Origin of the sequence: Mesorhizobium sp. M6A.T.Cr.TU.016.01.1.1 (assembly GCF_003952585.1) — a bacterium.
Lineage (GTDB): Bacteria > Pseudomonadota > Alphaproteobacteria > Rhizobiales > Rhizobiaceae > Mesorhizobium > Mesorhizobium mediterraneum.
This window is the reverse complement of the sequence record NZ_CP034452.1, coordinates 4,275,585-4,331,769: the sequence shown is the minus strand read 5'-3', so window position 1 is coordinate 4,331,769 and position 56,185 is coordinate 4,275,585. Positions and strand designations below refer to the sequence as shown.

The 56,185-nt window shown below is 63.2% G+C and carries 56 protein-coding genes, 2 pseudogenes and 1 riboswitch (2 of these 59 only partly in view); of the genes and pseudogenes, 39 read left to right on the top strand and 19 right to left on the bottom strand.

Annotated features, from left to right (window positions below; translation table 11 throughout):
• From EJ075_RS20785 to EJ075_RS20765, 5 genes are all read left to right on the top strand, one after another.
• Positions 1–68: the final stretch of a DUF411 domain-containing protein gene (locus tag EJ075_RS20785; RefSeq protein ID WP_126105553.1), read on the top strand. 373 nt of this gene lie to the left of the window's left edge; only the last 68 of its 441 coding nucleotides appear in the window; its start codon lies beyond the left edge, outside the window; its stop codon occupies positions 66–68.
• A gap of 8 nt (positions 69–76) precedes the next feature.
• Complete coding sequence (locus EJ075_RS20780) at positions 77–604, top strand: TlpA disulfide reductase family protein (protein WP_126105552.1); 528 nt, start codon at positions 77–79, stop codon at positions 602–604.
• Positions 605–617: 13 nt separating this feature from the next.
• Positions 618–1,355: an SCO family protein gene (locus EJ075_RS20775; RefSeq protein ID WP_126105551.1), complete on the top strand. Its 738-nt coding sequence runs from the start codon at positions 618–620 to the stop codon at positions 1,353–1,355.
• A gap of 444 nt (positions 1,356–1,799) precedes the next feature.
• Positions 1,800–2,198, top strand: coding sequence for a Cu(I)-responsive transcriptional regulator (gene cueR / locus EJ075_RS20770; RefSeq protein ID WP_095489162.1), 399 nt, complete (start codon positions 1,800–1,802; stop codon positions 2,196–2,198).
• Positions 2,195–2,746 (top strand): cytochrome c, encoded by a 552-nt coding sequence (locus tag EJ075_RS20765; protein WP_245457972.1) that lies wholly within the window; start codon positions 2,195–2,197, stop codon positions 2,744–2,746. The genes cueR and EJ075_RS20765 overlap by 4 nt, the downstream gene beginning before the upstream one ends.
• Before the next feature lie 39 nt (positions 2,747–2,785).
• Here the strand turns inward: EJ075_RS20765 and EJ075_RS20760 are convergent, their stop codons facing one another.
• The gene (locus EJ075_RS20760; protein WP_245457971.1) at positions 2,786–3,640 is read right to left on the bottom strand and encodes an AraC family transcriptional regulator; all 855 of its coding nucleotides are present in this window, start codon (positions 3,638–3,640) and stop codon (positions 2,786–2,788) included.
• A 180-nt stretch (positions 3,641–3,820) separates the two neighbouring features.
• On the opposite strand from EJ075_RS20760, the gene EJ075_RS20755 reads away from it, so the two are divergent.
• The 12 genes from EJ075_RS20755 (at position 3,821) to EJ075_RS20700 (ending at position 18,051) form a co-directional block, all read left to right on the top strand.
• Positions 3,821–4,585, top strand: a complete 765-nt coding sequence (locus tag EJ075_RS20755) for a phytanoyl-CoA dioxygenase family protein (protein ID WP_095489160.1) — start codon at positions 3,821–3,823, stop codon at positions 4,583–4,585.
• Positions 4,586–4,802: 217 nt separating this feature from the next.
• The gene (locus tag EJ075_RS20750) at positions 4,803–5,825 is read left to right on the top strand and encodes an ABC transporter permease (protein WP_126105549.1); all 1,023 of its coding nucleotides are present in this window, start codon (positions 4,803–4,805) and stop codon (positions 5,823–5,825) included.
• Positions 5,826–5,882: 57 nt separating this feature from the next.
• A complete protein-coding gene (locus EJ075_RS20745) occupies positions 5,883–6,851 on the top strand; it encodes a sugar ABC transporter substrate-binding protein (RefSeq protein WP_095489158.1) in 969 nt (322 codons plus the stop codon).
• Between the two features lie 59 nt (positions 6,852–6,910).
• On the top strand, positions 6,911–8,428 hold the full coding sequence (locus tag EJ075_RS20740) for a sugar ABC transporter ATP-binding protein (RefSeq protein WP_126105548.1): 1,518 nt from the start codon (positions 6,911–6,913) through the stop codon (positions 8,426–8,428).
• 12 nt (positions 8,429–8,440) lie between these two features.
• A complete protein-coding gene (locus EJ075_RS20735; RefSeq protein WP_126105547.1) occupies positions 8,441–9,391 on the top strand; it encodes a ribokinase in 951 nt (316 codons plus the stop codon).
• Positions 9,388–9,849, top strand: a complete 462-nt coding sequence (gene rbsD / locus EJ075_RS20730; protein ID WP_126105546.1) for a D-ribose pyranase — start codon at positions 9,388–9,390, stop codon at positions 9,847–9,849. The genes EJ075_RS20735 and rbsD overlap by 4 nt, the downstream gene beginning before the upstream one ends.
• A gap of 1 nt (position 9,850) precedes the next feature.
• Complete coding sequence (locus EJ075_RS20725; protein ID WP_126105545.1) at positions 9,851–10,681, top strand: 3-methyl-2-oxobutanoate hydroxymethyltransferase; 831 nt, start codon at positions 9,851–9,853, stop codon at positions 10,679–10,681.
• Positions 10,682–10,843: 162 nt separating this feature from the next.
• Positions 10,844–11,836, top strand: a complete 993-nt coding sequence (locus EJ075_RS20720) for an AraC family transcriptional regulator (RefSeq protein WP_245457970.1) — start codon at positions 10,844–10,846, stop codon at positions 11,834–11,836.
• Positions 11,837–11,901: 65 nt separating this feature from the next.
• Positions 11,902–14,076 (top strand): TonB-dependent siderophore receptor, encoded by a 2,175-nt coding sequence (locus tag EJ075_RS20715; RefSeq protein WP_126105544.1) that lies wholly within the window; start codon positions 11,902–11,904, stop codon positions 14,074–14,076.
• A 22-nt stretch (positions 14,077–14,098) separates the two neighbouring features.
• Entirely contained in the window at positions 14,099–14,980 is an 882-nt protein-coding gene (locus tag EJ075_RS20710; RefSeq protein ID WP_126105543.1) for an iron-siderophore ABC transporter substrate-binding protein, read from the top strand.
• Positions 14,973–16,958: a Fe(3+)-hydroxamate ABC transporter permease FhuB gene (fhuB, locus tag EJ075_RS20705; protein WP_206437501.1), complete on the top strand. Its 1,986-nt coding sequence runs from the start codon at positions 14,973–14,975 to the stop codon at positions 16,956–16,958. Before EJ075_RS20710 ends, fhuB begins: the two co-directional genes overlap by 8 nt.
• Positions 16,951–18,051 (top strand): siderophore-interacting protein, encoded by a 1,101-nt coding sequence (locus tag EJ075_RS20700; RefSeq protein ID WP_126105542.1) that lies wholly within the window; start codon positions 16,951–16,953, stop codon positions 18,049–18,051. The genes fhuB and EJ075_RS20700 overlap by 8 nt, the downstream gene beginning before the upstream one ends.
• An 18-nt stretch (positions 18,052–18,069) precedes the next feature.
• On the opposite strand, the gene doeB is transcribed toward EJ075_RS20700, so the two are convergent.
• The 10 genes from doeB to EJ075_RS20650 all read right to left on the bottom strand — a co-directional run bounded on the left by doeB (position 18,070) and on the right by EJ075_RS20650 (position 27,942).
• On the bottom strand, positions 18,070–19,071 hold the full coding sequence (gene doeB, locus EJ075_RS20695; protein ID WP_126105541.1) for a N(2)-acetyl-L-2,4-diaminobutanoate deacetylase DoeB: 1,002 nt from the start codon (positions 19,069–19,071) through the stop codon (positions 18,070–18,072).
• A gap of 5 nt (positions 19,072–19,076) precedes the next feature.
• A complete protein-coding gene (gene doeA, locus EJ075_RS20690; protein WP_126105540.1) occupies positions 19,077–20,255 on the bottom strand; it encodes an ectoine hydrolase DoeA in 1,179 nt (392 codons plus the stop codon).
• Positions 20,256–20,293: 38 nt separating this feature from the next.
• Positions 20,294–21,286: an ectoine utilization protein EutC gene (gene eutC, locus EJ075_RS20685; protein ID WP_126105539.1), complete on the bottom strand. Its 993-nt coding sequence runs from the start codon at positions 21,284–21,286 to the stop codon at positions 20,294–20,296.
• 64 nt (positions 21,287–21,350) lie between these two features.
• Positions 21,351–22,349: a hydroxyectoine utilization dehydratase EutB gene (eutB, locus tag EJ075_RS20680; protein ID WP_126105538.1), complete on the bottom strand. Its 999-nt coding sequence runs from the start codon at positions 22,347–22,349 to the stop codon at positions 21,351–21,353.
• Between the two features lie 16 nt (positions 22,350–22,365).
• A complete protein-coding gene (gene eutA, locus EJ075_RS20675) occupies positions 22,366–23,139 on the bottom strand; it encodes an ectoine utilization protein EutA (RefSeq protein WP_126105537.1) in 774 nt (257 codons plus the stop codon).
• A gap of 6 nt (positions 23,140–23,145) precedes the next feature.
• On the bottom strand, positions 23,146–23,805 hold the full coding sequence (gene ehuD / locus EJ075_RS20670) for an ectoine/hydroxyectoine ABC transporter permease subunit EhuD (protein ID WP_126105536.1): 660 nt from the start codon (positions 23,803–23,805) through the stop codon (positions 23,146–23,148).
• Between the two features lie 16 nt (positions 23,806–23,821).
• Positions 23,822–24,481: an ectoine/hydroxyectoine ABC transporter permease subunit EhuC gene (gene ehuC / locus EJ075_RS20665; RefSeq protein ID WP_126105535.1), complete on the bottom strand. Its 660-nt coding sequence runs from the start codon at positions 24,479–24,481 to the stop codon at positions 23,822–23,824.
• Between the two features lie 243 nt (positions 24,482–24,724).
• The gene (gene ehuB, locus EJ075_RS20660) at positions 24,725–25,576 is read right to left on the bottom strand and encodes an ectoine/hydroxyectoine ABC transporter substrate-binding protein EhuB (protein ID WP_126105534.1); all 852 of its coding nucleotides are present in this window, start codon (positions 25,574–25,576) and stop codon (positions 24,725–24,727) included.
• Positions 25,577–25,646: 70 nt separating this feature from the next.
• The gene (gene ehuA, locus EJ075_RS20655; protein ID WP_095489141.1) at positions 25,647–26,432 is read right to left on the bottom strand and encodes an ectoine/hydroxyectoine ABC transporter ATP-binding protein EhuA; all 786 of its coding nucleotides are present in this window, start codon (positions 26,430–26,432) and stop codon (positions 25,647–25,649) included.
• Positions 26,433–26,556: 124 nt separating this feature from the next.
• Entirely contained in the window at positions 26,557–27,942 is a 1,386-nt protein-coding gene (locus EJ075_RS20650) for a PLP-dependent aminotransferase family protein (protein ID WP_126105533.1), read from the bottom strand.
• 94 nt (positions 27,943–28,036) lie between these two features.
• Between EJ075_RS20650 and EJ075_RS20645 the strand changes: the two genes are divergently transcribed.
• The 4 genes and pseudogenes from EJ075_RS20645 to EJ075_RS20630 all read left to right on the top strand — a co-directional run bounded on the left by EJ075_RS20645 (position 28,037) and on the right by EJ075_RS20630 (position 32,830).
• On the top strand, positions 28,037–28,519 hold the full coding sequence (locus EJ075_RS20645) for an Lrp/AsnC family transcriptional regulator (RefSeq protein ID WP_164547303.1): 483 nt from the start codon (positions 28,037–28,039) through the stop codon (positions 28,517–28,519).
• 131 nt (positions 28,520–28,650) lie between these two features.
• On the top strand, positions 28,651–30,144 hold the full coding sequence (locus EJ075_RS20640) for an NAD-dependent succinate-semialdehyde dehydrogenase (RefSeq protein ID WP_126105532.1): 1,494 nt from the start codon (positions 28,651–28,653) through the stop codon (positions 30,142–30,144).
• 35 nt (positions 30,145–30,179) lie between these two features.
• Positions 30,180–31,558 (top strand): annotated as a pseudogene (locus EJ075_RS20635) (aspartate aminotransferase family protein).
• Between the two features lie 165 nt (positions 31,559–31,723).
• A complete protein-coding gene (locus EJ075_RS20630; protein WP_126105531.1) occupies positions 31,724–32,830 on the top strand; it encodes an alcohol dehydrogenase family protein in 1,107 nt (368 codons plus the stop codon).
• 107 nt (positions 32,831–32,937) lie between these two features.
• Here EJ075_RS20630 and EJ075_RS20625 read toward each other — a convergent pair whose 3' ends face one another.
• The 3 genes from EJ075_RS20625 to EJ075_RS20615 all read right to left on the bottom strand — a co-directional run bounded on the left by EJ075_RS20625 (position 32,938) and on the right by EJ075_RS20615 (position 36,516).
• Positions 32,938–33,909 carry an MBL fold metallo-hydrolase gene (locus EJ075_RS20625; protein WP_126105530.1) on the bottom strand — a complete coding sequence of 324 codons (972 nt, stop codon included), beginning with the start codon at positions 33,907–33,909 and terminating at the stop codon, positions 32,938–32,940.
• 173 nt (positions 33,910–34,082) lie between these two features.
• A complete protein-coding gene (locus EJ075_RS20620) occupies positions 34,083–34,691 on the bottom strand; it encodes a YkoF family thiamine/hydroxymethylpyrimidine-binding protein (protein ID WP_126105529.1) in 609 nt (202 codons plus the stop codon).
• A riboswitch (TPP riboswitch) is annotated at positions 34,682–34,793 on the bottom strand. Its footprint overlaps the gene before it by 10 nt.
• Positions 34,794–35,139: 346 nt before the next feature.
• The gene (locus EJ075_RS20615; protein WP_126105528.1) at positions 35,140–36,516 is read right to left on the bottom strand and encodes an aspartate aminotransferase family protein; all 1,377 of its coding nucleotides are present in this window, start codon (positions 36,514–36,516) and stop codon (positions 35,140–35,142) included.
• A gap of 140 nt (positions 36,517–36,656) precedes the next feature.
• On the opposite strand from EJ075_RS20615, the gene EJ075_RS34030 reads away from it, so the two are divergent.
• The 5 genes and pseudogenes from EJ075_RS34030 (at position 36,657) to EJ075_RS20600 (ending at position 39,014) form a co-directional block, all read left to right on the top strand.
• The gene (locus EJ075_RS34030) at positions 36,657–36,782 is read left to right on the top strand and encodes a hypothetical protein (protein WP_281033429.1); all 126 of its coding nucleotides are present in this window, start codon (positions 36,657–36,659) and stop codon (positions 36,780–36,782) included.
• A gap of 2 nt (positions 36,783–36,784) precedes the next feature.
• A pseudogene (locus EJ075_RS20610) lies at positions 36,785–37,920 on the top strand (NAD(P)/FAD-dependent oxidoreductase).
• Positions 37,921–38,160: 240 nt separating this feature from the next.
• Complete coding sequence (locus tag EJ075_RS20605; RefSeq protein ID WP_126105527.1) at positions 38,161–38,385, top strand: hypothetical protein; 225 nt, start codon at positions 38,161–38,163, stop codon at positions 38,383–38,385.
• A 55-nt stretch (positions 38,386–38,440) separates the two neighbouring features.
• Complete coding sequence (locus EJ075_RS33215) at positions 38,441–38,599, top strand: hypothetical protein (protein WP_164547153.1); 159 nt, start codon at positions 38,441–38,443, stop codon at positions 38,597–38,599.
• Between the two features lie 55 nt (positions 38,600–38,654).
• Positions 38,655–39,014 (top strand): nuclear transport factor 2 family protein, encoded by a 360-nt coding sequence (locus EJ075_RS20600; protein WP_126105526.1) that lies wholly within the window; start codon positions 38,655–38,657, stop codon positions 39,012–39,014.
• Positions 39,015–39,185: 171 nt separating this feature from the next.
• On the opposite strand, the gene EJ075_RS20595 is transcribed toward EJ075_RS20600, so the two are convergent.
• Positions 39,186–39,623: a CBS domain-containing protein gene (locus EJ075_RS20595; RefSeq protein ID WP_126105525.1), complete on the bottom strand. Its 438-nt coding sequence runs from the start codon at positions 39,621–39,623 to the stop codon at positions 39,186–39,188.
• A gap of 66 nt (positions 39,624–39,689) precedes the next feature.
• Between EJ075_RS20595 and EJ075_RS20590 the strand changes: the two genes are divergently transcribed.
• Positions 39,690–40,298 carry a hypothetical protein gene (locus EJ075_RS20590; RefSeq protein WP_245457969.1) on the top strand — a complete coding sequence of 203 codons (609 nt, stop codon included), beginning with the start codon at positions 39,690–39,692 and terminating at the stop codon, positions 40,296–40,298.
• A 72-nt stretch (positions 40,299–40,370) separates the two neighbouring features.
• A complete protein-coding gene (locus EJ075_RS20585) occupies positions 40,371–41,561 on the top strand; it encodes an NADH-quinone oxidoreductase subunit D (RefSeq protein WP_126105524.1) in 1,191 nt (396 codons plus the stop codon).
• A gap of 116 nt (positions 41,562–41,677) precedes the next feature.
• On the opposite strand, the gene EJ075_RS20580 is transcribed toward EJ075_RS20585, so the two are convergent.
• Positions 41,678–42,430: a metallophosphoesterase gene (locus EJ075_RS20580; RefSeq protein WP_126105523.1), complete on the bottom strand. Its 753-nt coding sequence runs from the start codon at positions 42,428–42,430 to the stop codon at positions 41,678–41,680.
• Positions 42,423–43,235, bottom strand: coding sequence for a hypothetical protein (locus tag EJ075_RS20575; RefSeq protein WP_095489259.1), 813 nt, complete (start codon positions 43,233–43,235; stop codon positions 42,423–42,425). The genes EJ075_RS20580 and EJ075_RS20575 overlap by 8 nt, the downstream gene beginning before the upstream one ends.
• A 193-nt stretch (positions 43,236–43,428) precedes the next feature.
• On the opposite strand from EJ075_RS20575, the gene EJ075_RS20570 reads away from it, so the two are divergent.
• Together EJ075_RS20570 and EJ075_RS20565 are read left to right on the top strand one after the other, a co-directional pair.
• Positions 43,429–43,713, top strand: a complete 285-nt coding sequence (locus EJ075_RS20570; protein ID WP_095489128.1) for an acylphosphatase — start codon at positions 43,429–43,431, stop codon at positions 43,711–43,713.
• Between the two features lie 248 nt (positions 43,714–43,961).
• On the top strand, positions 43,962–45,668 hold the full coding sequence (locus EJ075_RS20565) for an HAD-IIB family hydrolase (protein WP_126105522.1): 1,707 nt from the start codon (positions 43,962–43,964) through the stop codon (positions 45,666–45,668).
• A gap of 148 nt (positions 45,669–45,816) precedes the next feature.
• Here the strand turns inward: EJ075_RS20565 and EJ075_RS20560 are convergent, their stop codons facing one another.
• Complete coding sequence (locus EJ075_RS20560) at positions 45,817–46,251, bottom strand: hypothetical protein (protein WP_095489126.1); 435 nt, start codon at positions 46,249–46,251, stop codon at positions 45,817–45,819.
• Between the two features lie 303 nt (positions 46,252–46,554).
• Between EJ075_RS20560 and EJ075_RS20555 the strand changes: the two genes are divergently transcribed.
• On the top strand, positions 46,555–46,740 hold the full coding sequence (locus EJ075_RS20555) for a hypothetical protein (RefSeq protein WP_095489125.1): 186 nt from the start codon (positions 46,555–46,557) through the stop codon (positions 46,738–46,740).
• Between the two features lie 36 nt (positions 46,741–46,776).
• Here the strand turns inward: EJ075_RS20555 and EJ075_RS33210 are convergent, their stop codons facing one another.
• Positions 46,777–46,938 (bottom strand): hypothetical protein, encoded by a 162-nt coding sequence (locus tag EJ075_RS33210; RefSeq protein WP_158302706.1) that lies wholly within the window; start codon positions 46,936–46,938, stop codon positions 46,777–46,779.
• A gap of 133 nt (positions 46,939–47,071) precedes the next feature.
• Between EJ075_RS33210 and EJ075_RS20550 the strand changes: the two genes are divergently transcribed.
• From EJ075_RS20550 to dhaL (EJ075_RS20515), 8 genes are all read left to right on the top strand, one after another.
• A complete protein-coding gene (locus EJ075_RS20550) occupies positions 47,072–48,550 on the top strand; it encodes a sugar ABC transporter ATP-binding protein (RefSeq protein WP_095489123.1) in 1,479 nt (492 codons plus the stop codon).
• A 35-nt stretch (positions 48,551–48,585) separates the two neighbouring features.
• Positions 48,586–49,590, top strand: a complete 1,005-nt coding sequence (locus EJ075_RS20545; protein ID WP_095489258.1) for a sugar ABC transporter permease — start codon at positions 48,586–48,588, stop codon at positions 49,588–49,590.
• Between the two features lie 116 nt (positions 49,591–49,706).
• A complete protein-coding gene (locus EJ075_RS20540) occupies positions 49,707–50,693 on the top strand; it encodes a substrate-binding domain-containing protein (protein WP_095489122.1) in 987 nt (328 codons plus the stop codon).
• Between the two features lie 60 nt (positions 50,694–50,753).
• Positions 50,754–51,524 carry an SDR family oxidoreductase gene (locus tag EJ075_RS20535; RefSeq protein WP_095489121.1) on the top strand — a complete coding sequence of 257 codons (771 nt, stop codon included), beginning with the start codon at positions 50,754–50,756 and terminating at the stop codon, positions 51,522–51,524.
• 22 nt (positions 51,525–51,546) lie between these two features.
• On the top strand, positions 51,547–52,539 hold the full coding sequence (locus EJ075_RS20530; protein WP_095489120.1) for a dihydroxyacetone kinase subunit DhaK: 993 nt from the start codon (positions 51,547–51,549) through the stop codon (positions 52,537–52,539).
• A 10-nt stretch (positions 52,540–52,549) separates the two neighbouring features.
• Positions 52,550–53,212: a dihydroxyacetone kinase subunit DhaL gene (gene dhaL, locus EJ075_RS20525; RefSeq protein ID WP_126105521.1), complete on the top strand. Its 663-nt coding sequence runs from the start codon at positions 52,550–52,552 to the stop codon at positions 53,210–53,212.
• Positions 53,213–53,358: 146 nt separating this feature from the next.
• A complete protein-coding gene (locus EJ075_RS20520) occupies positions 53,359–55,455 on the top strand; it encodes a bifunctional sugar-binding transcriptional regulator/dihydroxyacetone kinase subunit DhaK (RefSeq protein ID WP_126105520.1) in 2,097 nt (698 codons plus the stop codon).
• Positions 55,456–55,508: 53 nt separating this feature from the next.
• Positions 55,509–56,185: the 5' portion of a dihydroxyacetone kinase subunit DhaL gene (dhaL, locus tag EJ075_RS20515; protein ID WP_126107395.1), read on the top strand. It continues 1 nt past the right edge of the window; only the first 677 of its 678 coding nucleotides appear in the window; the start codon lies at positions 55,509–55,511; the stop codon is cut by the window's right edge — 2 of its three bases fall inside, at positions 56,184–56,185.

Sequence of the window (56,185 nt, the reverse complement as noted above, 5' to 3'; positions counted from 1 at the left end):
CAGGGACCTGGACGATCTACGCCTTCACCAAGGACGGCAACGCGCCCACCGTCTACGCGACGCGGTGAAAGCGACCATGAGCAAACTGGCCATGGCCCTGGTTGGCGTGCTGCTGGTGTTTTCGCGGTCGGCATCGGCTTCCGAACCGCCGCAGAATTTTGCCGTTCACGAAACCCCGGCGCCGGTGCCAGAAATCAGCTTCGAGGACGGCGATGGTCTACCCCGAAGCCTTGCCGATTTTTCCGGCAAAATCGTGCTGCTCAACGTCTGGGCGACATGGTGCGCGCCCTGCCGGAAGGAGATGCCGACGCTCGACCGGCTGCAGGCCAAACTCGGCGGGCGGGATTTCGAGGTCGTCGCGCTGTCGATGGACCGCGCTGGCCCGGACATCGTGAAAAAGTTCTTCGCCGAGATCGGCATCGAGCATCTCGCCCTCAATATCGATACCTCCGGCAAGGCCATGTTCGCCATCGGCACCGTTGGCCTTCCAGCGACCTTGCTGATCGATCGCAACAGCAAGGAAGTCGGCCGGCTGATCGGCCCGGCGGAATGGGACGCGCCCGACATGGTCGACTTCATCCGCAGCCGCATCGCTGCCAGGTGAGAAAGGAGCAGATATGTCCGAGCCAAAGGCTCGCTGCGTCGCGCCGGCTTTGAACGAATGGAGGCGTTTGCTGCTACGCGTAATTGCCATCGCGGCACTGATCGCAGGCTTTGCGTATCCGGCGCAAGCTCACTCGCTCGACGAAGTCGATGCCATGCTTCAGAGCGACGAGAAATATTTCCAGACGCTCGACAGACCGGCGCCCGATTTCACACTGCGTACCGCCGACGGGCGTGTCGTGCGGCTGGTCGCTTTGCGCGGCAAGGTCGTCATCCTCCACTTCATCTACACATCGTGCCCCGATGTGTGCCCCCTGCATGCCGAGAAGATCGCCGAGATCCAGAAAATGGTGAACGGCACGCCGATGAAAGGCCAGGTGACCTTTGTGACCATCACCACCGACCCTGTGAGGGACACGCCGGACGTGCTGCGCAATTACGGACCGGCGCACGGGCTCGACCCGGTCAATTGGCTGTTCCTGACCACGACCGCGGGTCAGCCTGAGGATGCGCCCCGGAAGCTCGCGGAAGCCTTCGGCCACAAGTTCGCCTTGACCGATGGCGGTTACCAGATGCACGGCACCGTCACGCATGTGATCGACAAACAAGGCCATTGGCGCGCGAATTTCCACGGCCTGAGTTTCGCGGCGGTCAATCTCGTCACCTTCGTCAACGCGCTGACCAACAATGTCGAGCGCCCGCACCATGAGAAGGAAACGGGGTGGTGGGCGAAAATCAAGGGCATGTTCTGAGGCACCATTCGTCTTGACCGAAATTTACGACGAACTAATTCCCATCGGAATCGCCGATGCTCACCGGCGAGGGCGGGCTTCCACCGACCATAGAGGCGACCGCAATGATGAATGGCCCAATGGGTATGTGAATGATGGGCGGCATGGGGCTCACATGGGTCCTGGTGCTTGTCGCCCTTGTGCTCGTGATTGCAGCGCTCCTCAAATACCTGCGAAGCTGACGGGGCTGACGATCGCGACCCGAAGAGCGACAGGACCGCGATAGGAGAAAGGATCGCGGACAGGTGAAATTCCCAGTCCGCAAGCACGGTTTTACCGACGAGCAGATCGTGGACGCGCCGAACCTGCGGGACGGCTGCGGCGGGGCATCCAAATTGCCACACCCGGGTTGACCTTCTAGCTACAGGAAGGTTTACTTTCCCACTGACCAAGGAGATTTTCATCATGAACATTGGTATCGCATCCGAAAAATCCGGCCTGCCGTCCAAGACGATACGCTACTACGAGGACATCGGGCTTTTGCGCCCGGCCCGGACGGAGAATGGCTATCGTGACTATTCGGCAGACGACATCCACCGCTTGCGATTTCTGCAGCGCTCGCGCAGCCTGGGTTTTTCGGTCGACGAGTGCCGCCAGTTGCTGTCGCTCTATCAAGACAGGGACCGCGACAGCGCCGACGTGAAGGCCATTGCCAAAGCCAAGCTCGTGGAGATCGACAGGAAGATCGCCGAGCTGGTGGGATTGCGCGGCCTGCTGCATCATCTGGTTGAGCATTGCCATGGCGACGAGCGGCCGGACTGCCCGATCATCGACGAACTGGCGGGAGAAGGCCTGGTTCAGTGAAATGGACCGCCGCCACCGTGATGCTGTCGCTTGCCTGCGCCTCCGCAGTGGTAGCCGCGGCTGGACCTGACCCAATCATTGCGACGCGCCAGTCCTCGATGAAGGAGATGGCCGCCGCCGCGAAAACGATCGCCGCGATGTTCGACGGCAAGCTGGCCTATGACGCCGCGGCGTTCAAGGCGGCGGCCGAGACCATCCGCGCCCGCACCGGCCCTACGCTTATCACGGAATTTCCGAGCGCGACATTGGGCGCGCCTTCGGGCGCCAAGTTGGAAATCGATCAAGCCCGTTCGGAATTCGAGGCTCTGGCCCGTCACATCGGGACGCTGGCCACCACGCTTGCCGCCAAGGCCGAGCGGGCGCCCGCCAGCATCACCGACGACATGAGGATGGGTACCGGCCCGGCGATGGGCGGCGGCAGTCTGCTTGGCAAGCGGCCGGCAGCGGCGCAAGCCGATCCTGCCAAGGCTCCTGCCGAGCACCTGTTGCATCTTATCCTGCAGGATTGCTCAAGCTGTCATTCGAAGTTCCGGCAGAAGGTCCTGTGAAGGCCCGACCGAGCACGTTTTGATCAGTCGACGTTCCAGCTAATGTCCCGGCCCGGCGCTTAATTCGCTGCGGCGCCAGGCGGCCGGCGAGATTCCCACCGAGCGCTTGAACTCGCGCCCGAAATGATAGACGTCGCAGAAGCCGCAGGCTTCGGCGATCTCGGCCAGCTTCTGGTCGCTCTGCACCAGCAGCGATTGCGCCTGCATCAGCCGCTCGCGCATCAGCCACTGATGCGGGCTTGTCCGCAGATGTTTTTGGAACAGCCGCCGGATCTGCGAGGGACCGAGCCCGGTAACGGCGAACAGGTCGGGTGCCGTCCAGGCGAAGCCGGGTTCACCGCGCATGGCGTCCAGGGCAGCGGCTAGCGGCTTCGGCAAATCATCAGGACCGGAGCCGGCGAGCGCCCGGTCGACCAAAAGCACGAATTCGGCGACCAGTTGGTTGAGCCTGAAATCAAGGCTGGCGTCGCGCCGCCGCAACGCGGCAAACAGCCGCTCGAACCACGCGACTGGACTCATGGCTTCCGGGAACACGGCCCGCAAGGTCCCCTCTCCGAACAGCTTGCGCCGCAGGATCGCCGGGTCCGGGCCGTCGAGCCTGAACCAGAGCAGGCTCCACGGATCGTGCTCGTCGGCGGCATGCACATGCGGCGCCTCGTTGGCCATCCACACCAGTTGGCCCGGCCGCACCTCCAGCCGCTGTCCCAGCGTCTCCACGATACCGTGGCCCGACAGGCAATAGAGGATGTCCTGGCCGGGATAGGTCGCGCGTTCTATCCGGTAATCCGGCGCCGCGGCGACCTTGCCGGCGCGCAGCACGCTAAACGCCGTGCGCGTCCATCCGGCCGCCGGCACATAGTGGAAACTCTCGAGAACCGACGTTCTTGCTCGCATGCACGTTTTATACAAAAACTGCGCGGTGCTGTCCATTTTGTTCCCTGCCAAGCACCGCTAAGGTAGCTTTCAAGAGGCAGGCGAGGTCGGCATTCAGTTGCCTGGACCCGCTCTTCCCAAGGCCCTCGAGGCGCATCGCGCCACTGAGGGCCCGTTCGCGAAGACCAGGGAGGCAAGACGATGCTCGCGATGACCAAGGAAGAAACGGAACACTACATCAGCGACGGGTACATTATCCGCAAGGGGCTGCTGAGCGTGGCCGAGGTGGACGATTTTCGTGACCACGCACGCAGGCAGCTCGAGGCGGAGACCAGGAGCGGAGCCGTCATGGCCAAGGGCGACAAGGAAGGCAAGACCACCCTCCTGAAGATGTGGACCAAGGCCGAGGACGACAAATACGGTCTTCTGGCGCGCGACGAGCGCATGGTCGATCTCGCCCAGGATGCCGTCGGCAAACCCATCTATCTCTACAGCCACAAGATGACGATGAAGCAACCCAATGAGGGCGGCGCCTGGGAATGGCATCAGGATTTCGGCTATTGGTACAATTACGGCTGCCTCGCGCCGGAGATGATGAGCATCTATGTCGCGCTCGACAAGGCGACCCGCGAAAATGGCTGCCTGCAGGTGCTCAAGGGTTCGCACAAGCTCGGCCGCCTCAACCACATCCGCGAGAACGACCAGACCAATGTCGAGCAGGAGCATCTGGAAGCGGCGCTGAAGCGCTACGAGCATATCTATGTCGAGATGGAAGCCGGCGACGCGCTGATCTTCGACGGCAATCTGCTGCACCGCTCCGACGCCAATCGTTCGGACACCTATCGCTGGGGCTATATCTGCTCCTACAACGCCATCGAGAACGCGCCGTTCAAGAAGGTGCGCGAATACGGAAATTACGACGAATTGCATAAGGTGCCTGCCGGTTCGTTCCGCAAGGCGTCCTGACGTCGACAGCAAGGCACGGGCGATCGCGCCCGCACCAACCATGATTGGAAAGATCGTGGAAAGGCAGGGAGATAGAGCCGCATCCTGATTCTGTTTGGGAATAGGCTCTCATGCATCGACCCGCACACGAGCTCAGTTCGGGTCGAGGATGGAACGGGAAGAGGAGTGGCGGTGCCGGTCGTGACCGGCGGTTCGCCACACACAGGGAGGATGCTGTATGGCCGATGCGGTCAGGACCGGCGCGCGCGCGCCAGCCGCGGACCGATTGACGCTGGCGCGGCTGTCGCGGGCGCGCGAAGCTGGCGTGTTCATCGCGCTGCTCGTGCTGTGCCTGTTTTTGTCCTTCGCCACCGACGGGTTCCTGACGTCGCTGAACCTGCTCAATGTCGGTCGCCAGATCTCACTGCTCGGGATCATGGCGGTCGGCATGACATTCGTGCTGATCGCCGGCGAGGTCGACCTGTCGGTCGGCTCGACCTACGCATTCTCCGGCCTCGCCACCGGCATGCTGATCATCGCCGGCTGGGCGCTTCTACCGGCGATCGGCGTCGGCCTGCTCACCGGCGTCGCCATCGGGCTCGTCAACGGCGTGCTTTCTACCTATGGCCGGCTGCCGTCGCTGATTGCGACGCTCGGCATGCTGTCGATCGTGCGCGGTGCTGCCCTCATCCTGACCAACGGCCAGCCGGTGACGGTGAACGCCCGCAACGGCGCGCTGCCCGAGGTCTTGCAGACCTTCGGCTTCATGGGCCAGGGCTATCTGTTCAGCATCATCCCGATGCAGCTGGTGTTTTTCGTCATCATCGCGGCGCTTGCCTGGGTGGTGCTGGCCTTCTCCAATTTCGGCTTCCGTGTCTATGCCGTCGGCGGCAGCGCCAAGGCCGCGCGTGTCTCAGGCATCTCGGTCAACTCGGTCAAGATCTGCGCTTTCGTGCTGATGGGCGTGCTGGCCGCATTCGCCGGCATTTTGAGCCTTGCCTTCCTGCCAAGCGGTCAGGCCGGACGTACCGGTCTCGGCCTGGAACTCGACGTCATCGCCGCGACGATCGTCGGCGGCGCCTCGCTTTCGGGCGGCGAAGGCACGATCCTCGGCACCATTCTCGGCGTCCTGATCATCGGCGTGATGCGCAACGGACTGGTGCTGATGGGCGTATCGCCTTTCGTCCAGGAACTGATGATCGGTCTGGTCATCATCATAGCGGTCGGCATCGACAAATGGAGCACGCGCCGGCCGAGCTGAAGCAGGAAAACCAAAGCAACAGGCCAGTCAAAAGGCCAACAACAGGGAGGACTATCCATGAAACTCAGACATGTCATTCTCGCAGCCGCGCTCAGCCTGTTGCCGCTGTCGGCCCATGCCGGCGCCAAGCTGGCCGATTTCGCATTGGCCGACCGCATCAAGGCCAAGATCGCCGCCGGCGAGCCGCTCGACATCTACGTCTCCTACCACGACGTCTCCAACGAATTCGCGCCGTTCATGAAGGCCGGGGTCGAGCGCGCCGCCAAGGAGGACAAGGTCGGCGCTCAATTCATCGGCCCCGTCGGCGCCGACGCCGACGGCCAGATCAGCGAGATCGAGACGCTGATGGGCAAGATGGACGGACTTGCTATCTCGTCGGTCTCGACCGATGCGCTGGCGCCACTGATCGACCGGGTCATCGCCGCCGGCATCCCGGTCGTGACCTTCAACACCGACAATCCCGAAAGCAAGCGCCTCGCCTTCGCCGGCCAGGACCTCGTCCAGTCCGGCCGCGAGGCCGGCAAGCTAATGGCCAAGGTGCTGGGCGGCAAGGGCAAGGTGATGATCACCACGATCGACGCCGCCGCCCAGTGGTCGCTCGACCGCGAGAAGGGCGCGCGCGAGGCGCTCACCGCCGAGCCCGGCATCGAGGTGGTCTCAACGCTCAACACCGGCACCGATCCGCAGAAGATCTATGCGGCAATCGAGAACGCCATGCTGGCCAACCCAGCGATATCGGGGGTGCTGTCGCTCGAATGCTGCTCGACGCCGGCCGCCGGCACCTGGGTCGAGCGCAACAACGCGGCCGACAAGGTCAAGGTGGTCGGCTTCGACCTGCTCGACCAGACGGTGCAACTCGTCCAGGACGGCAATGTCGAGGCGACGATCGACCAGGCGCCGGAGAAGCAGGGCTTTGCCGCGGTCGACCTGATCGTCCAGTTCCTCAAGGGTCAGCCGATCGAGAATCTCGACACCGGCGTCGGCGTCTACACCAAGGAAAACATCGCCGAGGTCGCCAAGAAGTAACAAGCCAGCGTGACGGGAGTTGCCGGCCTTGGGTCGGCAGCTCTTCGTCCAGCCAGCCAATGACAGAGCAACAGACCCCTGCCCCCATCGTCGAGATCTCCGGCCTGACCAAGCGGTTTCCCGGGGTGCTGGCGCTCGACCGCATTTCCGTCGATTTCCGCCCCTGCGAGGTGCATGCCGTCATCGGCGAGAACGGCGCCGGCAAATCGACCTTGATGAACATCCTTGCCGGCGATCTGCAGCCGGACGGCGGTGAAATCCGCATCGACGGCGAGGAGGCCACCATCGCCTCGCCGCTGGCCAGCCGGGCCGCCGGCATCACCGTGGTCTATCAGGAACTGGCGCTCTGCCCGACGCTGACCATCGCCGACAACATCATGATGTCGGACATGGCGGCACGCTCGGCCGTGTCGTTGGTGCCGCGCGAGGAGATGCGGCGCGAGGCGCGGGCCGCCTTGACCCGCCTCGGCATGGGCAAGCTCGACCCCGACACCAAGGTTAGCCGGCTTTCCGTGGCCGAAATGCAGCTGGTCGAGATTGCCGGCGCCATCCGCCAGCGTGCCCGCCTGCTTGTCCTCGACGAGCCCAATTCGGCGCTTTCCAAGCGCGAGAGCGAGCGGCTGTTCGATATCGTCAGGCAATTGCGCAGCGAGGGCGTCACCGTCATCTACGTCTCACATCATCTGAAGGAAGTGCTCGACCTTGCCGACCGCATCACCGTGATGCGCGACGGGCGCACCATCGAGACGCTGGACAATGACGGCCTGTCGGAAGACCGGCTGATCCGCGCCATGGTCGGCCGCGAGCTCGACACCGCGACCCAGTGGTCGTTGCAACCCGAGGCGCGGTCGGATGCCGCGCCGATCGTGCTCTCCGTCGAGAAGCTGACCGCACCGGGGCTGGATGAGCTGAGTTTTAGCGCCCGCGCGGGCGAAATCCTCGGCATTGGCGGCCTGCCCGATTCCGGCAAGGACACGCTCGGCGAGGCCCTGTTCGGACTATGCGGCCGCAGCGGTCGCATCACCATCGACGGCAAGGAGTTGCGCGCAGCCGACCCGCACGCCTCGATCCGCAACGGCATGGCGCTGGTACCGGCGGACCGGCGCGGCGCGGGCGCGCTTTTGTCGATGAGCGTCGCCAACAATGTCGTCTCGGCCTCGCTGCCGCGCTTTTCGCTCGCCGGCTTCATGCGGCGCGGCGCGGTCGGCCGCGAAGCCCGCGCGCAGGTCGCCCGGCTCGACGCGCGCATTTCACATCTCGGGCAGAAACTGGCGACTTTGTCGGGCGGCAACCAGCAGAAGATCATCCTCGGGCGTAGCCTCGTCACCAATCCACGCGTGCTGGTCCTGCACGAGCCGACGCGCGGCGTCGATGTTGGCGCCAAGGCCGAGATCTATGCCATCCTGCGCGGCATCGCCGGCGAAGGCGTGGCGGTGGTGATGATCTCGTCGGAGATTCCGGAATTGATCATGAACGCCGAACGCGTTCTGGTGCTGCGCAACGGCCGGATCTCGGGTGAACTGACCGGCGCCGGCATCAACGAGGAAGCGATCCTGGCCCGCGCCATAGCGTCCTGAACGAGGGCATTGATGACACCACCCAAAATCACAATCGTCGGCAGTTTCGCGGTCGGTCTGACCATGCGGGCGCCCAAGCTGCCGATTTTCGGCGAGACGATGCTCGGCACCGATTTCGACATGGGGCCGGGCGGCAAGGGTTCGAACCAGGCCGTCGCCACCGCAAGGCTGGGCGCCGCCTCGTCGCTGCTCGCCATCATCGGCACCGACAAGCTGGCCGGGATCGCCACCGATCTCTACGCCGCCGAAGGCGTCGACTCGAGCCTGGTCACGACGCGTGCGGAGCGCGCCACCGGCGTCGGCTTTATCATCCTCAACGACAGGGGCGAGAACTTCATCATCCTCGACATGGGCGCCAACGAGCTGATGGATGCCGAGACCGTCGACTTGGGCGAACGGCGCATCGCCGAGAGCGACGTCGTCATGACGGTGCTCGAAGTGCCGATCGCCGCCGCTGCCCGCGCCATGGAGCTCGGCCGCAAGCATGGCGCCCGCACGATCCTCAATCCCGCACCGGCGCGCCAGCTTCCTGACGCGATCTTCGCCTCCGTCGACTATCTGACGCCGAACGAGAGCGAGCTGCGCATTCTGCTCAGCCTGCCGGCCGACGATCCACGCTCATCGCGCGAGCTCGCTGGCGAGTTGCGCCGCCGCGGCGTCGGCAACGTGGTGGTGACCTTGGGCCGGAGTGGCGCGCTGATCCTGACCGACGAGCTCGATGTGATGGTGCCGGCAGTGCCGGTCACCGTCGTCGACACGACCGGCGCCGGCGATGCGTTCAATTCGGGCTTTGCGGTGGCGCTCGCCGAAGGCCGCGACATCGTCGACGCTGTCCGCTTCGGCGTCGTCTGTGGCGCGATCGCCTGCACCGAGCTCGGCGTCATTCCCGGCCTGCCCACGCGAGCCAAGGCTGACGCGCTCTACGCCCAGGCCCTCAAGACAACATGGAAGGAAACGACATGAACCGAAACCGGCTGCTCAATGCCGAACTGGCGCACGCCATCGCCTCGATGGGCCATGGCGACCTGATGATCGTCTGCGATGCAGGCTTTCCGATCCCCTCGACCGCCTGGCGCATCGACCTCGCCATCTCGCCTGACGTGCCGGATCTCGAAACCGTGCTGGCGCCGATCGCAGCCAATTTCATCGCCGAGCGTGTTGGCTATGCCGATACGCTGCCAGTGCACAACGCGCCGCTGCTGGCCAATCTGAAGCGGCTGTTCCCCGACGCCGATTTCGAGACCACCAAGCACGAGACCATCCTCGGCGAGATGGCGGCAAAGGCGAAGGTTATCGTGCGCACCGGCGCCTTCGATCCGTGGGGCAACATCCTGCTTTATTCCGGCGTCGACGTGCCGGCCTGGTTCTCCAAGCCGGGTGTCGTCGCGCCGGACTATTACGCCAAGAAGCTGAAAGGCTGAGATGCCGCGCATCTTTGATTGCGGCGGCCGCGAGGTCGAGCGCAGTGTAACCGTCGCGGATCTGCGCGCGCTCAAGGGGACCGGTCGCCATGTCGCACAGGTGACGGCGGAAACGGCGGATGAGGCGGCAGCTGCCGAGGCCGCCGGCGTCGAGATGGTCGTCTGCCGCGCCGCCAACGTTTTGCGCGTGCGCGAAGGGTCGCGGCGCGTTTTCGTGACAGCGGCCCTCGGCTTCGCCGACGCCGTCACCGGCGACGAGATCCTGCGCACGGCCTTTCGCGCCATCACCTCCGGCGCCGACGCGGTGATCACCGGGCGCGGCAATGACAGTGTCCGGCTGCTCGCCAACGAACAGATCCCTGTCATGGGGCATCTCGGCTTCGTGCCGCGCAAATCCACCTGGGTTGGCGGCATCAGGGCGGTCGGCAAGACCGCCGTGGAAGCGCTGGAATTGTGGGACCGCTTCCGGCGGCTGGAGGATGCCGGCGCCTTCGCCGTCGAATGCGAAATCATCCCGGCCCAAGTGATGGCAGAGATCAACCGCCGCACCTCGCTTGTCACCGTGTCGCTTGGCTCGGGCGCCGAAGCGGACGTCATCTTCCTGTTCACCTCGGACATTTGCGGTGAGAGCACCCGCCTGCCACGCCACGCGCGTGCCTGGGGCAATCTGGCTGCCTTGCACCAAGCTGTCAGGGACGCACGGATCGAGGCGCTGTCGGGCTTCCGCAAGGAGGTTGCCGGGGGTGGCTATCCCAGCGACGCCGAAGTCGCCGGCATTGCCGAAGCGGAGCTCGAGGAATTTCGCGCGCGTCTCGAAGCAGCGCGAAATTAGAGTCCAAAAGCTCGCCATCGGCGAAGCTGCCGATCTCCCCCACAAGGGGGGAGATCGGATGTTGCTTCGGCTTTCGCCAAACCCTGAAGCGACTACGCCGCTGTTGCCCTCTCGACAAAACTTGATAATTTTCATCATGAAATATATCAAGGCTGAGAGATCATGCCATCAGGGAAACAGGAAGTGGCCTTCGCCCCACGCATGGAAAGTCGTATCCAGGGTTTTTCCGTCATTGGCGGCCTGAAAGGGCATGTCTGGGACGGCGCCGTCGCCGACCTCTGGGACGTTGCGTGCGGGGAGCAAGCGGGAGGCTATTATGTCTCTCCCGACCCCCGGCTCTTTGTGGCGCTGGATGTGGACGGCGACGGCGCCTTCTTCGTTGAGGGCTTGAAAGGCGAATTGCGCCGTCATGACCGGGCATTTTCCATGGCCTACATACCGGCGGGGGTGCCGATCAGGGGTAGAGTCGAGGGCCTGCACCGAATCAAGCACCTCGATCTGCACTTCGACGAGGCAGCGCTGACGCGCCGTTTCGGCGGCAGCCTGGACCGCGACGCCTTGCATGTGGCGCGGTTTCAGTTTCGCGACGACCGGATCGCCATGCTTGCCGGCCTGATCGCGGCCGAATGCGACAGCGGCCAGCCGATGCACGATCTCTACGGCGAGGGCCTGCTGAATGCATTGTTCGCCGGGCTTTTCGAAATCGGCCAACCGGACGGACAGCGGCGCCGCACGCCGCTGTCTCGTCGAAAGCTGCGCCTAGTCACCGACTACATCGACGCCCATTGCCTGGGCAAGATCCGTCTTGCCGATCTGGCCGCGCTGACGGGCCTGTCGGAAACTGCCACTAGCCACGCATTCAAGGCGGCTACGGGTATACCGCCGCACCGTTGGCAGATGCAGGCACGGGTTCGAAAAATTCAGACAATGATGGCGCATGAATCCGCCTCACTCGGCGATATCGCGGAAGCAACCGGCTTTTTCGATCAGGCGCATCTGACGCGGGTGTTCAAATCCGTCGTCGGATTGACGCCTGGTGCGTGGATGAGGAGCGCCGGCAGGCGCAGCGATGCAACATCAAGTCGCAATGTCCGCCTTTTGGGACAAAAACCGACAAACCCCGCAAATCCATCCAATGACCCCAACATAAGCTGAGGTAAACAGTCAGGTATATGCGTTTCGATAACCCTGGGGTTTGCCTTATGAACAGAATCTGCCGGATGAAGCTGCTGTTGGCGGGCGCCGCCCTCGCTTCGATCCCGACCATGACCGCGTTCGCCCAGCAAAACGACGTCCAGCTCGAGCCTGTGGTGGTCGAGGGCGAGGCCGGCGACAGCGCGACCGGACCGGTCGACGGCGTCGTTGCCAAGGAGACAAAGACCGGGTCCAAGACCGCGACCAAACTCACCGAGATCCCGCAATCCGTCTCGGTGATCGGACGGCAGGAAATCGACGATCAGGGAGCGCAGAAGATCGACGAGTCGCTGCGATATACGGCCGGCGTTTTCACGCAGCCCTTCGGCCCCGACAGCGACACCAACTGGATTTTCATCCGTGGCTTCCAGGCGACGGACACCGGCATCTACATGGATGGCCTGCAGCTGTTCAGCTATGGCTTCGGTGGATTTTACGTCGATTCCTTCGGGATCGAGCGCATCGAAGTGCTGAAAGGTCCGGCCTCGGTGCTCTATGGCGGCAGCAATCCGGGCGGCATCGTGAACTATGTCAGCAAGCGTCCCGACGGCAGGCAGCGCTATGTCGAAACCGGCGTCAACGACGCCGGTAGGGCCTATCTCGGCTTCGACATCGGCGACGTGTCCGGCGACGGCGTGGTCAGCTATCGCGTCAACGGTCGCGTCGCCGGCGGCGACACCTATAGCGATCTGCAGGACGGCTGGCGCGGCTTCATCTCGCCAAGCATCACCTGGCAGCCCGACGAGCAGACCCGGCTGACGGTGCTCGCGAATTTCAGCCACATCGACGAGAACCACAATGGCGGCAACTTCCTGCCTTATGACGGAACGGTGGTGGATCACATAGTCGGCGGCGTCAACTACGGACGCATCGATCCCGACGCCAACTTCACAGAACCGTCCATCGATCTCTACAAGCGCGAACAGGGCTCGATCGGCTACGAGTTCGAGCACACGTTAGACAATGACTGGACGGTGCGCTCGAACGCTCGCTTCGGCGCAGCGAGCATCGATGAAGTGAGCGTCTATCCAAACGGCTGGTCGACCATCGGAGGGCCTACTGACTTGGCCCGCATAAATTTTGACCATGACACCGACGTCGTAACCTTCCTCATGGACAACCAGATCGAGGGCAAAGTCGAAACCGGCCCGATCGAACATACGATTCTCGTCGGTGTGGACTTCAAATATTACAACATCGACCAGGTGCAGTCGTCTGGCCTCTTCGATCTAAACTATGACAATCCCATAGATGCGTTCGACCCGATCTATGGCTCGCCACTGACGCCTCGCGTCAGCTACCTCAACCAGGACCTGACGCAAAAGCAGCTCGGCCTCTATGCACAGGACCAGCTTCGCTTCGGCGATGGCTGGCTGGTGACGCTGAATGGCCGCTACGATCGCGGCTGGCTCGAAGCTGACAACCGTCCGACCTACTATTCGGAGACCTTCGGCCTTCCCGTCATCGACCAGAGCAGCACCGTTGGCGATTTCTCCGGCCGCGCTGGTCTCGCCTATGAGTTCGACAACGGCATCACTCCTTATGCCAGCATCGCCACCTTCTTTAATCCGATCATCGGAACCGACGCGAATGGCGACCTGTTCAAGCCGGAAGAGGGCGTGCAGTATGAGGTGGGCGTCAAGTATGAACCGACCTTCATCGATGGCCTGTTCACCCTGTCGGTCTTCGACCTCACACGCCAGAACGTGGCCATCGCCAGCGACACCGATCCTTTTGCCCAGGTCCAGGCCGACGAGCTGCGCTCTCGCGGTGTGGAGCTCGAAGGCAAGGTGAACGTCACCGAGGATCTCAGGGTGACTGCGGCGCTGACCGCCTATGATATCGACTTCACCAAGAGCGACGACCCAGACCTGATCGGCAAGACGCCTTTCATCGTGCCCGAAGTCATGGTCTCGGCGTCGGTTGACTACACCTTCCGCGGCGATTGGTATGACGGCATCTCGATCGGCGCCGGTGTACGCCATCTCGGCTCCTCGTGGGCTGACAACGAGAACACGGCGAAGGTGCCGGCCGTCACGCTGGCCGACCTGAAGCTCGGCTACGAGAAGGAGAACTGGGGCGTCGACCTCAACATCACCAATCTCTTCGACAAGAAATATGTGGCAAGCTGCCAGACGACTCTGACCTGTGCCTATGGCGAAGGCCGGTCGTTCAAGCTGAAGGCCCATACGACTTGGTAGCTATCGGCTGTAGGCCCTGGTGATGATCCACCTCCTCCCCAGCAGACGGCGGGTGCTCGCGCTTGGCATGGCGGCCATGTTGCCGCCGATCGCCGCCAAGGCTGCGCCGCTGCGCGTCGCGGCGATCGACTGGGGCATGCTGGAGACCTTGATCGCGCTTGGCATCGCGCCGGTCGCGGCGACCGAACTCATCCAGTTTCGCAAACTGGCGGTGGAACCCGAGGTGCCCCGATCGGTAACCGATCTCGGGCTGCGCGGCACGCCCAATTACGAACTGTTGCGCATCGTCGCGCCGGATCTTGTCGCCATCTCCAGTTTCTACGAATACCAGCGCCCGATGCTCGAGCGCATCGCGCCGGTCTTTGCGCAAACGGTCTACGCGCCCGGCGTGCCGCCCTACCCGCTCGCTGAAGCGGCGACGTTGGCGCTTGGCGAAAAGCTCGGACGACAGGCCGAAGCGAAACGCTACGTCGACGAGACATCAGTCGAAATCACGCGATTGCGCGCTACTCTGCCGGCTGACTCCGGGCGGCCGGTGTTCGTCATCAGCCTTGGCGATTCACGCCATTTCCGCGCCTTTGGCCGGGATTCCATGTTCGGCGACGTGCTGCTGCGTCTCGGATTGGAGAATGCCTGGGCCGACGAGACGAGCTACAGCGCCGCCGCTCCGGTCGGGCTGGAGGCGCTGGCGCGCGTTCCCGACGCCTCGATCCTCGTCGTTTCGCCGCTGCCGGCCGATGTCGGCCGCGCGCTTCCCGAAAATGCGCTGTGGAACGCACTGCCGGCGGTCCGGAACAGCCGTGTCGCCCTGCTCGAGCCGATCAATCACTTCGGCTGCCTGCCCTCGGCACGCCGCTTCGTCCGGCTAGCCACGGCCGCCCTGCTCGGTCAGTCCCATGACTGAGCGCACGCTTATGACTGGCCGCACGCTGCCGCCGATCGCCTTGTGGGGCGCCTTGGTGGCGACGGCCGCGCTGTTGTTCTGCTGGCGGGTCGACATGCAATGGCCAGCCACCACGCCGGCCGACAGCAACCTCGATCGTGTCATCCTTTTTTACAGCACGCTGCCGCGCGCGGCGGTGGCGGTGCTGGCCGGCGCCGTTCTCGGCCTGTCCGGCCTTTTGCTGCAGCGTGTGCTGCGCAACCCGCTGGCCGAGCCGTCGACGCTCGGCATTTCGGCGGGCGCGCAACTGGCAATGACGGCCGCTTCCATCTATGCGCCGTTTCTGATGGAGCGGTCGCAAGGCACTATCGCCTTTGCCGGCGGCGCCGCCGCCGTGCTGCTGGTGCTGTCGCTGACCTGGCGGCGCGGGCTTGAGCCCGTCTCCGTCGTGCTTGCCGGCATGATGGTGGCGCTCACCGCAAGCGCCATCAGCGCCGCCCTGATCCTCGCCAATGGCGACTATCTGTTCTCGCTGTTCATCTGGGGCGGCGGATCGCTGGTCCAGCAGGATTGGGGCCCGACCATCGCCCTGTCGACCAGGCTTGCGGTCGGCGCCGGCGCCGCCCTGCTGCTGCTCAGGCCGCTGACGATCCTTGGCCTTGACGACGCTTCTGCGCGCAGTCTCGGCATCGCGCGCCACACCAGCCGCTTCCTCGTCATTGCGCTTGCCGTGTGGATGGCGACCACGGTGGTCGCAGAGGTCGGCGTCATCGGCTTCGTCGGCCTTGCAGCACCGGCGCTCGCCACGCTTTCAGGCGCGCGTTCGCTAGGGCAGAAGCTGCTGGCCGCGCCGTTGATCGGCGCCATCCTGCTGTGGCTGACGGATGGGCTGGTACAGCTTGCGGCTGGCGCCGGCGGCGAACGCATTCCGACCGGCGCGGGCACCGCGCTCCTCGGCGGCCCGGTTTTGCTCTGGCTGCTGCCGAGGCTGCGCCTATTGGAATGGCCGAGCCTGAACACATCAGGCACATCCCCGCGCAAGGCCGGCCGGTTCATCATTTTGCTGTTGCTTCTGCTGACCCTTGTCGCGGCGGTAGTAGCGCTTATCGTCGGACGAGGACCGGCGGGCTGGTCGGTCGCCGGCGGCGAGATGCTGGCCGATCTCGCCGCCTGGCGCGCGCCGCGGTTCGGCGTGGCGGCAGCCGCCGGCGCCATGCTGGCAGTGGCGGGCGTCGTCATCCAGCGGATCACCGGCAATCCATTAGCAAGCCCCGAGGTGCTGGGTGTCGGCACCGGAGCCGGTGCCGGCCTGACCGCAGTCTTGGTGGTCAGCGCGACGGCCGGGCTCGGCTGGCAGCTCGCCGGATCCGTTTTCGGCTCGCTGGCGGTGCTGATCGCCATGCTGACGATTGCCGCACGGGCGAAATTCGGCTCCGAGCGGTTGCTGCTTGCCGGCATTGCCATGAGCGCGCTGTGCAGCGCCGTGATCACCGCGACGATCGCCATGGGAAATTCCCAATCCTATGTCCTGCTGCGCTGGCTCGGCGGCTCGACCAGCCAGGCGACCGGCGCCGATGCCTGGGTGGCCTTGGCGTGTCTGATGCTGTTGACGCTGCCGCTGTTTCTCGCCGCCCGCTGGCTCGATATCTTGCCGCTCGGCGAGGATACCGCACGCGGGCTCGGCCTGCCGATCGCGGGCGGACGACTGACGCTGATCGTGCTCGCAGCAATCCTCACCGCGCTTGCCGCGATGTTCGTCGGGCCGCTGAGCTTCGTCGGTCTCATCGCGCCGCACCTTGCACGGCTGATCGGCTTTGCCCGCGCCCGCCTTCACCTCGCCGGCGCGGTCCTTGTCGGCGCGCTGCTGATGATCGTGTCGGACTGGCTGTCGCGCATGGTGGCGTTTCCATACGAACTGCCCGTCGGCCTGTTCGCCTCGCTGCTTGGCGGACCTTATCTCGTCCATCTGCTCGCAAAAGGAGTGCCGCGCCATGGTTGAAATGCCGAGGAACCTCAAGGCATCCGCCGAAATCATGCTGTCTTGTCCGCAAGACATCATGAAGCGGCTTTGCGCGCATTTTGCCGACCATGGCGATGTCGCCGTCGACGGCGCCTGCAGCCGCATCGACACGGCCTTCGGTTCAGCCAGCATGGAAGCCTGCCAACGCTGCCTGAAGGTTTTTGCCGAAGGCAAGGACGAGACATCCCTGGCCTATGTGAAGCTCTCCATCGCCGAGCATCTGCTGCATTTCGCGGCGGCGGAGAGCCCCAGCATCATCTGGCAGGGCGACGGGGCGGCAGGGCAACCGCTACCCTATTTCCGCGAGATGCGCGTCGTGCGAACCGCCGATGTGACACCGCATATGCGACGGCTGACCCTGGCCGGAAGCGACCTTGGACGCTTCGCAACGGGCGGGCTTCATGTCCGTCTGCTGCTTCCCAAGGATGGCGCAGTACCCGCCTGGCCGGTCACCGGCGTGGACGGCCGTCCGGTATGGCCCCAAGCGGAACGGCGGCCGGATGTGCGCGTCTACACGATCCGCCGCATCGACGTCGAAAAGGGAGAGGTCGATATCGACTTCGTATTGCATGATGGCGATGGCATGCCCGGCGCGCGTTTCGCGGCCAATGCACGGATCGGCGATATCGTCGGGATGACCGGCCCGGGCGGCGGCGACGTGCCCACAGCCGACTGGTGCCTGCTTGCCGGCGACGAGACCGCCCTGCCCGCGATCGGCCGCATCGTGGAGGCGCTGCCGGCGGGCGTGCACGCCGTCGTTCGCATCGAAGTCGCTGATGGCGACGAGGAGCAGAAGCTGGTTTCGCAGGCCACACTGGACATAAAATGGCTGCACAGGAATGGCGTGGCCCCAGGCAAATCCGCTTTGCTTCAGGATGCGGTCCGGAACGTGCCCTGGCCCGAAGATGGGCGCAGCGTCTTCGCCTGGGTCGGCTGCGAGCACAAGAGCTTCCGCGCCATCCGGTCCTACCTCAGGCAGGACCGGAAGCTGCCGCGCGACGCGCACCTCGTCGTCGCCTATTGGCGTTGCGGCTTCGAAGGCGATACCGCGCGGCAGAACGACCAAACCTGAGTTTGGCTGGCTCTGCCGTCAGTCAACGAGCACGGCGACCACTGCGGTGCAGTCGCCCGCCTTGACCAGTCCGGGGAAATGCCGCGCGGCCAGAAGGCCGGACATTGTTGCCCTGATCTCCTGAGGTGCGGCACCGGTGCGACCGATGGAATGGATGCGCGCCAGGACTTGGCCCTCTTCGACGGGCTCGCCGAGATCGATCATCGTTTCGATCATCCCGTCGTCCTCGGCGAACGAGAAGCAATCGCCTGACGGCATGTCCAGCCAGCGGGTCGGCTGCATCTCGACCGCACCGGCGACAATGCCGGCATGGCGTAGCACATTGAGCACCCCGCGACGAGCGATCCGCACCGTTTCCGCGCGAGAAGTCCCACCGCCGCCAAGCTCGGTGGTGATGAACAGCTTGCCCATTTCTTCGGCCGCAGTGTCGAACATGCCGACCGCGTCGATCTCCAGCATCTTCATCGACCACGGTGCGGAGAACGCCTCGACCGCGGCGAAGCCCTTCGCCTCCAGCACCTTGTCGGGCCGGATATGGGCGGCGCAGAACGGCACGAAGTCGAGTGTCTTGCCGCCGGAATGGAAGTCGAGCGCGATGTCTGTGCGCGGCAAGAGTTCGCGCTGGAAGTAGTCGGCGATCTTCTCGGTCACCGTGCCGTCTGGCCGGCCTGGAAAGCTGCGGTTCAGATTGCCCTTGTCGATCGGCGAGGTGCGGGTGCCGGCGCGGAACGCCGGATAGTTCATCGCCGGCACGATGATGACCGTGCCGCTGACGTGCTTTGGATCGAGCGTGCGGGCGAGATCGTAGAGCGCCAGCGGCCCCTCATATTCGTCGCCATGGTTGCCGCCGGTGAGCAGTGCGGTCGGCCCGTTGCCGTTACGGATCACGCAAATCGGGATCATCACCGATCCCCAGGCCGAATCGTCGCGGCTGTAGGGCAGCCGCAGGAATCCGTGCTGCACGCCGTCGCGGTCGAAGTCGACGGTCGGCGTGATCGGCGATGGGCGAAGCTGGGACATCGGGCTCAATTCTTCACCACCAGCTTGCGCGGCACGTTGGCCAGGCACTCGACGCCAGTCTCGGTGATCAGGATGGATTCGGTGATCTCGAGCCCCATCGTCTCCAGCCACAGGCCAGTCATGAAATGGAAAGTCATGCCGGGCTTCAGCTCGGTGCGATCGCCAGGGCGCAGGCTCATCGTGCGTTCGCCCCAGTCCGGTGGATAGGAAAGCCCGATCGGATAGCCGGTGCGGTTATCCTTGACGATGCCATATCTCTTCAGCACGGCGAAGAAGGCATTGGCGATGTCTTCGCATGTGTTGCCGGGCTTTGCCGCGGCAAGCCCAGCCTCCATGCCTTCCAGCGTCGCCTTTTCGGCATCGAGGAATTCCTGCGTGGGTTTACCAAGGAACACAGTCCGCGAAAGCGGACAATGGTAGCGGTTGTAGCAGCCGGCGATCTCGAAGAAGGTGCCCTCGCCCGACTTCATCGGCTTGTCGTCCCAGGTCAGATGCGGCGCCGACGCATCGGCGCCCGACGGCAGCAGCGGCACGATCGCCGGATAGTCGCCGCCGATACCGTCGACGCCGCGCGTGCCGGCATCATAGATCTCCGCGACCAGATCGCATTTGCGCATGCCGACTTCGATCTTGTCGACGATGCGCAGGTGCATCGCTTCCACGATGCGGGCGGCCTTGCGCATATAGTCGATCTCGGTCGGGCTCTTCACCGCGCGCTGCCAGTTGACCAGTGCCGTGGCGTCGACGAAGCGGGCATTGGGCAGATGCTTCTGCAACGAAGCAAAGGCGGCCGCCGAGAACCAGTAATTGTCCATCTCGACGCCGATGCTGAGCTTGCCCCAGCCGCGATCGGTCAGCACCTGCGAGAGAAAATCCATCGGGTGGCGTTCGGTCGACTGCACATAGTGGTCGGCATAGCCGACGATGTTGTCGTGGGCGAGATAGGCGGTGCGCTTGGCGCCGTTGGCGTCCTGGCCGCGCCCGTACCACACCGGTTCGCCCGACGGCGGCACGATGACGGCCTGGTGCACATAGAACGACCAGCCGTCATAGCCGGTCAGCCACGCCATGTTGGATGGATCGCTGACAACAAGCAGATCGACGCCCTTGGCCTCCATGGCCTTCCGTGTCTTGGCCAAGCGCTCCGCATATTCGCCGCGCGAGAATTTGAGATTAGGCTGCATTGTTCTTGGTCCTCGTTTGTTGGGCCTTGCGGCCAGCATCAGCTTTCGAAAATCGTACCGGCATTCCCCGCTCGGGCACGGTCGCGGGCGAGCGTGGCGATCGCCGTGTCCTGCACGCCGGTGCCGGTGAGGTCGGCGATGGTGATGTCGCTGGCCGAGCGCCGGCCATGTCTTTCGCCGGCGATGATCTGGCCAAGCTCGGTGATCTCGGCATCGGCCGCCATCACGCCCGTCGCGATGGCATGATGCAGTTCGCCCAGCAGCCGCGTCTGTTTCGCGCTGTCGGCGACGTAGAGATCGGCCATGCGCAGGATCGCCGGAGCGATCTCGTTCTTGTGCTCGGCATCCGAGCCCATAGCTGTGATGTGCTGGCCGGCGGAGATGAAGCCGGCCTTGATCAGCGGCTCGGTCGATGGCGTCGTGGTGACGATGATGTCGGCGCCGGCCGCCGCCTTTGCCGCGTCGGGCTCCGCACGCACGACAATTCCCAGTCTTTCGCGCAATGCATCCGCCGCGGCTTCGGCCTTGGCGGCGTCCCTGGCCCAGATGCGGGCCTCGGCGATCGGCCGCACCAGCCTGAGTGCCTCGAGCTGCAGCCCGGCCTGGATACCGGCGCCGAAGATCGCGGCAATTGAGGAGTCGGCTCGCGAAAGGTGTTTCGCCGCGACCGCTCCGGCCGCGGCTGTGCGGATGTCGGTCAAATAGCCATTATCGAGCAGCAACGCTTCGACCAGCCCGGTTTTTGACGACAGCAGCACCATCATGCCGTTGACGCTGGGTAGGCCGAGCTTCGGATTGTCGAAAAAGCCGGGACTAATCTTTATCGCAAAACCGTCGATCCCAGGCACATAGGCGGTCTTGACGTCGACCTCGCCGCGATGCTCGGGAATGTCGAGCCGTAGGATCGGCGGCATCGCCACCGGCAAGGTGGCAAGCGCGCGGAAGGCGTTCTCGACGCAGGCGACGGCATCGAGATCGAGCTTCACGATCGCGCGCAATTCGGCTTCGGTGAGTATCGTCATCCGGCTCATGCGGCGCTCTCCTCAATTGCAAAGGATAGCGATCCTTGGGAAGAAACTCGACGTGAAAGAACTTTCATCCCGAGTGCTCCTTGAATGAGGCGTGTTCGCCGCAAACGACTTTCCTGTGCTGCGTCATATCGATGTTGCGGCCCGACAGAATGAGCACTGTGGGGCCGCTCGCCCTGACCTTGCCGGCAAGCACGGCGGCGATGCAGACCGCGCCGGCGCCTTCGACGATCTCGCGCTCCTGTTCATAGGCATGGCGGACGCCGGCGGCGATCTCGTCCTCGCTGAGCAGGATCACATCGTCGAGCAGGTCGCGGCACATCGAAAAGGTCAGCCGGTTGTCGAGGCCGATGCCACCGCCGAGCGAATCCGCCAGCGTCGGCAGTTCCTCGACCAAAACTGGATGTCCGGCATCAAGGCTTGCCTTCATCGCCGCACCCCGCGCCATCGAAACGCCGATGACCTTCGTGCTCGGGCTGACACCCTTCACGGCAGCGGCGACACCCGCCGCCAGCCCACCGCCTGACAGCGGCACCAGCACCAAAGCGGCATCCGCAACCTGCTCGATGATCTCCAGCCCGAGCGTCCCTTGTCCGGCGATGACATCAGGATGGTCGAAGGGCGGCAGCATGACCAGTCCCTCTTCCGCGACCAATCGGTCGACCTCTTGCTGCGCATCGTCCTGGCTGTTGCCGACGATGCGGATATCGGCGCCGAGCCGGCGGATTTCGTCGAGCTTATTCTGCGGTACCAGTCGCGACATGCAGATCGTCGCGCGCATGCCTTCGAGCTTCGCCGCATGAGCCAGCGCCCGGCCGTGATTGCCGGTCGACGCGGCGACCACGCCGCGCGTCTTCTCCTCGGTGTTCAGCGACGCGATGGCGTTCGAGGCGCCGCGCAGCTTGAAGCTGCCGGTGATCTGCCGATGTTCGAGCTTGAGATAAACAGGCGCGCCCAACTGCCCGGAAAGACTCGGGGAAAGCACGATCGGTGTGCGCTCGACCTTGCCTGCGATACGCTCGCGGGCGGCGCGGATATCAGAGAGGGTGACGTCGTTCGCGGTCATGGCCTTTGCTCTGCGATCAATTCAACGGCAACGTCATCAGACGGCCGAATTCGGCGCGCGGCTCGTCGTCGCCGCAAAGCCGCAGGCAGTTCCAGGCCGTTGCCTGGTTGCTGGTCACGACCGGACGGCCGATCGCCTCTTCCATGCCGACCACAGCAAGTGCGGCCCGCAGCGCCGTGCAGGAGACGAACAACGCGTCCGCTTGCGCATCGGTCGCCTCGCGCGCCAGATCGACCAGCGACGTTGGCGCAATCCGCGCCATCTCGCGGTCGTCCTCGAAGCCGAGGCAGGTGAAGCTGGCGATCTCGAAACCGTGCGCCGCGAAATAGTCCGCCATCGGCCGGCTGGTCTCGACCGTGTAAGGGGTGAGAATGCTGATCGTCCTGGCGCCCAGCGCCTTCAAGCCACGCACCCCTGCCATCGGCGGCGTGACCACGGGCACGCCGGGCTTGGCTGCCTGCACCGCCGCCTCGATCTTGGCATCGCCGATAACCACGGAGGCCGACGTGCAGGAATAGCAGATCGCGTCGAGTGGCTCGTCGGGCAGGATGAGCGCCGCGCCCGCGGTCAGCGACGGCTGCATCTTGCGCAAATTCTCCGGCGTCGTCGGATTGGCGTATGGGATGCGCGCGACATAGACGCCGATGCGGTCGCTTGCCACGATGCGACGAAAATCCGGCTCGGTCGTATGGTCGGTGGCAAGGATGATCAGGCCGACGCGCTTTTCCAGGGGGCGGGCGTCGAGCGCCGGCCGTGTCGGCGTCAGTCTGATTTCGGGCAAGTGTTTCATAAAACACTACCTCTCGATCTTGCCGTAGCGGCGTTCCAGCCAGCGCAGCAGCACGACCGAGAATAGGCTGATGACGAGGAAGAAAGCGCCGACCAAGGTCATCGGCTCGACGTAGCGGTAATAGGTGTTGGCGACGCTCTTGGCCTGGTTCATCAGTTCCAGCACGGTGATCGCCGAAAGCAGCGGCGTCTCCTTGAACATGGCGATGAAGTAGTTGGCAAGCGCCGGGATCATCGGCGGAATCGCCTGCGGCATGATGATGTGGGTCCAGGTCTGCCTGGCGTTCAGATTGCAGGCCTTGGCGGCTTCCCACTGGCCGCGCGGCACATTCTCGATGCCGGCGCGGTAGACCTCGGCCGTGTAGGTGCCGTAATGCAGGCCGAGGCCGATGACCCCCGCCACCAGCGGCGGCAGCAGGATACCGATATCCGGCAGCACGTAGAAGATGAAATAGAGCTGCACCAGCAGCGGCGTGCCGCGGATGAACTCGGCGAGGAAGCTGACGGTCCGCGACAAGCCCCTGTTCGGCGAGCGCCGCGCCAGCGCGATGGCCAGCCCCACAATCGCGGCCAGAACCGAGCCGAGCAGCGTCGCCAGGATGGTGATCTTCACGCCCTGGATCAGCGTCGGCATGATCTCCCAGACGAAATTCCAATCCCACTCCATTATGAGACCCGATCCATCAGACACGCACCCCGTCGAGGCCGCGCGCCATGCGCCTTTCAAGCGATCGAACACCCCAGGAAATGATCAGCGCAAGGACGAAATAGATGATGAGGATGGTGGTGAACGGCACCAGCGTGTTGCCGGTTTGCGAGCGCACCACTTGCGCCTGGAAGGTCAGGTCGGTGAGCGAGATCAGCGAAACCACGGCGGTGGCCTTGAGCAATTCGATGGCGTTGTTGCCGAAGGTCGGCAGCATGACAAGCAGCGCCTGCGGCAGGATGACATGGCGCATGGCTTGCCAGCGGCCGAGATTGAGCGCGGTGCAGGCCTCGTACTGTTCGCGGCCGATCGACTGGATGGCGCCGCGCACTACCTCCGCGGCATAGGCGCCGACATTGAGGCCAAGCGCCAGCACGCCGGCCTGCAGCGGCGTCAGCGAAATGCCGATGAAGGGCAGCACGAAATAGGCCCAGAACAGCTGCACGAAGATCGACGTGCCGCGGAAGAATTCGATATAGGCGGTGGCCAGCGCTCGAATGGCGAAAAAACGCGACAGCCGTCCCAGCCCGGCGAGAAAGGCCATGATCAAGGCAAGCACCGAGCCCATCAGCGTCAGCTCGATGGTGATCAGCGCTCCCTGCAATATCAGGCCGAAATAGCCGGACCATTGGGTCATGAAGTCAAGAGTTTCCAACGTTTACAGTTGTGCGAGGCGGTAGTCTTGGCCCCTTCTCCTCCCCGTTCACGGGGAGAAGATGCCGGCAGGCAGATGAGGGGCAGGGCCAGCTTCGTAAAACTTTGTGCTGTCCCTCATCCGGCCTTGTTTGTGCATGTCGTTATCCCAAAACCGCTGCGCACTTTTGGGCGACATGCATTAGGACCACCTTCTCCCCGTGAACGGGGAGAAGGAAAAAGGCGCCTACTTTGCCGAGCAGAGCTTGTCGCGGCTCGTCGACATCGCCGCCGCCGCCGAGAAGCCGTAAGGCTCGATGATCTTGGCGAACTCGCCGGACTGCTTCAGCTTGGCCAGCTCGACGTCATAGGCGTCGCGCAGCGCCTCGTCGCCCTTCTTGAACGCCGCGCCGTCGCAATAGACCGGCGCGCCGACCACCGGAGCGACGACTTCGAGGTTCGGATCGTTGGCCTTCTTGACCAGATCGTTGATCGACAGCACGGGCAGCGAATAGGCATCGATGCGGCCGTCCTGCAGCATCTTCAGGCCGCTCTGGCCGTCCGGCACGACGATGACGCGGTCACGCGGCACGCCGGCAGTGAGCGCCAGCTTCTCCTCGGTGCCGCCGCCCGGCGCCCCGATCGTCGCGGTGGCATCCTTGGCGACATCCTCGTAGCTCTTGAAGCCCTTCGGATTGCCCTTCTTGACCAGCATCGCCTCGGCGTCGCACAGCACCGGCTCCGAGTAGACGACCGCCGCGCAGCGCTCCGGCTTCATGAACAGGCCGGCGGTGACGACGTCGAAACGCCCGGCCTGCAGGCCGGGGATCATGGCGCCATATTCCGAGATCGAGGCGACGATGTCGGCGACGCCGAGGCGCTTGAAAATCTCGCGCGCCACATCGGGCGCGGCGCCCGAAACCTTGCCATCGGCCGCAACCGCCGTATAGGGCGGCTCATTGGCGATGGCGACGCGGGCGAAGCCCTGTGCCTTGAGCTCTTCGAGCTTGCTGTCGTCGGCCGATCTCGCGGTCGATGCGGCCAGAATCGCGGTCAGTGCAACACCGGCCACGCCGGCCAGAATGCCAAGTTTCTTCATTGTTCCCAACTCCTTGCTTCTCTTCTTGGTTCGCTTTGGTCGAGACGGCTTCGCCGCCTTGGCATGGCGGTCAGACGCGATGTCCGGCCGCGATGATCTTCTTCAGGAAGCCTTGCGTGCGCTCCTGCTTGGGATTGCGGAAAATCTCGTCGGGCTTGCCTTCTTCGACAATCTTGCCGCGGTCAAAGAACAAAACCCGGTCGGCGAAATCATGGGCAAAACCCATTTCGTGGGTGACGAGCAGCATGGTCATGTCGGTCTCGGAGCAGAGTCGCCACAAGACGTTCAGCACCTCCTCGACCAGTTCTGGATCGAGCGCCGATGTCACCTCGTCGAACAGCATGATCCTGGGCTGCAGGGCCAGCGCCCGGGCGATCGCCACGCGCTGTTTCTGCCCACCGGAGAGCTGTGCCGGCATCGCTTTGGCCTTGTCGGCCATGCCGACCATGTCGAGCAGCTCCATCGCCCGCTTTTCGGCGGCGGCGCGCGGCATGCCCTTGGTCAAGATCGGCGCCAGTGTGACGTTGTCGATGACGCTCTTGTGCGGAAACAGGTTGAACAGCTGGAAGACCATGCCGATCTTCTGGCGCATTCTTGCCAGATGCCGTTCGTCGGCGGCCAACAACTGGCCGTTGCGCTCCATGTGGTAAAGCTGCTCGCCGTCGATCTGGATGTGGCCGCTGTCGATCCTCTCCAGCGTCATCAGGATGCGCAGGATCGTCGTCTTGCCCGAGCCGGACGGGCCGATCAGCGCCAGCTTCTCGCGCGGCATGACCTGCATCGACAGGCCGTCCAGCACCTTGAAGGTGCCGAAGCTTTTCGAAATGCCGTCGATCTTGATGATGGGCGCGGACAATGAATTTCCCCGTGCTGGAGAACCTGGTGCCTTCAACGATGCGGAACGCGCCAAATCATGTCAATCAGGAAAATAATATCATGACAATGTTTCTGGCTCCGCACAATTTCGCGGCAATGTCTGCCTAGATGGCCAGCAGAAGATGCTCCGGGTCGCCGAGCAGAAGTTTGGTGACAACGCTCAAGCCGGCGCGCAGTTCCCCCTCGGTGGTCGAGCCCAGCGAGATCCGCACTGCCGGCTGCCATGGCTCCTGCGAAATGCGGAAGGATGTGCCTGGCGCGATCGCCACGCCCTGCAAACGGGCCTGTGAGACGAAACTCTCCTCGGCGCGGTCGCCGGGCAGCTGCAGCCACAGATGCAATCCGTCGCGATGGACACGGTAGTCGACCCCGGCAAGCACTTCGGCGGCGATCTCCTGCCGCCGCCGCAGCGCCGAACGTTGCCAGCGGACGAGCTCCATCGCCGTGCCGTCGGCCACCCATTTTGTGGCGATCTCCGCCACCAGCGGCGTCGCCATCCAGTTGGAGACGAGATGCCGGTTGGCGACGGCGGCTACATAGCGGTCGGGCGCCGCGAGGTAACCGATGCGCAGGCCCGGCACCACGATCTTGGTGAAGGAGGTGACGTAGAGCGTGCGCTCTGGCGCGAAGGCGGCGACCGGCGGCGGACGGCCCTCGACCAGGGGGCCGAGCACGTCGTTCTCGATGATGGCGATGTCGTGCTTGCGCGCAACCGCGGCGATCTGCTCGCGCCGCGCGGCGTCCATAAGCGTCGCGGTCGGGTTGATGACCGAGGGCTGCACGAATACGGCGCGGATATCGGACAACCGGCAAGCCTCGTCGAGCGCCTCCGGGATCACGCCATTGTCGTCGATCGGCAGTCCTTCGAGGTTGAAGCCGAGATAGCGCGCCAGCGGGATCAGCGTGTGATGGCCGATCGCCTCGGTGGCGACGGTCGAACCCGGCGGCGCCACGCTCATCAGCGCCACCGTCATGCCGGCCGTGGCGCCGTTGGTCAGGCTGACATTCTGCGCGGACACATCGAGACCGCAGAGCCGCAGCCAGTCGACCGCGACGGCGCGGTGGCGCGGAAACACCATGTTCGGCCGGAACGACAGCGCCGAGCTCGACGGCAGGTTCTCGGCAAGCCAGCCCAGCGCCTGCTTTAGCCGCTCCAGATGCATCGGCTCGCACACCGGCTTCAGGATGGAGAGATCGATGACCTCGCCGAGGCGCTCCGGCAGGTATGGCGGCTCCGGCTCGCGGCGCTGTGTCTGCACGAAGCTGCCGCGGCCGATCTCGCCGGAAACCAGGCCCCGGCGGATCAGTTCCTCATAGGCGCGACTGACCGTCTGCACCGAAAGCTTCAATTCGTCGGCCAGCCGGCGATGCGTCGGCAGCCGCGCGCCGTTGGCCAGCCGCCCGTCATGGATCGCACGCGCAAACTGGTCGGCGAGCGATTGATAGGCCGGCCGCCGGATGAGCGCGGGATCTGGACGCCACAATGTCATGACTTATTAGAGATCGAAATCAGTGCAATTGACAATCGAAATAATGCGCCGTCATGGTGTCGGGCAAGAAAAAAGCAGACGCTTCATGGCCGCATTGAAACTCGATCAGATCGACCTCAAAATCCTCGACGCGGTTCAGCGCGACGGGCGCATCACCAAGCTGGCGCTGGCCGACAAGGTTGGCCTGTCGCCGACGCCGTGCTGGATGCGGCTGCGCAAGCTGGAAAGGGCCGGCATCGTCTCCGGCTATCACGCCAAGGTTGCGATGCGCGCCGTCGCACCGGTCGCCACCGTGCTGATGGAGGTGACGCTGGCCAGCCACCGACAAGCCGATTTCGACCGCTTCGAGCGCGTCATCCGCGATGTTCCCGAAATCGTTGCCTGCTGGTCGGTGGGCGGCGGCGTCGACTATCTGCTGAAAGTGATGGCGCGCGACATCGACGCCTATCAGCGGCTCGTAGACGCGCTGCTCGAACGCGAGATCGGCATCGATCGCTATTTCACCTACATCGTCACCAAGACGGTGAAGGAGGAGATTTCCTTGCCGGTGGCGGATCTGCTGCCGGTGTCGTCGTAACGCTAGAGAGATCGTCTACCCGGGCGATGCAATAGAGACAATCTCTCTACGCAACGGCGTTGAAACAGTCTCTCTGTCTGCATCGCGCGCATAGTCTCTCCACATCGCCTCGACATCGGGAGACCTCGAACATGTCCGCGCATTTTGCCCGCCCACACCGCCATGATGCACTCGACCGCCTCGCCGACCGCCGGCTGCTGCGCGAGCTCGCCTATGTCGACGGCCATTGGACGGCGAGTGAGGCCGCCGAGAGCTTCGAGGTGACCGATCCTGCCACAAGCGCCACCGTTGCCTGGGTTGCCGCGCTCGATAGCAGGCAGACGAGCAAGGCGATCGACGCGGCATCGCGCGCCTTTCCCGCCTGGCGCGGACTTTTGCCGCAGGAGCGCTCGAAAATCCTACGAAAATGGTTCGACCTGATCATCGCTGCCAAAGAGGATCTGGCGCTCTTGATGACGCTCGAGCAGGGCAAGCCGCTTAGGGAAGCGCTTGGCGAGATCGACTACGCCGCCTCTTTCGTCGAGTGGTATGCCGAGGAGGCAAAACGCCTTAACGCCGAAAGCGTCACCAGCCATCTGCCAAACGCCGAGATGATGGTGCGGCGCGAGCCGCTTGGTGTCGTCGGCGTCGTCACGCCGTGGAATTTTCCCGCGGCCATGCTGACCCGCAAGGCGGCCGCCGCCCTTGCCGCCGGCTGCACCATCGTCGCGCACCCCTCATCCGAAACGCCGCTGTCGGCACTCGCGCTCGCTGAGCTTGGCGAGCGCGCCGGCCTGCCGGCAGGTGTCTTCAACATCGTCACAGGCAAGGCTTCGACCATTGTTGGGCGGATGTGCGAAGACCCGCGCATTCGCGCCATGAGCTTCACCGGCTCGACCGAGATCGGCAGGCTGATCGCCGCGCAAAGTGCGCCGACGATGAAGCGGCTGGTGATGGAGCTTGGCGGTCATGCGCCGCTGATCGTCTTTGCCGACGCCGATCTCGACAAGGCTGTGACCATCGCCGTCGATGCCAAATTCGCCACCTCCGGCCAGGATTGCCTCGCCGCCAACCGCATCTATGTCCAGCGCCCGATCTACGATCGTTTCTGCGCCGCCTTCGCCAGGCGCATCGACGCGTTGCGGACAGGCAATGGCCTGGCCGATGACACCGACATCGGGCCTTTGATGCACGAGCGCGGCGTCAAGAAGGTCGAGGAGCAGGTCGCCGATGCGCTCGCCCATGGCGCACGCTGCCTCACCGGCGGCAAACGCGATTCTGCAGGACCGCTGTTCTACCAGCCGACCCTGCTGGCAGATGTCACCGACGACGCGCTGATCATGCGCGAGGAAACTTTTGGTCCGGTCGCCGCGGTGACGCCCTTCGACAGCGAAGAGGAAGTCGTCGCCCGCGCCAACGCCACCGAGTACGGCCTCGTCGCCTATGTCGTCACCGAGAACGGCGGCCGCCAGTTGCGCATGGGCCGCGCGCTCGACTACGGCATGGTCGCCATCAACCGGGTCAAGATCACCGGCGCGCCGATCCCGTTCGGCGGCGTCAAACAGTCCGGCATCGGCCGCGAGGGCTCGCGCCATGGGCTCGAAGCCTTTACCGATCTCAAATACCTCTGCCTGGATGTGGCCTAGGCCGCGCCCCACACTTTTCCTTAGGAGTAAAAAAGATGCTCGACCAGTCCAACGAACTCGCCGCTTGGGACCGCGACCACTTCTTCCATCCCTCGACCCATATGGGCACCCACGCGCGCGGCGAGAGCCCGACCCGCATCATCGCCGGCGGCGAAGGCGTCACCATCTGGGACAATAATGGGCGCAAGAGCATCGATGCTTTCGCCGGGCTTTACTGCGTCAATGTCGGTTATGGCCGCCAGAAAATCGCGGATGCCATCGCCGCGCAAGCCAAGAACCTCGCCTACTACCATGCCTATGTCGGCCACGGCACCGAGGCGTCGATCACGCTCTCCAAGATGATCATCGACCGCGCCCCGCAAGGGATGTCGAGGGTCTATTTCGGCCTCTCCGGCTCCGACGCCAACGAGACCAACATCAAGCTGATCTGGTACTACAACAACGTGCTCGGCCGGCCGGAGAAGAAGAAGATCATCTCGCGCTGGCGCGGCTATCACGGCTCCCGGCGTCATGACGGGTCGCTGACCGGCTCGACCTGTTCCACAACGCCTTCGACCTGCCGCGTGCGCCGATCCTGCACACCGAGGCGCCCTACTATTTCCGCCGCGCCGACCGCTCGATGAGCGAGGAGCAGTTTTCCCAACACTGCGCCGACAAGCTCGAAGAGATGATCCTGGCCGAGGGCCCGGACACGATCGCCGCCTTCATCGGCGAGCCGATCCTCGGCACCGGCGGCATCGTGCCGCCGCCCGCCCTCTACTGGGAAAAAATCCAGGCGGTGCTGAAGAAGTACGACGTGCTGCTGGTCGCCGACGAAGTGGTCACCGGCTTCGGCCGGCTGGGCACCATGTTCGGCTCCGACCATTACGGCATCAAGCCCGACCTGATCACCATCGCCAAGGGCCTGACCTCGGCCTATGCGCCGCTGTCGGGCGTCATCGTCGCAGACAAGGTCTGGCAGGTGCTGGTGCAGGGTTCCGACAAGCTCGGCAGCATAGGCCATGGCTGGACCTATTCGGCGCATCCGATCTGCGTTGCCGCCGGCGTCGCCAATCTCGAGCTGATCGACGAGATGGACCTGGTGACCAACGCCGGTGAGACCGGCGCCTATTTCCGCGCCGAACTGACGAAAGCCGTCGGCGGCCACAAACATGTCGGTGACGTCCGCGGCGACGGCATGCTGGCGGCAATCGAGTTCGTCGCCGACCGGGACGACCGCGTGTTCTTCGACGCCTCGCAGAAGATCGGGCCGCAGGTCGCGACCGCCCTTGCGGCAAGCGGCGTCATCGGCCGCGCCATGCCGCAAGGCGACATTCTCGGCTTCGCGCCGCCGCTCTGCCTGACGCGCGAAGAGGCCGACATCGTCGTGTCGAAGACGGCGGATGCGGTGAAGAGCGTGTTTGCCAATCTCTAACTTTCGACGGTTGGCGCTGCCCCTCATCCGCCTACCGGCACCTTCTCCCCGTAAACGGGGAGAAGGGTCAAGCACCAGCGCTGGCGACCCCCTCTCCCCGTTCTTCACGGTGAGAGGGTAAGGGTGAGGGGCAGCGCCAACCTGCAATATCTGGAAGCTAAATCGATGATCTCTCATCCCTCCCTCCCCGCCACCATGGCCGCCGTGCAGCTGATCGGTCACGGCGGACCGGAAAAGCTCGTCTACCGCACCGACGTGAAAGTGCCGTCGCCCGCCCCTGACGAAGTGCTGATCAAGGTCACCGCTTGCGGCATGAACAACACCGATGTCTGGGTGCGACAGGGCGCCTATGGCACGGAGGAAGATGCTGCCGCCGTATCGACCTGGCGGCGTCAGGGCAACACGCTGAGCTTCCCGCGCATCCAGGGCACCGACACGGTCGGCCACATCGTCTCAGTCGGCGATGGTGTCTCGCCGGACCGTATCGGCGAGCGGGTGATGGTCGACTTCTCCATCTACAACCGCGACGACGATTCACTCGCCGACATCGACTATATGGGCCACGGCCGTGACGGCGGCTATGCCGAGTATCAGACCGTGCCGGCCGAGAACGCCCATGTCGTCGACACCGAGTTGACCGATGTCGAACTCGCCACCTTCTGCTGCGCCTATCTCACCGGCGAGCAGATGCTGGAACGCGCCGCATTGAAGGCCGGCGAGCGCGTGCTGGTCACCGGCGCGTCGGGCGGCGTCGGCTCCGGCATCGTGCAGCTGGCGCGGGCGCGCGGCGCCGTCCCCTATGCAGTCGTCGGCAAGGGCAAGGAACAGGCCGTGCTCGACATCGGCGCCGAGGCGGTGATCACCCGGGGTGTGGCCGACCTGCCGGCTGCGGTAAATGAGGCAACCGGCGGCCAGCCGATCGACGTGGTTGCCGATCTGGTCGGCGGCGCGATCTTCAACGATCTGCTGCGCATCCTCAGGCCCGAAGGCCGCTACACCACAGCCGGCGCAATTGCCGGCCCGGTCGTGCAGCTCGATCTGCGCACCATGTATCTCAAGCAGTTGCAGTTGCACGGCTCGAGCCAGGGCACGCGGCACGACTTCCGCCGTATTGTTCGCTACATCGAAGACAAGAAGATCCGGCCGCTGGTCGGCGGCGTCTACAGGCTCTCCGATTTCCACCGCGCCCAAGCGGATTTCATCGCCAAGGATTTCGTCGGCAAGCTGGTGGTCGTTCCAGACGCCATTTCGGATCTCGCAGCGACCCGTTGATAGCCAAGATTATCGCTCTCGCTTGGTTCTGCGTTCGACGTCTGACGCCGACCGGTTCGTCCGGCGCGGCAGCCGTCGTCGTCCAGTTGGCAGCGGGTAGTGTGATTTTACCCCTCGGCTGCGAATACGTAGCCGTTGCCATCCTTGGACAACGTGCCGACGTTCGGCATCAACCAGTGAGTACCCGAAATGGTGAGCTTGTCGGCGACCGCGCGATCGAAGATCTTCCTTCGCGTTTCGACGGCCATTTGCGGATCCTGGTCGATAGCAAGCTGCCACTCGGGATTTGTTGAAACATGGGGCGCAAGATTGACCACGTCAGCGCTGATCAGGAGCTGTTTGCCGCCCGAGGTGACCAGATGCGCGACCATTCCCGGGCTATGGCCGGGGGCCTGAACGGCGTGCACGCCAGGTAGGAGTTCTGGTTCTCCCTCAAAGGTCCTGACGTTTTTCCACGTAGCCACCGTAGCCTGAATGCGCTGAGCGAGGCCCTTGCGCGTCGGTCCGAGATCGATCGACTCGACTCCCGGGCGCGTCCACCATTTCAATTCCTCGGCGGGCACCACGATGTCGGCATCCGGGAAGACCTGCGCATTGCTCTCATTGTTCATGAGGCCATAAATGTGGTCGCCGTGCAGATGGGAGATCAGGATTGTCTTGACTGCCTTGGGGTCAAGGCCCGCCGCAGCCATGCTCTCGAATAGCCGGCCGTTCCCCTCACCATAAATCGGATGACCGCCGGTACCCGAGTCGATCAAGACCACTTGATCGCGCAGCTTTAGCGCCATGACGATAAACCGCAGGGGCGCCTGATTGTCGGGAAAACCGGCACCACGCAACGCCGTCTTGACCTGTTCGACGCTGACATTCCTGACCATACCCTCCCGCAGGGGAACGTCACGCATGCCATCAATCAGAGAAAAGACTTCAATGTCGCCAACCTTGTATTTTCGGAAAGGTTGAGCGACGGCGTGTTGAGCGCGGGCCGCGTCGACAAACGTGATCGGCTTGTGGAGCCCAAACGCAGCATGAGCACCGGCTGCGCCAAGTGTCAGGTCGCGACGCGAAATATCGAACATCCTTCCCCGCTGACGGAATGATCGAGCAAATCAACGGCGGTCGGCACTGCACAAGGTCGGCTGGGTCGTGAGCCGCAAGTTAAACTGAGACATCACCTGAGCGCGATCCCGCCGCGGTGGCGGCCGAGGGCCGGCCGATCGACGTCGTCGCCCACCCCGAATATCGACACGCCCTAACAAGGACTCGGGCTGTTCGCCGACACGGTGAGATCGAGCGCGACATGGCCTTGCGGCGCGCCGAAGCGAAGGAAGGCTTCCGACAGCGTCGCGAACACCGGTCCGGCATCGCCTCTCAGCTTCGTGCAGAAATTCTTCGACCTGTCGAAGACGCCCGAAATCTTGAGGAAGTCGATGCAGCCGTAGATCTCATCCATGTGATGGCCCTCGCCGAGCGGATAGAGCGAGAACTGCGCGGCGACCTCTTGTCCGAGTTTTTTCGCACCATCGACATGCGCCCGCGCCGCGCCGATGCGCTCTGCCAGGGACAGCTCGTGGCTGCTGCCGGAAATCGGTGTGCAGATTGGATCGTCAGGCTCGCCCGGACAGCCGCGCGACACCGTCGCCGACAACACGCAATGCACGCCACTCGCCGCCGCCGATGCGAAGAGGTCGCGCATGGCCGGGAAAAGCTGTTCCGGCGGGCCGACGATCAGCGTCGAGATGTCGTCGGTCTCGATGCGGAAATTCGGTCGATACGGATCGAGCGCCGAAAGCGCCCCAAGGATGACGCCGACGAAATCGTCGCACATCGGATACAGGGAAATCTGTGCACCTGAAAACATGGTCGCCTCGCTCCGCTGGCATTACCCAGATCAGCTTGAGGGACCGAAGGCTTGCACCCACCATCTCAGCCCCGGCAATACGGAGCGCCCCTGTCGATATGGGCGACGTAGCACCCGCGCAACGGATGTTCAAGTGTGGCCCAGGGCAATCGTTCCCAGCAATCGCTTCAGACCAATTACCGAGCTTGGCGGCGCCGCCGAAGCTGCCGATCTCCCCCCTTGCGGGGGAGATGCCGGCAGGCAGAGGGGGTGCTTCCCTCCGACCTGTCAATCGATCGCAGCCGCGCCCTCAAGCTGATTCGGGTTGGCAAGGCTGAAGTCGAAAGTTGGCGATCCTTCACACCCCCTCTGTCCTACCGGACATCTCCCCCGCAAGGGGGGAGATTGGATACCGCTTCGGCTTCGCCAATCACCAAGGCCCATTCAGCTCTGGCTTTGGACGACCTGATCAGCTCTGTGATCCGACCTGCTTGACCGCGGCTTCGAGCGATCTTTCAAACGCGTCGATCATCTGATCGACCTGGGGCTCGGTGATGATCAGCGGCGGGCAGAAGGCCAGCGCGTCGCCCATGTTGCGCGAGATGACGCCGTTCTGCTGCATGAAGCCGTTGACAAGCCCGCCCAGCGCGCCGGCCGTCTCCCACGGCGTCTTGGTCACCTTATCGCCGACCAGTTCGACCGCCGCGATCAGGCCGACGCCACGCACCTCGCCGACAAGCGGGTGCGAAGCGAGGTTGCGCAGCCGTTTCTGCATATGCGCGCCGACCGTGCGCGCATTGCCGACAAGGTCGCGCTCCTCGATCAGCTTCAGGTTCTCGAGCGCGACCGCCGCCGCGACGGGATGGCCGCCGCCGGTGAAGCCATGACCGAAGGTGCCGATCCGATTGCTTTCGTCGGCAATCGGCTCGAACATTTTCTCGTTGATCAGCAGGGCCGAGATCGGCAGGTAGGAGGAAGAGATCTGCTTCGACAGCACCATGATGTCAGGCCTGATGCCGAAGGTCTGCGAACCGAACATCTCGCCGGTTCGGCCAAAACCGCAGATGACCTCGTCGGCGACGAGCAGGATGTCGTATTTCGACAGCACCGCCTGTATCTTCTCCCAGTAGCCGGCCGGGGGAACGATGACGCCGCCGGCGCCCATGATCGGTTCGCCGAAGAAGGCGGCGATGGTTTCCGGGCCCTCGGCCAGGATCAGCTTTTCCAAGTCGTCGGCAAGCCGGCTCGAAAACTGCTCTTCGCTCTCGCCTGGCAGCGCCTCGCGCCAATGGTGCGGCGTCGACGTGTGCAGCACACTGGCGATCGGCAGGTCGAAGGAAATGTGATTGTTGGGCAGGCCGGTCAGGCTTGCCGAGGCGATGGTGACGCCGTGATAGCCGCGAATGCGGCTGATGATCTTCTTGCGTGCCGGCTGGCCGAGCGCATTCGACCGGTACCAGATCATCTTCATGGCCGTGTCGTTGGCCTCGGAGCCGGAATTGGTGAAATACGCCTTGCTCATCGGCACCGGCGCCATCTGCACCAGCTTCTCGGCGAGATCGATCAGCGGCGAATGCGATTTGGAGCCGAAGTCGTGATAGTAAGGCAGCTTGGACATCTGGCGCACCGCCGCATCGACCAGCCGCTTCTCCGAGAAGCCGACCGCAACGCTCCAAAGCCCGGCCATCGCCTCGATGTAGCGGTTGCCGGCCAGATCCTCGACATAGATGCCGTCGCCCTTCTCGATGATGAGCGGCCCTGCCTCCTCATGCTTGCGGGCATTGGTGTAGGCGTGCATGTGGTAGCTGATGTCGCGGGCTTCGGGAGAATTCGGGCGTGCGTCCATGATGGTTCCTGTCCTGCATGCCGGGACTAGGCCCTGCCGCCGTTTCGGCGCGCATCGCCTCTTGCATTATGCTGTTGGATGCATCTGTTTCTCGTAAGGGTGTCAAGCCCTTTCGGAAGGGCTGGCGGGTGGACGCAGACATGCTGAATTTCAGCTTCGAGGTCGCAGAACGCGAGAACCTGCGCGGAGCCGCCTATGCGCATCGCCGGATCGTGATCGTCGAACGGCTCACCGGCAGGCACAACTACAAGGCTGAGGTGGCCTGATCATGGACCATGTCGACTGCATCGTCGCCGGCGCCGGCGTCATTGGCCTCGCGATTGCGCGAGAGATGGCGCAACGCGGCCTGGACACCTTGATCCTCGAAGCCGAGAACGCCATCGGCACCGGGACCAGCTCGCGCAATTCCGAGGTCATCCATGCGGGCATCTACTATCCGGCCGGATCGCAGAAGGCCCGGCTCTGCGTGGCAGGCCGGGAACAGCTTTACCGTTATTGCGAGAAGCGGGCGGTTCCGCATGCGCGCTGCGGCAAGCTCATCGTCGCCACAGATGCCGAACAGGAGCCGGTGCTTGCTTCCATTCTGGCCAACGCCTCTGCTTGCGGCGCGGGCGACCTGACACCCTTGACCGCAGCAGGGGCACGCGCGCTGGAGCCCAAGCTGCGGTGCACGGCCGCCCTGCTGTCGCCCGCCACCGGCATCATCGACAGCCACGCCCTGATGCTTGCTTTGCGGGGCGACGTAGAGGAGCACGGGGCGGCACTCAGCCTCAACACCCGCATTGTCGCCGGTCGCATCGAGGGTGAGCGAGTCGATGGTGGACGCATCGTGCTCGACACCATCGACAGCACCAGCGGCGAGCGCTTTGAAATCGCCACCGCGCGCTTCATCAACGCCGCCGGGCTTGGCGCCACGACGCTTGCCCGATCGCTTGACGGGCTCGACCCGCAATTCGTGCCGGAACTTCGCTATGCCAAGGGCAATTATTTTTCGGTCGCCGGCCGGGCGCCCTTCTCGCGGCTGGTCTATCCCATCCCCGAATCCGGCGGGCTCGGTGTGCATCTGACGCTCGACCTCGACGGCGTCGCCCGCTTCGGGCCGGACGTCGAATGGACGGATCAACTCGACTATCAGGTAGATCCAACGCGTGGCGAGCGCTTCTACGACGAGATCCGCAAATACTGGCCGGACCTGCCTGATGGCACCCTACAGCCGGCCTATAGCGGAGCCGGCCGAAGCTCTCCGGTCCGGGCGAAGCCAATGCCGACTTCGTCATCCAGGACGCGGCGGTGCACGGCGTGGACAGCCTGGTCAATCTGTTCGGCATCGAGAGCCCCGGCCTGACCTCAAGCCTGGCGATCGCCGACCATGTCGCGCAGCGCCTCGCGCCGAAGGCCAGCTAGCCGAGCCGACATCGAGCGAGCGTGCCCGCTGCAAAAAGCATAATCCAAAACGCCCGTAAGCCATCCGTAAGCCGGGGTCGCAGAACCTCCGTCCGTCGATCACAGCCGATTACCGGAGGCCTCAAGCTCTCCGGAACCGTCGGCTCCATGACGAGGAGGCTGCGGGTTCTGGCCGGACCGCAGGCGCCTGCCCTGGCGCCGTAAACCGCCCAAGGCAACCAAACAACCGGGACCATCGATATGAAGAACCGTTTCGAAGCCATACCGAACCCAAGCTGCCGGTTCGAGATCTGGGACAATGAGAACGACGAGCCCGTCGTCCATCACGACCGGCTGCTCACCTTCGCATCGGCGAAGTTGGCGGCAAGGATCGCCGACTTCCTCAACGAGGGCCGCAGCCACCGGCGCCGCGCCGGCGCCGCCAAATGGCGCGTTGCGGACCGCGATGTCGACCGGGGAGGATGATCGCCAAGCTGCTCTACCTCGGGGAAATCCAGGTCTCCCTGACCTTGGCGTCGCCATGCCGGTATTCAAGGCTAGCGCCAAGGATCCCCTCCTGAGCTGGATCGCATCCGGAAGCAGTCTTCACATCAACCTCGGCGGAGAATCCACCTACGATGTTTCCCTCAAGGGCAGTGCCCAAGCCGCCAAGGCCTTTGCGGCAGCCTGCAACTCATGAGACCCTGCAGTTCGTGAGAACCTGCAGTTCATGAGAGCATCGGAGGAGTGTCGCCATGACCGATGAGCCTGGCCGTGAGCCGGCGCGTGATCCCCAGGATTTGGAGCGGCTGCTGATTTCGCGGCAGTGGGTGGGAGATATCGACGGCATGGCCGCGCTTTTTGAGCAGCATGCCGTCGTCGACAGCGGTGAAGGGCAGCTGACGCGTGGCCGGGAAGCGATCCGGGCACTCTTCGCGGAGATCACCGCAACGGGCCGAAAATTTGCTGCCGGAGATCAGGCACCGGCTGTTGTCAGCGGAGACCTGGCACTCACGTCAACCCGTCTTCCCGATGGCACCGTAACCGCTGAGGTCGCCCGCCGCCAAGGCGACGGGACATGGCTGTGGGTCATCGATCGATTCTCCGTTGCGTAGCGTCGGCCCGACGCATGACCCGGAAATCGGAATCGATTTTCCCGGAGGATCATGCGAACGGGCGCACGGCGCTGCGGCGCTAAGGAGTGAATCCGGTGTGGTTTTGGATTCGAAGTTCCCGAGCGACGATGCCGGCGATGGAGCAGGAACTTCAAATTCGATTATGATGCATCAGTGCGCCGTCTGAGAATGGTCGCCGCCCGGCTGCGAGATGCCGCCCAGCGCTTCGCCGGCCCAGGCCGCCTCGCCATTCGTGGCGAGATCGCCGAGCGAGACAATGCCAACCAACCGCCGGTCGCGGCTGATCACCGGCATTCGTCGCAGTTTGAGATTGCCCATGTTCTGAAGGACATCGTCGACTTCCTGGTCGTCAAAACAGCATTGTACCTCCGCGCTCATCACGTCCCTGATTTTGGCGTCGGGACCTCTGCCCTCCGCGATGCCGCGGACAGCAATGTCGCGGTCCGTGATCATGCCGACCAGCCGGTCATTCTCACCGACGGGCAGAACACCGGCGTCAAGATCGGCCATGGCTCGTGCGGCATCCCGCAAGGACTGGTCCGGACTGGCGACCTGAACATTCTGTGTCATGCACTCGCTGATTCTCATGGCTTTCTCCTCAAGGTGAAGCGCCCCGCCGAACCTGTGATCAAGGGTGTGATCGAGGAAGAATGAATGCCTTTCGGAATCGTTCCATGTTTCGACCCGCGCGACCGGATGGGCGTTGTGGCAGAGCTTCCACCAATGGCCATATCGGTGGCGGACGGGAACCATAATCCGGCACAATGGTTGAGTGGTGACCAAGTGATCCTCCCCGAGCAAAACGGAAAAACGGAAGGAACGATCATGCGCATGTTGACGACAATTGCCGCCCTTTCGGGATTGGCGCTGGCGCAGCCGATCCACGCGCAATCCACCGACCCGCAGCTTCCCCAAATCGCACCCCCGGCCCCGGAAGCCTTGCCCGATCCAAGCCTGCCTAACCAAACGCCCGACCAAGCCCTGCCGGATCAAGCGCTACCGGATCAAGGTTTCACGGACCAGAACTTTACCGGGATTGCGATCGTCGCCCTCGAGGATTTGCCTCCGGAACTCAAGACACAAGCCGAGGCCGTGATCACCCAGACCAGCGTTGAAGATCTGCTTACCCTGCAGAGCTCGATCGACGCGTCGCCGCAGGCAGCAACGGCGCTGGCGGCGAGCGGGCTGGATTCCTCGCAGGTTGTCGCTGCCAACATCGATGGCGATGGCATGCTGACGCTGATCATCCAGACAACCACCTGATCGGCGGTGCGGGCGTGGCCGGACCGGACCACTCGGCTTCGGCCCTGAAACCCAGCACAGCGGAGCATCGTCATGGTCGAAGCCGCAGTTCGCAACTTCACCCTCAACTTCGGGCCGCAGCATCCCTCTGCTCACGGCGTGCTGCGGCTGGTGCTGGAACTGGACGGCGAGATCGTCGACCGCGCCGATCCCCATATCGGCCTGCTCCACCGCGGCACGGAAAAACTCATCGAGTACAAGAACTATCTGCAGGCCCTGCCCTATTTCGACCGGCTCGACTACGTGGCGCCGATGAACCAGGAGCATGCGTTCTGTCTCGCCGCCGAGAAGCTGCTCAAAGTATCGGTGCCGAAGCGCGGACAGCTCATCCGTGTTCTCTTTTGCGAAATCGGCCGGCTTTTGTCGCATCTCCTCAACGTCACGACACAGGCCATGGACATCGGCGCGCTGACCCCGCCACTTTGGGGTTTCGCCGAGCGCGAGAAGCTGATGGTTTTTTATGAGCGCGCCTCCGGCGCCCGCATGCATGCGAATTATTTCAGGGTCGGCGGCGTGCACCAGGACCTGCCTCCGAAGCTTCTGGATGACATCTGGGCTTTCTGCGACCCGTTCCTCAAGGTCTGCGACAACCTCGACGAATTGCTCACCGGCAACCGCATCTTCAAGCAGCGCAATGTCGATGTCGGTGTGATCGGGCAGGACGACGCCTGGGCCTGGGGCTTCTCCGGGCCTATGATGCGCGGGTCGGGAGCGGCATGGGATTTGCGCAAGGCACAGCCATATGAATGTTACTCCGAGATGGATTTCGACATTCCGATCGGCAAGAATGGCGACTGCTATGACCGCTATCTCGTCCGCATGGAGGAAATGCGCCAATCGGTTCGGATCATGAAGCAATGCCTGGAGAAATTGAGATCGCCCGAGGGCCGCGGGCCGGTCGCGATCCCGAACCAGAAGATCACGCCGCCGCCGCGAGCGACGATGAAGCGCTCAATGGAAGCGACAATCCACCATTTCAAACTCTACACGGAGGGTATTCGCGTGCCCGAAGGAGAGGTGTACGCCGCGGTTGAGGCGCCAAAGGGCGAGTTCGGCGTCTATCTGGTTTCGAACGGCAGCAATATTCCTTATCGATGCAAGATCCGGGCGCCGTCCTTTGCCCATCTGCAGGCGATGGATTTTCTGTCGCGGGGGCACATGATCGCCGATGTCGCTGCGATCATCGGGTCGCTCGATATCGTGTTCGGCGAGATCGATCGCTAGCATTTTGCAGCCAAGTGGAATCACTTGGCGTCGCAGAAATGCGGCTAAACAAATCGTTAGAGCGGGAAGCCTAGGTCAACTTGAACGCATCCCGCTCTAACGGCGCGCAGAGTGTTTCAGATTTCGAGCAAGGCGTAGGGACGGCCGGTCGGCTTCGCCACGTGCATGGCGACGTTATATACCGGGGCACCACCGGGTGTGCGGCCTTCGTAGACGCCGCGATGCGCGTGGCCATGCACCACGGCGGTGACCTTGAACCGATCGATCGTCTCCGCCAGGCGCGACGAGCCCAGGAACGGAAAAATCTCCAACGGCTCGCCAGCGACCGTCTCGATGACCGGAGAGTAGTGCAGGACGACGAGCGTGCGTTCGGTGCGAACCTGCCGCATTGCGTTTTCGAGCCGCATCGACTCGCTGACGCTTTCAGCAACCATCGCCTTGATCGCCGGCTCACCGAAAGAGCCGAGCATGCGTGACCCAAAACCGCCAATGAAACCCTTCACGCCGACAAAGCCGACCTCCTTGATTTCCGTCGTCTGGCCGTCAAGAAGATGGACGCCTGCCTGCCGAAGGATGTGGGCGACGTCTTCGACCGCGCCGGATTCATAGTCATGGTTGCCGAGCACGGCGACGACCGGGATTGCGCAGGCGCGCAAATCCTCCGCAAGGATTTCGGCCTCTCGGGGCTTGCCGAGATTGGTGAGGTCGCCGGTGAGAACGAGGACGTCCGCTTCGCGCGAGACCTCGCCGAAGAGATCACGGCAGGAGGCCTGGCCGTCTTCACGCACATGCAGATCGCCGACAGCCGCAATCCTGACGGTGCCGCCGTTCCCAACTCTTGCCGTGGCGGTTGTGCCCTTCTCAGCCATCACGAAATTCTCCTGTTCCACCGACGCCGGCAAAGCCCCATTCCTTCACGTCGATCTCGTAGTCGGTCGGCGAAAGCAGGCGTCCGCGGCAGATTTTCATTCGGGGAGTAGGCAACTCCCTCTGCTTGGCGAGCCGGTCAAGCAATTCGTCGAGCAGCCAGGCCGGGATATGATCGCGCTCGCTCGGATAGATCCATCGGAAATTCAGAAGCTGCATCAGCAGCACCTCCCAGTGAACCTCCAGATAGGAAAGCAGCCGGTGCCAATCGATCTGATCCTGCGCCTTGAGGATTGTATGAGCGACGTCGGCGCCGTCGTGGCGGCCTCTGTCCTGGATGAAGCACTTGGACCAGATAAGCTCGGTCGGACCTACGATCCGCACCTGACTGCCCAGCAGCTCGATTTGCCGTGCATGCTCCAGCCATTGGTCGCCGACCGGCATGGTGCCATTGGCTGAAGCGAATATGACGTCAAAAAAATGCGTGCTTTTGAAGACCTTTCCAAGCCATCGGTCGTCCACGATCTCGACCGCATAGCCGGCCTGCTTGAAATGCGCGAGAATGCGCGCGTAATCGCCGGCCTTGCAGAAAATGTCGAGGTCCTTCGTCTGGCGCGTGACGCCTGTGTAGGCGCTCACCGCATAGGTGCCGGCGACAAGAAAGGGGATGTCCGTCGCGGCGAGCTCGCGGATCGCCTCTGTGTAGAAGACCTCGGCCTCGGCGTGCTGAAGCGTCGGCGCGGCTTTTGGATCGATCGTCGGAACGGATGCCGGGATGGCGCCTCCCGTTGGAGAATCGTTAGTCATGAAATCGTGGCTCCGAAGCCCAGCAACCTGCAGCTGTCCGTCCTTAACAAAGCCGCCGCCGCATGGTTCCGTTGCCGACATCAGCGGATCGGACTGGCGGCCGGCCGAAGCCCTTGGAAATGCGAAGGCGGAGCCTTTTCCGCCGCCGGGGAGTTGAAGATATGAGAAAACCACTGGCACGGAGGTGATCATGATGGAGGATGGGCGCAAAGCGGTACGCGTCAGGCTCAGTGGAAGGGTGCAGGGCGTCTCGTTTCGCGTGTGGACACGGACCGAGGCCGAGAGGCTTGGTCTGTCCGGATGGGTTCGCAACGAAGATGACGGATCCGTAACGGCACTGATCGTCGGGGCCGAAGGCGCGGTTTCGACGATGATGAACCGGTTGTGGAAAGGGCCGACCGGAGCGTCGGTTTCCGGCGTGACATCCCAAGACGTCGATCCCGGTCAGGAGCCGAACGGATTCAGGATCATCGGCTAGAAAGTGGGTACCAGCTTTCGGAAAACACCCAATGCTCAACCAAAAAGCCAGGCCTCCGCGATTCTTGCCTTGCGCCGCTGGGAACAATCGACAGCCAGCGCCGTTGGGACCAATCAGCCATGATTGCGGGCGGCCATGACAAACGATGACGGGATTCGGCCAATGGAAGTCACCGAAACAGATGCCTTTCCGCTCAGTTCGGCGAGAAAGCATCTCGGGTCGGCTTTCGGGCTGCCGACAATGGTTCGATGTATGCCCTTGCGTTAGCCACTGACTACGACGGCACACTCGCGGAAAACGGGATCGTTTCCGATGCGACCCGTGCTGCGCTCGAGCGGCTGAAGGAAACCGGCCGCAAGTTGATAATGGTGACCGGTCGCGAGCTTGCCGACCTCGAAAGCGTTTTCCCGGAGCTTGGCATTTTCGACAAGGTCGTCGCCGAAAACGGCGCGCTCGTCTACACGCCGGCTTCGAAGAAGGAGCGCATCCTTGCGCCTGCCCCTCCGGCGGAATTCGTCGACAGGCTGATGATGCGCAAGATCGCGCCCCTGTCGATGGGACGTTCCGTCGTCGCCACCAGGGAGCCCAACGAGACCATCGTGCTGGAAGTGATCAAGGACCTTGGCTTGGAGTTGGAGATAATCTTCAACAAGGGTGCCGTCATGGTGCTGCCGAGCGGGGTCAACAAGGCGACCGGTCTTGCCGCTGCCCTCGAGGATCTGGAATTGTCCGCCCACAATGTCGTCGGCATCGGCGATGCGGAGAACGATCACGCCTTTCTGCGCGCCGTCGGCTTCGGCGTTGCAGTTGCCAATGCCCTGCCGAAGGTAAGGGAGACGGCGGGCCACGTGACGAATGGTGCCCGCGGCGCGGGCGTGAGGGAGTTGATCGAGGGCCTCATCTCGCATGACGCCGCCTCGCTGGACACGGCGCGGCAACGCATCGAGATTGGCGCGGACGACGGATCGGGCGCAGTGATGCACCTTTCACCGCGCGGCGGCAGCGTCCTGCTGGCCGGCACGTCCGGGATCGGAAAATCCACCCTCGCCACCGCCCTGACCGAACGCTTCGTCGAGCAAGGCTTCCAGTTTTGCGTGCTCGACCCGGAAGGCGACTACGAGGAACTGGAGGACGTGCTGGTGGTTGGGGACGCCAAAAGCCCGCCGAGCTCACGCGAAATCTTCGACCTTTTGTCCAAGCCGTCCAACAATGTCGCCGTCAACATGCTCGGGATCAAGACCGGGGAACGGCCAAACGCCTTCGCCAAGCTGCTGCCGGAGCTTGCCGCGCTTCGCGCCCGCACCGGACGCCCGCACTGGCTGATCATCGACGAGGCACACCACCTGTTGCCGCACGCACGCGACGGCACATCCTTTGCGCTTCCAAAAAGCCTTTCGGCGACCATTCTGGTCACAGTCCATCCCGATCTGGTTTCGCGCGACGTGCTGGCAGGTGTCGACACGGTGCTGGCCCTTGGCCCGGAAGCCGACAAGGTCGTCGATAGCTTCTGTGCCGCAATTGGCGAGGACGTGCCGGAGGGCGTCGCGCCGCCACCGGAAAACAAGGTTCTGTATTGGAACCGCTCGACAGCCGATCCCGCGAGGCCGATCTCGGTCGAACGTCCCCGGCAGGAACGCAAGCGCCATATACGCAAATATGCCGAGGGCGATCTTGGCGACAACAGTTTCTATTTCCGCGGCGCTGACGGCACGCTCAACCTGAAAGCGCAAAATCTCATGATGTTCCTCCATCTCGCCGAGGGGATCGACGACCGCACCTGGGAGCATCACTTGCGCGCGGGCGACTATTCGGCCTGGTTCCGCAACCAGGTCAAGGACATGGAACTTGCGGAGGAAGCGGCTATCATCGAGGATGACGATAGTCTCGATCCGCATAGAAGCCGCGCCGCCATCGCGGAAGCGGTCCATCGCCGCTACACCGCGCCCGCCGACTGAATCCCGCCCATGCGGATGGTATCCAAGTCTCGCCGATGGCGGATCGCCGCCGAACGGCATCCGTCATCAACGACCATTGGAGGCGTGAAAATCACTTCGCCGCCTCCATCATCCGAACATGCCGACCTGTAGCGTCAATGCCGATGCTTCAATGCATGAATGTTCCGCGCAGCCAGGCAAAGAAACCGAACCTCTCCGACATTGCCGCACGGACGCGAGAGGCAGCCCACCGCGCTCGTATCGTGGCGCCGACATGGCAATGGCAGACGATTTCGTGCAACTGCCAGTCGGTCAGCTCGAAGAAGCGCCTGGCTTCGCCATAGGTGTCATCTCTCAAGCCTTGTGCGCGAAAAATCGGATCCTCGAAGGCAACGGTGAGAGGCGAGTCGTTGTAGCGCATTTTTTCGCGTATCTCAGGGGATTTGTATTCGGTGCCCGTCAGCGCTTCGAGACGCCGATCGGGATTTTGCTCTAGCAGTTTCGCCCAACGTTCGAGACGCTGGCTTCGAGTCGCCACGAGGTCTGTTGCTTCAGCGTGAACGTCGGCAACGGCATGCAGTTGGTCAAGTGTTTGGTGCTTCACGACCGCCTCCTATTCAGCAGGTGAGTTTGTCCCACCCTGAAATGGAAATTATGGCGCTCCACGACGCCGACAAGGCCCTCATGCGGGGACCATTCGATCAATTTTCTGACGGCGCCGTCCTGCCACGAGCGCCTGATGCCTGCGGGATCGTCGGAGGCTCGTATCGGAACCATAGGCACGCGTGGTCGTTCTGCGTGCATCAGCCCGTAGAGCGAAACCGGTCGAAACGGGTGGCGTCAGAAATCCCACCCGACGTCGATGACCCGCCAAGGCAGAATGCAGCGAGCGGAAGGAAATCACACCATGGCCATTCTTCCCACTCCCGAACCAACGCCCACTCCGGCGCCCACGCCACCGCCGTTTCCCGAGCCGAAGCCGGTGCGTGAGCCGGATCCGGACAGACTTCCCGACGAAGCCCCCGTCCCCAATCCGGATGAAAACGACGCGCCACTGAAAATTGGCCCCAAAGCGTCCGATCCCGGCATTTGACGGATCGGAACTAGCGTGAAGCGATCGGGGAAACACTCATTCCAGATCGCCCGACTCCTTATGGATGCCGCAGAAGATGTCGGCGCACTGCGTGGCCGAACGGCCGGCATGCGCGTTACGGTCGCCGTCGTCTCGGCACCTACCCGGCAAGTGCGATGTTGCGGCCGCTTCGACCCTGATTTCCAGCGCCACGATCAAGCCGAATCCATGACTTGACATTTGTCGAACAAATATTGACTATTGTCACATTGGCACCAGGGCGGAGGCTACCCCGTGTCGATCGGCTCCCCACCAAAAAGGATTGCCGAATGCCCAAAGGGAGGAAGACTACGTGGAGCTTTTGCTCGAGGTGGAAGGGCTGGCAAAGTCCTTTGGCGGCGTTGCAGCCTTGCGCGAAGGCCGCCTCCAGCTTCGCGCCGGCACGGTCCATGCCCTGTGCGGCGGTAACGGCGCCGGCAAGTCGACCTTTCTCAAGATATTGATGGGTATCTTCAACCGCGATGCCGGCTCGATCCGCCGCCGCGGCAAGGATGTGGAATTCGCAAGCCCCGCCGACGCGCTGGCGTCGGGCATTGCCATTATCGAGCAGGAGCTCAGCCCTGTTCCCCACATGACGGTTGCCGAGAATATCTATCTCGGCCGCGAGCCCAAGGCGCGCTTCGGAGGCATCGATTTCCGTGCGATGAACCGGTCCGCGCAAAGGCTGCTGGACGATCTGGAATTCGATATCCGGGCCACGCAGTACATGATGAACCTCTCGGTTGCGCAGATGCAGCTCGTCGAGATTGCCAAGGCGCTCAGTCACGACGCCGAGGTCATCTTCATGGATGAGCCGACGTCGGCGATCGGCGAGCGGGAGGCGCAGCACCTGTTTGCCGCGATCCGCCGCCTGCAGGCGCAAGGGCGTGGCATCGTCTATGTTTCCCACCGTCTGTCGGAGATCTTTCAGATCGCCGATTCCTACACGGTCTTTCGCGACGGCGCCTATGTTGGCAGCGGCGCGCTTGCGGACATCGATCGGCCCGAGCTCATTCGCATGATCGTTGGCCGCGAGCTGTCGGAGGAATTCGCCAAGACCAGCACGCCGACGCAAGAACCCGGTATCGAAATTGCCGGGCTCAGTTGCCCGAACAAGATCGAGGACATTTCGTTTTCGGTGCGAAAGGGAGAAATCTTCGGCATCTACGGCCTGATGGGAGCCGGGCGGACAGAAATCTTCAACTGCCTCTTCGGGCTCGACAAGCCATCGACGGGAAGCATCAAGGTCGACGGTATCGAGGTCACCATTTCAAAGCCGGCGGATGCCATGGCGCATGGGTTGGCTCTGGTCACCGAGGACCGCAAGCTGACCGGTCTCAATCTCTCCGACAGCGTGCGCGCAAACATCTGCATGGCGAGCCTGCCTGAAATGAGCCCCAGCTTCGCCATGGATCGGGCTCGGGAGGCGCAAGCAAGCCGCGACATGCGCGAGCAGTTCCAGATCAAGGCTGCCCGCGACACGATGCCGGTTTCCGGCCTTTCGGGCGGCAACCAGCAGAAGGTGGTGCTCGGTAAATGGTTCCTTCGCAATCCGAAAGTCCTGCTTCTGGACGAGCCGACCCGCGGTGTCGATGTCGGCGCCAAGCGTGAAATCTACCGGATCATCAGCGATTTCGCCGCTGCCGGCGGCACGGTCGTGATGATCTCGTCCGAAATCGACGAGGTCCTCGGCATGGCGGACCGGATCATGGTGATGCGCGCCGGCAGAAGTGCCGGAATCTACAGCCGGGAGGAAACGAATGCCCAATCACTCGTCCACCTTTCAACATGAACAGGGGTGTTCGCTCAGCGGCAAAGGAGCCGGTGATGTCGGTTAGCGACAACAGGAATGCGAGCGGCTGGCTCGGCTCGGAGCAGCGCCGGCTGTTGATTCAGGAATACGGGATCTTCCTCGCGTTCCTGATCCTGGCGGCGGTTCTCTCGGTCTCCAACGAGTTCTTCCTGACGGCCGGCAACATCTCGAACGTGCTGCTGCAGACCTCGATCAACGGTGTCCTCGCCATCGGCATGACCTTCGTCATCCTGACGCGCGGCATCGATCTCTCGGTCGGCTCCGTCGTCGCGCTTGCCGGCATCGTCAGCGCCAGCTTCGTGACCTCCTCCGCGACCGCCGGGATTTCCGGCGCGCCCTATCCGGTCGCCCTGGGTCTCGGCATCGGCCTGCTGGTCGGCATTGCCTGCGGTGCCGTTTCCGGCGTGATCGTGTCGCGGTTTTCGGTGCCGGCCTTCGTGGCGACGCTAGGCATGCTGTCGGCGGCGCGCGGACTGACCCTCATCTATGGCGGAGGTCGTCCGGTTCCCGCGCTGACACCAGCATTCCGCTGGATCGGCACAGGCAATGTCCTTGGCATACCCGCACCGGTCGTCGTTCTCGCAGTCGTGTTTGCGGTCTCCTGGTGGATCCTCAATCGGACCCGTTTCGGCCGTTACATCTATGCCGTCGGCGGCAACCCTCATGCGGCCAGGACCTCGGGCATCAACGTTACCCGCATCCAGTTCGTCGTCTATGTCATATCCGGCGGCCTTGCCGGCCTCGCCGGGATGCTGCTCAGCGCCCGCACCGGCTCGGCGCTTCCCCAGGCCGGCATTGCCTATGAGCTGGATGCGATCGCGGCGGTGGTGATCGGCGGGACTAGCCTTTCGGGAGGCATCGGCCGGGTGACGGGCACGTTGATCGGCGCGCTGATCATCGGCGTCATGAACAACGGCCTCGATCTGATGGGTATCCAATCCTACTACCAGCAAGTTCTCAAGGGTGCCCTGATCGTCGGCGCCGTGATGCTTGACCAGAAGAGAAACTACGGGGCTTAGGGCGTCGGACCCAATCCGAGGCTCAAACAAAAGGCCCCTTTCGAAATCGGACCTGCACTGCGCGTGTCCGTTGATAGGCGAACCATGTCGGTCGCTCACTTAAGTGGAGGTACGGAATGAAAAGATTGATGATAGCGCTCGCGTCTGCGACCGCGCTGCTGGCCTCGTCGGCCATGGCGCAGGAGAAGATCAAGATCGGCGCAGCGCCTTACGGATTGAATGCGGAGTTCATGCAGATCTGGTCGGCAGCGCTTCAGGAGCACCCGGCCGTCAAGAGCGGCGAAGTCGAGCTGACGGTCTTCGACGGCCGCTATGATGCCCTGGTCCAGCAGGACCAGTTCAAGACGATGGTCACCCAGCAGTACAATGCGATCATCTTCGCTCCGATCGACGTCGACGCCGGCGCGGCAGCCGTTCAGACGGCAGCCGATGCCGGCATTCCGGTTGTCGGTTCGAACACCCGCGTCAACTCCGATCTGTTGACTTCCTATGTCGGATCCGACGACACGATCTCGGGCTACATGGAAGCCAAGACCGTGCTCGACAAGATCGGCTGCAAGGGCAATGTGGTTATCCTCGAAGGGCCGGTCGGCCAGTCCGCGCAGATTTCCCGCCTCGAAGGCAACAAGAAAGCGCTTGCCGAGTGCCCGGATGTCAAGATCCTCGAGGATCAGACCGCCAACTGGTCGCGCGCCGAAGCCCAGACGCTCATGGAAAACTGGCTCACCGCGCATCCGAACCAGATCAACGGCGTGATTGGCCAGAATGACGAAATGGCGCTCGGCGCCATCGAGGCGATCAAGGCCGCCGGCCTCGACGTGAAGAGCTTCGCCATTGCCGGTATCGACGGCATCACCGATGCGCTCCATGCCGTCAAGGCCGGTGAAATGACCTCGATCCTTCAAGACGCGCGCGCCCAGGCTCAAGGTGCGCTCGACCTTGCTATCTTCGCTGCCAAGAAGGGGGACTACAAGCCGCAATCCGACATCTGGGCAACCTACAAGGACATGCCGTGGAACGACGGCAAGGAGAAGATCTACAATGTGCCGTGGACGCCGGTGACGGCGGAAAACGTCGATCAGCTTCTGGCGACGCGCAAGTAATCCAGCCGTGGGGTGGGCTCTCTTGCCCGCCCCACTTTCCAACAAGCCGGGAAGAGCACCATGACGGATTCAATACAGGTTGATCTCAATTTTTCACTGGGCGGCAAGGTCGCTCTGGTCACTGGCGGCGCCTCCGGCATTGGCAGCGCCATCGCATCGGCGTTTGCCGCGAAGGGCGCGGTCGTCGGGGTGATCGACATCAATGAATCCGTTGCGAGATCGAAGGCCGACGAACTCGGCAACGGTGCGAAATCCTTCGTCTGCGACGTGTCCGATCCGCGATCGGTGGAAGCCGTGTTTGCTGCGGCGCAAGCCGCCTTCGGCCGTATCGACATCGTCGTCAACAGCGCCGGCGTCGCCCTGCTCGCTCCCGCCGAGGATCTCAGCCTCGATGCCTGGGACAAGACCATCGATATCAATCTCAAGGGAACTTTCCTTGTTTCCCAGGCCGCCGGGCGTGCCCTGATCAAAGCTGGCAAGGGTGGCAAGATCATCAACATGGCCTCGCAGGCCGGCACTGTCGCGATCGACCAGCACGTCGCCTATTGCGCTTCGAAATTCGGCGTCATCGGCCTGTCCAAGACACTTGCCGCCGAATGGGGCAAGCACGGCATCACGGTAAACACGATCTCGCCGACGGTGGTGTTGACCGACCTCGGCAGAAAGGCCTGGGATGGGCCGCGCGGAGAGGCGCTGAAGCAACGCATTCCGACCGGCCGCTTTGCCTTTCCGGAAGAAATAGCCGCCGCGGCGGTGTTTTTGGCATCGAACGGCGCCGACATGATCAACGGCGCCGACCTTCTGGTCGATGGCGGCTACACCATTGTCTGACCGGCGCAGGATTGGAGCAACAATGCAGCGGTTCATCAACAATCCCGACGAGGTCGTCGAAGATACGGTCAAGGGCTTCGTCAAGGCGCATGCCGACATCGTCAGGCTCGGCAGCAACCCGCGCGTCATCGCAGCCCGCCATGCGCCGGTCAGCGGCAAGGTCGGCGTGATCACCGGCGGCGGCTCCGGCCATGAGCCTGCCTTCATCGGCTACACTGGCCGCAACATGCTGGACGCGGTCGCGGTCGGCGAGCTCTTCTCGTCGCCGACGGCAAAGAGCTTCCTTGACGCCGCAAGGGAGGCGAATGGCGGCAAGGGTGTCGTTTGCCTCTACGGCAATTATGCCGGCGACAACATGAATGTGAAGATGGCCGTCAAGCTCGCGGCCAAGGAGGACATTACGATCGCAACCGTCGTCGCCAACGACGATGTATGCTCGGCCGGACCGGATGAGCGTGAGAAGCGCCGAGGCGTCGCCGGCGAGATCTTCATGTGGAAATGCGCCGGCGCCAAGGCCCAGCAAGGTGCCAGCCTCGAGGACGTGCAGGCAACGGCGCAGCGGGCGATCGACAATTGCCGCTCCATCGGCGTTGGCCTTGGCCCTTGCACGCTGCCTGCCGTGGGGCATCCCAACTTCCTGATTGAGCCGGGCACGATGGAAGTCGGCATCGGTCATCATGGTGAGCCGGGCGTCAGGGTCGAGCCGCTGAAGTCCGCGGTCGAAATAGCGCAGCAGATGGTCAGGATCGTGCTTGATGATCACGATCTTGCCGCCGGAACCGAAGTTGCGGTTCTTGTGTCCGGCCTCGGCGCAACGCCGGTCAACGAACTCTACATCCTCCACGATACGATCGAGCAGGAAATCACCGGACGCGGGTTAGCCATCTACAAGACCTACATCGGCAACTACTTCACCTCGCTGGAAATGGTCGGCGCCACACTCACGGTCATGGCGCTCGACGCCGAGTTGAAAAGGCTGCTGGACGTGGATGTCGATTGTCCCGCAAGGCTTTAGGAGCAGGCGAATGCAGCAGTTTGACAACGCTTCCGCTGGCGACATCGTTCTTTCGATCGCCGACCGGATCATCGAAAACCGAGCCTATCTGAGCGAGATCGACGGCAAAATCGGTGACGGCGATCACGGCGTCAACATGGCCAAGGGCTTCGGCATGGCTGCGGAGCGGATCAGGGGCAACGACATGTCGCTGGCCACCGCCTTTGATACGCTGGGCACGGTGCTAATGACCGAGATCGGCGGCTCCATGGGGCCGCTCTATGGCGTCATGTTCACGCAATTCGCCGAAACGATCGAGAAATCTTCATCCATCGATGCCCGGACTTTCAGTGCCATGCTCACCAGTGGTCTCGACGGCATCCAGGCGATCGGATCGGCCAAGGTCGGCGACAAGACGCTTCTCGATACGCTCATGCCGGCGATCCAAGCGTTCGACGGCGCCAACGCCGGCGGCAAGCCGTTCCCGGAAGCTCTGGATGCGCTCGTCGTCGCAGCCGAAAAAGGCCGTGACGGCACAAAGGACCTGGTTGCAAGGATTGGCCGCGCCAGCCGCCTGGGCGAACGCTCGCTCGGCGTGCTCGACGCCGGCGCCACATCCTGTGCGTTGATTCTGAAAGCACTGGCGCTCGGTGCCAAGGAGAAGTTGCAGCAGTCCGCGACTGCGAGTGATTGAGCTACGACTACGCTCCTCCCGAGCGCTGGCCTCCGGCTGATTTTACAGCCGGAAGCCAGGTTAACGCCTGATCGAACCAAGATTGTGAGTTCCTCTGTTTGCGCTCATCTTGAGGATCGATTCTGGATTCGGGGAAACCAGGCAGCATGACAGTCAAGACATCATCGGCGCGGAAGAACGGAACGGTGCGGACAGGACCCGAGGCTGGCGCCGAACCCATTCCCTTGCGCTATGGTGACGATCCCTATGTCTGGGCCTGTTGGCTTTACTACGAAGACCACATGACGCAAGGCGATATCGCCGAAATCATGGGCATTTCGCGGGCGACAGTGAACAGCTACCTGGCCGATGCCCGCGCCCGCGGCATCGTCAACATTTCCCTCGAGCCATCACGGCTGAGTTCGCTCTCGATCGCACAGGAACTCAAACGGCATTTCGGGCTGCATGACTGCCTCGTCGTGCCGAGCGACGACAATGCGCGTCCGCTGATCGATCGTCTCGGCACCGCGGCCGCGCAGGCTCTGACCAAGCTTCTGAAATCCGGAGACACGGTGGCCGTTGCCTGGGGGCGAACCGTGTTGGCGATTGGCGAGCAGGCCTCCGTGCCCGGCCTTCAGGACGTCACTGTCGTTCAGGCGACTGGCGGCACGCGAGCAAGTTTTGCCTATACTCCGGAACTCTGCGCGGCCGCCATCGCCAATGCCGTCAATGGCAAGCTGATCAACATCACCGCGCCGGCTATCGTTTCCAATGCGGAAGTCCGCGACATTCTTCTGCGCGAGCCGCTGATCGAAAGTCAGTTCGCAGCGCTTTCTAAAGCCAACAAAGCGCTATTCGGCATCGCCTCGCTGCGTCCGAATTCAACGATCCACACCAGCGGTTTTTTCGAATCGGTTTCGGTGCAGCAATATCTCGCCAAAGATGCCGTGGGCGTCCTCGCGGGACGCTTCATCGACGGGCGGGGCAACCCGGTAGCTGGCCCGCTCGACGACCGGACGATCGGAATTTCGCTCGACATGCTCAGGTCTATCGGCCTGCGGATTGCAGTCGCCGGTGGTTTCGACAAGGTGCCGGCGATCCTTGCCGCGCTCCGCGGCGGCTACGTCAACGTGCTCATCACCGACGCTGCCACGGGCCGCGGCATTCTGAATGCCGATGGCGTGACGGAGCTCGATCAAAAGCTTTCCCAACGCCCGAAGATCGATAGCTCGGTGGCCCTGCCCAGCAACTTCCGGACCCACATCAAGAAGTTCCTGAACGACCCTGACGATGTCGTCGAGGAGATGCTTGACGGCGTGGTGAAGGCGCATGGCGCCTATATCCAGCCGATCAAAGGCTCGCATCGCGCCCTCGTTGCCCGCACGGGGCCGCGACTTGGCAAGGTGGGGCTTGTGATCGGCGGCGGCACCGGGCACGAGCCCTGCTTTCTCGGCTATGTCGGCAAGGGTCTCGCCGATGCCGTGGCTGTCGGCAATATCTTTTCATCGCCGCCTCCCGGCCCGATCTTTCAGTGCGCCAGGGCGGCATCCGGCGGGCAAGGCGTGCTCTTCGTCTATGGCAACTATGCCGGCGATGTCATGAACTTCGAGATGGCGGCCGAGATGGCGGCGGAAAACAACATCGAGGTCCGAACGGTCGTGACGACCGACGATATCGCCTCTTCGCCGCTGGAGGACAGGGAAGGCCGCCGCGGCGTTGCCGGCAACTTCTTCATGTTCAAGATCGCCGGCGCCGCCTGCGATCGCGGCCTGTCGCTCGATGCCTGCGAAGCGGCGACACGCAAGGCCAATTCGAGGACATTCACGATGGGGGTCGCATTGGAGCCCTGCTCCCTCCCGCAGACCCGTCGTCACAATTTCGAGATCGGTCCCGATGACATTGAGATCGGCATGGGCATCCACGGCGAACGCGGCGTCATCCGCGAAAAAATGATGAGCGCCGACGAGATCACCGACCGGGTGATGGACCGTATCTTTTCCGAAATGAAGCCGGCATCGGGCGACCGTGTCGCGGTGCTGATCAATTCATTCGGGGCAACGCCGCTGATGGAACTCTACATTTTGTTCAGGCGCGTGGAGCAGCGGCTGAGCGCCAAGGACATTAAGATAGAGGCGAACTGGGTGGGACATTATTGCACCTCGCTCGACATGGTCGGTGCGTCCATATCGATCCTGCACCTCGACAATGAGTTGACGGAGCTATTGCACCATCCTTGCGATACCGCTGTCCTGCGGGTCGGCTGAGGATACAGGATACGCGCCTGTGGCCGCATCCTGCTGGAACCGGGAGGAACATGATGTCCGAAAACGCGGCGCAATGCCTGAGCAGGATGTTTTATCGCATATCCATCGCGATCGAGGCGGGAAAGGACCATCTCTCGGATCTCGATGGCGCCATTGGCGATGCCGACCATGGCATTACCATGTCTCTCGGCTTCATGGCTGTGAACGCTGAGCTGGCCAAGCTCGATCTCGACCATATGCTGCCGTCAGAGGTTTTCACAGCTGCCGCGTCCGCCTTTCTCGATGCCGTCGGTGCTTCCACCGGGCCGCTTTATGCGACCGCGTTCCGCAGAGCGGCGCAAGCCCTCAAACAGGACGAACGCCTTTCACCTTCAGGCCAGGCGGCGATCATCGAGGCCATGACGACCGGCATTCGAGAGCGCGGCAAGGGGCAGCGCGGCGACAAGACCATGCTCGACGCCTGGATTCCAGCAACCGAAGCTGCGGTCAGCGCACAGGCGCGCGCCGCCGGCAGCCGGGAGATGTGGAACGGCATCCTGGCGGCCGCGGAAGCCGGCGCGAATTCGACACGGTCCATGGTCGCTGCCCGTGGCCGGGCGGCACGGCTCGGGGAGCGGTCCCTGGGGCACATCGACCCAGGCGCGGCCTCGGCCGTCATTATCCTGCGCGCAATGAAAGACACCTTTTCTGACAGCGCACCAGGAACGATCAGCAGTAGTGGAACGGACTG

Coding starts and splice junctions, on each gene's coding strand:
- EJ075_RS20750 (WP_126105549.1), top strand. CDS start 4,803: ATGGCCGATGCGGTCAGGACCGGCGCGCGCGCGCCAGCCGCGGACCGA.
- EJ075_RS20580 (WP_126105523.1), bottom strand. CDS start 42,430: ATGGCTGAGAAGGGCACAACCGCCACGGCAAGAGTTGGGAACGGCGGC.
- doeB (WP_126105541.1), bottom strand. CDS start 19,071: ATGTCCCAGCTTCGCCCATCGCCGATCACGCCGACCGTCGACTTCGAC.
- EJ075_RS20590 (WP_245457969.1), top strand. CDS start 39,690: ATGCCTTTCGGAATCGTTCCATGTTTCGACCCGCGCGACCGGATGGGC.
- EJ075_RS20755 (WP_095489160.1), top strand. CDS start 3,821: ATGCTCGCGATGACCAAGGAAGAAACGGAACACTACATCAGCGACGGG.
- EJ075_RS20530 (WP_095489120.1), top strand. CDS start 51,547: ATGCAGCGGTTCATCAACAATCCCGACGAGGTCGTCGAAGATACGGTC.
- EJ075_RS20625 (WP_126105530.1), bottom strand. CDS start 33,909: ATGTTCGATATTTCGCGTCGCGACCTGACACTTGGCGCAGCCGGTGCT.
- EJ075_RS20600 (WP_126105526.1), top strand. CDS start 38,655: ATGACCGATGAGCCTGGCCGTGAGCCGGCGCGTGATCCCCAGGATTTG.
- EJ075_RS34030 (WP_281033429.1), top strand. CDS start 36,657: ATGCTGAATTTCAGCTTCGAGGTCGCAGAACGCGAGAACCTGCGCGGA.
- EJ075_RS20615 (WP_126105528.1), bottom strand. CDS start 36,516: ATGGACGCACGCCCGAATTCTCCCGAAGCCCGCGACATCAGCTACCAC.
- EJ075_RS20570 (WP_095489128.1), top strand. CDS start 43,429: ATGGAGGATGGGCGCAAAGCGGTACGCGTCAGGCTCAGTGGAAGGGTG.
- EJ075_RS20565 (WP_126105522.1), top strand. CDS start 43,962: ATGTATGCCCTTGCGTTAGCCACTGACTACGACGGCACACTCGCGGAA.
- EJ075_RS20605 (WP_126105527.1), top strand. CDS start 38,161: ATGAAGAACCGTTTCGAAGCCATACCGAACCCAAGCTGCCGGTTCGAG.
- EJ075_RS20740 (WP_126105548.1), top strand. CDS start 6,911: ATGACAGAGCAACAGACCCCTGCCCCCATCGTCGAGATCTCCGGCCTG.
- dhaL (WP_126105521.1), top strand. CDS start 52,550: ATGCAGCAGTTTGACAACGCTTCCGCTGGCGACATCGTTCTTTCGATC.
- EJ075_RS20725 (WP_126105545.1), top strand. CDS start 9,851: ATGCCGCGCATCTTTGATTGCGGCGGCCGCGAGGTCGAGCGCAGTGTA.
- ehuD (WP_126105536.1), bottom strand. CDS start 23,805: ATGGAGTGGGATTGGAATTTCGTCTGGGAGATCATGCCGACGCTGATC.
- EJ075_RS20760 (WP_245457971.1), bottom strand. CDS start 3,640: ATGCGAGCAAGAACGTCGGTTCTCGAGAGTTTCCACTATGTGCCGGCG.
- EJ075_RS20540 (WP_095489122.1), top strand. CDS start 49,707: ATGAAAAGATTGATGATAGCGCTCGCGTCTGCGACCGCGCTGCTGGCC.
- EJ075_RS20780 (WP_126105552.1), top strand. CDS start 77: ATGAGCAAACTGGCCATGGCCCTGGTTGGCGTGCTGCTGGTGTTTTCG.
- eutB (WP_126105538.1), bottom strand. CDS start 22,349: ATGACCGCGAACGACGTCACCCTCTCTGATATCCGCGCCGCCCGCGAG.
- EJ075_RS20650 (WP_126105533.1), bottom strand. CDS start 27,942: ATGACATTGTGGCGTCCAGATCCCGCGCTCATCCGGCGGCCGGCCTAT.
- EJ075_RS20745 (WP_095489158.1), top strand. CDS start 5,883: ATGAAACTCAGACATGTCATTCTCGCAGCCGCGCTCAGCCTGTTGCCG.
- eutC (WP_126105539.1), bottom strand. CDS start 21,286: ATGAGCCGGATGACGATACTCACCGAAGCCGAATTGCGCGCGATCGTG.
- rbsD (WP_126105546.1), top strand. CDS start 9,388: ATGAACCGAAACCGGCTGCTCAATGCCGAACTGGCGCACGCCATCGCC.
- fhuB (WP_206437501.1), top strand. CDS start 14,973: ATGACTGAGCGCACGCTTATGACTGGCCGCACGCTGCCGCCGATCGCC.
- EJ075_RS20545 (WP_095489258.1), top strand. CDS start 48,586: ATGTCGGTTAGCGACAACAGGAATGCGAGCGGCTGGCTCGGCTCGGAG.
- EJ075_RS20620 (WP_126105529.1), bottom strand. CDS start 34,691: ATGTTTTCAGGTGCACAGATTTCCCTGTATCCGATGTGCGACGATTTC.
- doeA (WP_126105540.1), bottom strand. CDS start 20,255: ATGCAGCCTAATCTCAAATTCTCGCGCGGCGAATATGCGGAGCGCTTG.
- EJ075_RS20775 (WP_126105551.1), top strand. CDS start 618: ATGTCCGAGCCAAAGGCTCGCTGCGTCGCGCCGGCTTTGAACGAATGG.
- EJ075_RS20720 (WP_245457970.1), top strand. CDS start 10,844: ATGCCATCAGGGAAACAGGAAGTGGCCTTCGCCCCACGCATGGAAAGT.
- EJ075_RS20630 (WP_126105531.1), top strand. CDS start 31,724: ATGATCTCTCATCCCTCCCTCCCCGCCACCATGGCCGCCGTGCAGCTG.
- EJ075_RS33215 (WP_164547153.1), top strand. CDS start 38,441: ATGCCGGTATTCAAGGCTAGCGCCAAGGATCCCCTCCTGAGCTGGATC.
- cueR (WP_095489162.1), top strand. CDS start 1,800: ATGAACATTGGTATCGCATCCGAAAAATCCGGCCTGCCGTCCAAGACG.
- EJ075_RS20555 (WP_095489125.1), top strand. CDS start 46,555: ATGGCCATTCTTCCCACTCCCGAACCAACGCCCACTCCGGCGCCCACG.
- EJ075_RS20710 (WP_126105543.1), top strand. CDS start 14,099: ATGATCCACCTCCTCCCCAGCAGACGGCGGGTGCTCGCGCTTGGCATG.
- EJ075_RS20520 (WP_126105520.1), top strand. CDS start 53,359: ATGACAGTCAAGACATCATCGGCGCGGAAGAACGGAACGGTGCGGACA.
- EJ075_RS20640 (WP_126105532.1), top strand. CDS start 28,651: ATGTCCGCGCATTTTGCCCGCCCACACCGCCATGATGCACTCGACCGC.
- EJ075_RS20735 (WP_126105547.1), top strand. CDS start 8,441: ATGACACCACCCAAAATCACAATCGTCGGCAGTTTCGCGGTCGGTCTG.
- EJ075_RS20595 (WP_126105525.1), bottom strand. CDS start 39,623: ATGAGAATCAGCGAGTGCATGACACAGAATGTTCAGGTCGCCAGTCCG.
- EJ075_RS20535 (WP_095489121.1), top strand. CDS start 50,754: ATGACGGATTCAATACAGGTTGATCTCAATTTTTCACTGGGCGGCAAG.
- ehuC (WP_126105535.1), bottom strand. CDS start 24,481: ATGACCCAATGGTCCGGCTATTTCGGCCTGATATTGCAGGGAGCGCTG.
- EJ075_RS20575 (WP_095489259.1), bottom strand. CDS start 43,235: ATGACTAACGATTCTCCAACGGGAGGCGCCATCCCGGCATCCGTTCCG.
- ehuB (WP_126105534.1), bottom strand. CDS start 25,576: ATGAAGAAACTTGGCATTCTGGCCGGCGTGGCCGGTGTTGCACTGACC.
- EJ075_RS20585 (WP_126105524.1), top strand. CDS start 40,371: ATGGTCGAAGCCGCAGTTCGCAACTTCACCCTCAACTTCGGGCCGCAG.
- eutA (WP_126105537.1), bottom strand. CDS start 23,139: ATGAAACACTTGCCCGAAATCAGACTGACGCCGACACGGCCGGCGCTC.
- EJ075_RS20715 (WP_126105544.1), top strand. CDS start 11,902: ATGAAGCTGCTGTTGGCGGGCGCCGCCCTCGCTTCGATCCCGACCATG.
- EJ075_RS20700 (WP_126105542.1), top strand. CDS start 16,951: ATGGTTGAAATGCCGAGGAACCTCAAGGCATCCGCCGAAATCATGCTG.